Here is a 57,671-nt window from a genome sequence, read left to right on the forward strand (position 1 = left end):
GCAGAAAATCCTGGCTTTTTGATCAGCGTCGCCTCGTCGATATAGAGGCTGCGATTGATCTCGATCTGCAGCGCATGCAGGCCTCGCGTCGGGCGGCCATAATGCTCGGTGATGAAACCGCCGGCATAGGGCTTGTTGCGGGTCACCGCATAGCCAAGCTGTTCCAGGAGTTCCACCGCCATGCGCGACAATTCCGCCGCGGCGCTCGTTCCGTAACGGTCGCCGATGATGAAATCCGGGCGCTGACCGCTCGCTGAAAGATGCACATTGCCGGGCATCGAATGGCAATCGATGAGGATCGCCATCCCGAACTGCACATGCGTGCGGGCGATCAGCTTCCGGAGCGTCGCGTGGTAGGGCTTGTAAATCGACTCCACGCGCGTGAGCGCCTCCTCGACCGGAAAACGGCCACGATAGATCTCCATATTCTCGGCGACCACGCGTGGAATCGTGCCGAGCCCGCCGGCAACGCGCATCGAACTAATATTCGCATGCGGCGGCAGGGTGCCATCGAACATGCGGGGGTCGAGTTCGTAGGGCTCGCGATTGACGTCGAGGAAGGCCCGCGGGAAATGCGCCCTCAGGAGCGGCGCCCCCAGGAAGGTGGCGCTTTGGAAGAGTTCGTCGACGAAATGGTCTTCCGAACGGCGGATCGAATGGGCATCGAGGCGCGATTGATCGAGAAAGGACTGGGGATAGAGGCGGCCGCTATGGGGAGAGTTGAACACAAAGGGAATCCGCTGTGTCGCGGGTTCAAGGATTTCGAACATTTCCCACTCGCCCACTTCCCCCATCGGAACCCTTTTTACCATGTCGGGATCTTGCTTCTTCGACCATGTTGCCAGTTGGCCGCCTCTGTGTCCATATGGCCGCTTCCCGGATTCGGGGGGTTGACCCATCCCATTCACCGGATATTTACGCGGCTGCGGTTAGCTGGACTGCCGCCATTCACAAGCATTGAAAAGAAGTAGCCACGGCCGAAATCATGACTGCGAAAATCCTCCTTGCCGAAGACGACAACGACATGCGCCGCTTCCTCGTGAAGGCGCTGGAAAAGGCGGGCTACAAGGTCCAGTCCTACGACAATGGCGCCAGCGCCTACGACCGGCTTCGCGAAGAACCTTTTTCGCTGCTCCTGACCGACATCGTCATGCCCGAGATGGACGGCATCGAACTTGCCCGCCGCGCCACCGAGCTCGATCCGGACCTGAAGGTCATGTTCATCACCGGCTTTGCCGCTGTAGCGCTGAACCCCGATTCGAAGGCACCGAAGGACGCCAAGGTGCTTTCCAAGCCCTTCCACCTGCGCGATCTCGTCGACGAGGTCAACAAGATGCTGGCGGCATGATCTACAACGCTGCGCGTCTTATCGGACGCGCAAAGGCGCTGTAGCACTTTGAATTCCTGCATGTCTCCTTTAATCGAGGTCGATTAAAGGAGACATGCAGCAGTTGTAAAGGAGCGGCGGGCACCCGCCGCATGACCGCACGTTTGACGGAGCCGCCGCAGATTTTCCCACAGGAGCCGATCCAATTGGCTTCCGGGGCCGTGGCAGACGAGTGCGCGCGCAACGCTCTTTCCATTCAAGGGCTTAGCCTTACCGACGGCTGCGTTGATTCTTGAAGCGACGCGAGCAAAAGGCAATAATCGCTCCGGCATCGCCTGCAAAATCTCGGTCGGAATTTCTGTCAAAAAACCTTCGAAAAGCCTATTGACGCCGGTGCGGGTTTTGTGGTCTATGCGCCGCATCGGATGGGCGTGTAGCTCAGCGGGAGAGCACTACGTTGACATCGTAGGGGTCACAAGTTCGATCCTTGTCACGCCCACCATTCCGATCCCCTCATGTGATGCAGCAGTAAGACGACGCTTTTTTCGGCGGCGTCATGCCGTTGTCACGTTTGAGCGCTAAGAGATAATCACCTCGCCATTTGACCACGGATGTACTGGCACTGGCGAAGGTCACGAGGAAGGTCGGGTTTGCCCCGGCCTTTTTTGTTTGCGCTGTCGATGCAAGCCTTTGACCGGCCCTAAAAACCGACGATGTCGCCGACCCAATATTCAAGTTGATACCGAATGAAGTTGGTCTGCTCCCTCGCTTCGCGCCATACCGCGCGGCTATGCCGTCCCTCGGATACGATCCAATCGACCGTCATCAGGCTGCCCGACACAACAATGAAGAGTAGCAGACTGCGCATGACGACATCTTGCCGATGAATTCTTTAGAAACCACTAACATTGCACCTCCCGCGCATCGGCCCGAAAATCGGACCCGATTCTCGGAAACCGCGATGCGCGGAACAAGCGGTTACAGCGACCTCTGCGCTTCAGAAAGCTTCTGAAAAGACGCGCGGCGCTGTAGCGGCCCTCAATGCGCCACCTGCGCTGCCGCCGACATCACCTCCTCGGGCGACGGGGTTCGAAACATGTTCCTGCCCTCCGACGCCGCCTCGGTGAAACACCAGCGCACGACGCCATCGCGGTCGAGCAGGAACTCGCCGACGAGCTGCCCGGATGCGGCCGCGTCCATGCGGTTGTCGTCCTCCGTCATCTCGTAGCCATCCAATCGCTGGAGATAGCCGGAGGCTGCAGCAGGGTTCATCGGCTCCGGCAGTTCGCCGGGTATCTCCACCCGCATCGACATTACGGTCGGCATGCTGACCTTGTAGGGCCAGTCGTCCTCGTCTTCGGTGAACTCAGGATTGGCCAGGCCGAAGGCTCGGTGTGAAACACGTTCGGGATCCGCCGCGGCAAGCAGACCGGGCAAAGGATGGTAACGGAAGTAGAGGCGCGCCCGCTCGATCGGGGTGTTCACCACGGTCAGGCTCTCGACGCCCTTTTCGTTCAGGGCAGCCTTGAGCTGCGCCATTGTCGCGATCTGACGGCGGCAGAAGGGGCAGTGCAGGCCCCTGAACAGCCCCACCAGGACAGGCTTGCGCCCGCGAAAATCGTCGATGGCGATCTTGCCTTCATGGGTGATCGCGTCTAGCACGACGTTGGGTGCCCGATCGCCCGGCTGCAACGGTTCGAAACGGCGATATTCCTCCATGGCTTTCTCCTCCGGTAACGCTCACGCCGCTTCGGCCCGGAAGCCAAAAGCCCGCATGCGGGCGGCTGCGTCCCAAATCAGGCTGCTCAGTCGAGAAACGGCAACACCACCAAGGCTTCCGGGTCGAGATCATGTTGCTCGCAGACACCGCGAGCCAAAACGAAGTAGCGCTCCGCCTCGGCAAGCTGGCCCTCATTAAGGCAGAGCGTCGCCATGCCATCATAGCACGGAAACAGCAGCTGTGCCTCGCCCGTTTCGCCGGCAAGGTCGAGTGCCTCGCGGTACAAAGCGCGGGCGTCCTCCGGCCGCCCATGGCACTGGTAGATCTGGCCGAGCACGAGCAGGGACACCGGCAGATGCTCGCGCTGATCGAGTGCCCGGTCGATATCAATCGCCCTCTGCGCCGCCGGAACGCCTTCCCTCCCGCAGCGGTCGGTGAAGGTGCAACAGGCAACCGCGAGATTGGCAAGCAGGCGCGCCTGGAATCCGAGGTCGCCGGTGCGACGCGCTATGCCGAGGCCGCGCCGGCAGATATCCACGGCCAGCTTCGGATCGACGATCGTGTAGAGCACGGCGAGGTTCGTATAGCCGCGGCAGGCGGCATGCATCAATTCCGCCCGATCGGCTACCGCCACGCTCCTTTCCACCGCATCGATCGCCTCGCGCAGGCTGCCCCGCCGCGCCAGCGCAACACCCTTGGTGTTCAGCGCCTCGGCGGTAACCAGCGCAGCCTCGCGCCGCGCCTCCTCCGCGGCATCGGGCGAAAGCGCCGCGACTTTTTCCAAGGCCTCGTCTGCCCACCGGGCGGCTGCGGGATAGTCACCCATGCGGAAGGCGAGGTGACCACGTTCCTGCAGGAGCGATGCGCTCTCCAAAGGCGCGTCCGTGCTCTCCAGCAAAGCAGCGGCCCGGGCGAAACTCGCCTGCGCCCGGTCGCGCTTGCCCGCCTCCCAATGATGATGGCCGAGCTTGCGCAGAATTCGGGCGGAGGCAACCGTGTCCCCCGAGAGCTGATGGCTATCGAGCAGCGCATGATAGTGCTCCTCCGCCTCGGCTCGTCTGCCGGCAGGTCCGAGCAGATCGGCGAGGCGCTCGCGGGCGATGAACCATTCGGGCTCCTCCTGGCCGAGAGTGGCGAGTGCCGTCATCGCCTGTCTGTAGAAGCGGATGGCGTCCTCGTTGGCATAGAGCCGGCGTGCGCGGTCTCCCGCTGCCAAAAGATAACGGGAACCCTTCGCCCGCTCGGCCGATTGGCCGTAGTGATGCCCGAGAAACGCCAAATCCTCGAAACGCTCGGGATTTCCGCCAAAACGGCGTTCCAGGGCCGCCGCGACAGCCGCATGGATCTCCATCCGCCGCTTTACCAGGAGATTGTTGTAGACCACCTCGTGGAGCAGCGACTGCACGAAGCGATAGGCTTGCGCCCCTGCGCCGGCATCTTCCTCCACGATTTCCGCTTCGCAGAGTAATTCCAGGCCGGATTCGACTTCGCCGGGATTTGGCATGATCGCGGCGAGAAGAGCAGCGTCGAAACGCGGGCCGATGACGGCGGCGTAGTGGACGAGGCTGCGCATCTCCTTTGAAAGGCGATCGATACGTGCAAGCAGCATCGCCTCGATGCCGACAGGAATCTCTACGCTTGCATCCGCATCGACCGCGTGCCAGCGCGATCCGTCGCGCCGCAGCGTTTCGAGCTCGATCAGGCCGCGAACGATCTCCTCCACGAAGAGCGGATTGCCGCCGGCGCGCGCCAGGACCCGCGTGCGCAGGTCTAGCGGGAGCGCGCCTTCACCGAAGAGTGCGCGGAGGAGACCCTGACCGGCGGCCGCGGAGAGCGGAGCCAGGCGAAGCGTGGTAACGCTGGTGCGACCCGGCGCCAGTCGCTCCGCCCCGGCATCCGGCCGCTGCGTGGTGATCACCATCAGCGGGCGGCGATCCAATCGGTCGAGCACGAAGCGCAGCGCCTCCAGCGAGGCCTCGTCGGCCCAGTGCAAATCCTCTATGACGAGGAGAAGCGGCGCCCGATCGAGCCGACGCTCGAAGAGAGTACGGATGACCGAGAAGAGCTGGCGGCGAACCTGTTCGGGGGCGACGTGCTCCAATGCGCCCGTCCGATCCCCCATTCCGAGGATGTGGAAGAGGAGCGGCATCAATTCATCGGCCTCGGCGGCTGTAAAGCCGATCTCGGTCATGCCCGACGCCAGGCCCTCCCGAACTCTTTCCTCCGAGTCGACGCTCGACAGGCCGTAGGCGCTGCGAAGCACGCTGGCGATCGTGCCGTAGGACGGCTCTCCAAGCGGCGAGCAGGCGGCGCGCCGGATGGCGACATGGGCGAAGCGCCGATCGCGGCCGGTGTCTGCGAGGAATTCTCCGACGAGACGCGACTTGCCGATGCCGGCTTCGCCGGTCAGCCGCACCAATTGCGCCGCACCGGCGCAGGCCACGGCCAGGCAATCCCGCAGGCGACCGATTTCGGTGTCCCGGCCGATCAGCGGCGCATTTAGGCCGAGCGCTTCAAGGCCCCTTGCCGGACGGGGCACCTCCAGCGCGCCCAGCACGCGGTGAACCTGCAGGCTGCCGGTCTTGCCACGCAGGCCAACAGCCCCAAGCGTCTCGTACGCGAAAGCGTGCCTGGTGAGCTTGTGCGTCATCGGTCCTGCAAGAATTTCGTCGGGCCGGGCGGTCGCCTGCAGGCGCTGAGCAATGTTGACCGTATCGCCGGTGACGGAATAGGACTTGGAATCTCCCGCGCCGAACCCCCCCGCGACGACCGGTCCGGTATTCACACCGACATGAAGGCTCAAGGGCAGGCCGATCTCCTTGCGCCAGCGCTCGCTCACCCGTGCTGCCCGGCCCACCATCTCGAGTGCCGCGCGAAGCGCCCGTTCCGGATCGTCCTCATGCGCAACCGGTGCCCCGAAAAGGGCAAGCATTGCATCGCCGATAAACTTGTCGACAAAGCCGCCGAAGGCTTCGACGGCTTCCGTCATTTCCTCGAACAGCTCGTTTTGAAGGGTCTGCAGGATTTCGGGATCGATCCGTTCGCTGAGGCTCGTAAACCCGCAGAGATCGGCAAAGACGACCGTGATGGTGCGCCGGTCGGCACCCGCCTCCCGGCTTGACGATGATGATCGCGACGCAGGCGCCGCTGCGGCACCGGATGAGGAACGCCGCGGGGCTGGCGAGGTGCCGACCTTCGTGCCGCATCGGGGGCAGAAGGCGAAGTGCGGCGGACATGCATGGCCGCAATCGGGACACAGCGTCTGCTGCTTCGCCCCGCATCTCGGGCAGTAGGCGAAGCCGCTCTCGATCTCAGTGCCGCATTCGTGGCAGTTCATCTCGGACGAACCTCACAAGCCCGCTGCCGCCGGAAGGCTCCGGCGAGTACGCAAGAATGCCTGATGACAATGGACCTCTCACTCCGCCTTGACAAGCAAGACGGGCCGCAGCCACCGTATTGATCCCGGCGAGAGGCGGAAATATTCCGACGCAAAAGATGACGCGGGCGCAATTTTGCGCTAGTACGCCATGCATCGGCGCTCCAGCATCGCCATATTCCGCGTATCGCCATCCGACCGTGAAGGAAGACGTTCATGCCTGCCTATCGCTCTCGCACCACCACCCACGGCCGCAACATGGCCGGCGCCCGCGGCCTCTGGCGCGCGACGGGCATGAAGGACAGCGATTTCGGCAAGCCGATCATAGCGGTGGTCAACTCGTTCACACAGTTCGTTCCCGGCCACGTGCATCTGAAGGATCTCGGCCAGCTTGTCGCGCGCGAGATCGAAGCGGCGGGCGGCGTCGCCAAGGAATTCAACACGATCGCCGTCGATGACGGCATCGCCATGGGCCATGACGGCATGCTCTATTCGTTGCCCTCGCGCGAAATCATTGCGGACAGCGTCGAATATATGGTCAATGCCCATTGCGCCGACGCCATGGTCTGCATCTCCAATTGCGACAAGATCACCCCCGGCATGCTGATGGCCTCGCTCCGGCTCAACATCCCCTCCGTCTTCGTCTCCGGCGGACCCATGGAAGCGGGCAAGGTGGTGCTGCACGGCAAGAAACACGCCCTCGACCTCGTCGACGCGATGGTTGCTGCCGCCGACGACAAGGTCTCCGACGAGGACGTCAAGATCATTGAGCGCTCCGCCTGTCCGACCTGCGGCTCTTGCTCCGGCATGTTTACGGCCAATTCGATGAACTGTCTGACGGAGGCGCTCGGTCTGTCGCTGCCGGGCAACGGCTCGACGCTGGCCACCCATGCCGATCGCAAGCGCCTCTTCGTGGAAGCCGGTCATCTGATCGTCGATCTTGCACGCCGCTATTACGAGCAGGACGATGCACGCGTGCTGCCGCGTTCGGTCGCGTCCAAACAGGCGTTCGAGAACGCCATGGCGCTCGACATCGCTATGGGCGGTTCGACCAACACCGTGCTGCACATCCTTGCCGCGGCCTATGAAGGCGAGGTTGATTTCACCATGGACGACATCGACCGCCTGTCACGTAAGGTGCCGTGCCTGTCGAAGGTTGCGCCCGCAAAGGCGGACGTGCACATGGAAGACGTGCATCGCGCCGGTGGCATCATGTCAATCCTCGGTGAACTCGACAAGGGCGGCCTCATCAACCGCGACTGCACGACCGTGCACAGCGAGACGCTCGGCGATGCCATCGACCGTTGGGACATTACCCGCACCACGAGCGAGACGGTGCGCGACTTCTTCCGTGCCGCGCCCGGCGGCATCCCGACCCAGGTGGCCTTCAGCCAGGCTGCCCGTTGGGAGGAACTCGACACCGACCGCAAGAACGGCGTCATCCGCTCGGTGACGCATCCCTTCTCCAAGGATGGGGGCCTCGCGGTCCTTAAGGGGAACATCGCGCTCGACGGCTGCATCGTGAAGACCGCCGGCGTCGACGAAAGCATTTTGAAATTTTCCGGTCCGGCACGCGTTTTCGAAAGCCAGGACGCCGCGGTCAAGGCAATCCTCGGCAACGAGATCAAGGCCGGCGATGTCGTGGTCATCCGCTACGAGGGGCCGAAGGGTGGGCCGGGCATGCAGGAGATGTTGTATCCAACCAGCTACTTGAAGTCGAAGGGCCTCGGCAAGGCCTGCGCCTTGATCACCGACGGCCGCTTCTCCGGCGGCACGTCCGGCCTTTCAATCGGCCACGTGTCGCCCGAGGCGGCGAATGGCGGCACGATCGGGCTGGTGCGCGACGGCGACATGATCGACATCGATATCCCGAATCGCACGATCGGCCTCAGGGTCGACGAGACGGAACTCGCCTCCCGGCGGCAGGAGCAGGATGCCAAGGGCTGGAAGCCGGCCGAGCAGCGTAAGCGCCGGGTGACGACGGCGCTGAAGGCCTATGCCGCATTCGCCACTTCCGCCGACCGCGGCGCCGTGCGCGATCTCGGCGATCGCTGACCACCGCAATCGTCGACGCAAGGATAAGGCTCCCGACGGGGCCTTTTCATTGTTGGCATCGATCACATGTGCCGCGTCTGAGCTGGCGGGTTCCACCAATTGTTATGCAAGCCGTCCATATATTGCACCGGCAGTTCCGCAAGCACGGCGGGATCGACGTCGTCCAGGCAGGCGACGTTGATGGAGACGAAGGCGCCACCGATCGCCTCGACATAACCATGGCCGTAGGGCGCCATGCCGCAGGCGGTGCAGAAGCGGTGATGGCCGCTCGTCGTGCCGAACTGATAATCGCCGATCCCCGCCTCCTCGCACAGCAATCGGAAATCCTCCGGCTTAATGGTCGCGCCCCAGTAGCGCAGCTTTGAACAATAGGAGCAGTTGCAGCGGCTGGTTCCGGCCTGAAGGTCGACATCGGCCTCGTAACGGATGCGGCCGCAATGGCAGCTGCCCTTGTAGGTCTGCTTCATGATCGCTCCTCCCGAAGGGTTGCCACGCCTCACTCAATATGACAATATATTGTCATTATCCGTATACGCAGTACGACAGCATGTTGTCAATATGAATTCCAACCAGCGAACGCCCTCCGGCGATGCATTTGCCGAACTCGCAATCTCCGTGCTTCGTTTGGCGGGCCATTTGACCTCCGAAGGAGATAGGCTCGCCCGGCCGTCCGACCAGACCAGCGCCCGCTGGCAGGTACTGGCGGCGGCCAGCCATGCGCCCATGTCGGTCGCCGATGCGGCTCGCATGCTCGGGCTCGCCCGCCAGGGGGTACAGCGCATCGCTGACCTCCTCGAAGCGGAGGGGCTGCTCGCCTATCGGGACAATCCGGCTCACCGGCGGGCGAAGCTGATGATACCGACACAAAAGGGCGAGGCCGTCCTCGCCGATATCAGCAGCCGCCAGACCGCCTGGGCGAATGCACTCGGCGCCGAAATCGGCGAAGAGAGGCTGAGGCGGGCGACGGCACTGGTGAGCGACGTCATCACCCTCCTCAGTGACCGAAGGACACAACGTTGAATGGCCACATTCCTCTGCCTGCGTGCCGGCACGTGACCACATCCGCAGGAAGGAACCTCCTCACCTCCAATGCGTTTTCAGAAGCCGAGACGGAGGATGAACTTTGGAGCAGCCGCCGATCCGCCCCGACGGACTACAGATTGACGAGCATCGCCCATTTCAGGAGAAGTTCTGGAAAGCGGAGCGGATCGGCTGGGCCGGCTTTGGTCTCCTTCTCCTTTTCGCCCTGCTTGGCCTAACGGGATCCGGAGGCGTCTTCTCGCGAATAACCATCGACTTCGGCGACGGATATGTCGACGTGCCCCGTTTCAGTCGGTGGCAGGCGTCGGACAGCCTGACCGCATCCTTGCCGCCGGGAGACAGCGAGCGCCGCTTCACCGTTGCCCCCGCATTCTTCCGCACGTTCCAGATCGAAGACATTGTACCGCCGCCCTTCGCCACCGAGAACGGGAGCGACGGCACCGTTTACCGCTTCCGATCCGATCCGGAGGCGCCCTTGGCACTCACGGTGCACCTTCGCGCTCAAGAGCCCGGCATTGCGAGCTATCGCGTGGGCGTCAACGGCGAGGCGATGCAGACCACGCGGACGATCGTCTGGCCTTAATGGCATGTCACCCAAATTTGTGCAGCGGTTTTGGGGACAACGACAGCACCGGAACGAAAGAGCGCCGCACGCGACGCGCCGCGCTGCAAGCAGGCTCGCGTGGTTTCGCCCGTGGGACCGCTTTGGAAGCCTGGTTAGAGGGAGATTGCAATGGATTCTGTTGCTCGCGGCGTTGCCATCTACGTTATCATGCTGATCGTCATGCGGCTCTCGGGCAGGCGCACGGTTGCGCAGCTGACGCCTTTTGATTTCGTGCTGCTGCTCATCATCGCCGAGACAACGCAGCAAGCCCTGTTGGGCGACGATTTCTCGATCATGAACGCGACGATACTGATCCTCACCCTGTTCGGCGTCGATATCGCGCTGTCCTACATCAAGCAATGGTTCCCGAGGGCCGAATTGCTCATCGATGGCACACCGACGGTTCTCGTCTCGGACGGGGAAGTCGACACCCATGCGCTGAAGAGCGCAAGAATCGGCATTGAAGACATCTTGACTGCTGCCAGGCAACAGCAGGGCCTCTACCGCCTGGACCAGATCAAGTTCGCCGTTCTCGAGGCGGACGGTGCGATCAGCATCGTGCCGCAGAAAACGTGATTGTTCCGAGCCGCCGCGGCTAACCATCCGCATTGGACGCATGCGTCGCGGCAAGAAGGTCGGCGCGCAAGCGCTTCGAACCGCCTTCGCCAAGTTGCTCGTCGAGCGCCCGATGTGTTTCCTTCCAGACCGGCACGGCCTCTGCCAGCAGGCGTTCGCCATCCGCAGTCAGCCGAATGCGGCGCTGCCGCCGGTCGCCCGGATCGACGAAGATCTCGACGAGGTCGCGGCGATCCAGCGGCTTCAGGGCTGCAGTCAGTGTCGTGCGGTCCATAGCGAGCAACGCGGCTACCGCACCGACGGTCGGCGGGTCAGGTCGGTTGAGCGACATCATCAGCGAAAATTGTCCGTTCGTCATACCAAACGGCCGCAGTGCCTCGTCGAAGCGGCGGCCGAGCGCCCGCGCGGCGCGCTGGACGTGGAGGCAGAGGCAGGTATCCCTGACGTGCGAAGTGGTGGTAAAAGGAATGAGTGATGACTTTGACATAGAGCAGTAATGTTGATATCAACGTAATATGTCAAGCGCGTCTCCAGACGCCAAGAGCATGCGGTTGATCCCAGGACCTATGAAATTCACCAGTCGTCACACCGCCTGGTTGGCTGCATTATTCGCAATAATCGGATGGACCGGAGGAGGAACGGACATGAGACCGAACCACGCCGTCGTATCGCAGGAGGAATGGCTGAACGCCCGCAGGTCGCTTCTCGCGCTCGAAAAGGAGCACACCCATCTGCGCGACAAAGTGAATGCCGAACGTCAGGCCCTGCCCTGGGTGAAGCTGGACAAGACCTACAGTTTCGAAACCCGTGACGGCCTGAAGAGCCTCGCGGACCTCTTCGATGGACGCAGCCAGCTTCTTCTCTACCATTTCATGTTCGGCGAGAACTGGCAGGCCGGCTGCCCAAGCTGCTCCTTCCTCGCCGATCATTTCGATGCGACCCTGCCCCACCTCAACCATCATGACGTCACATTGGTGGTCGCCTCGAATGCTCCGGTCGAAAAGATCGAAGCATATCGCCAGCGGATGGACTGGCACTTTCCTTGGGTCTCGTCTCACGGCAGTGATTTCAACCGTGATTTCCACGTGTCCTTCACGCCAGCGGAAATGGCGCTCGGCAAGGTCAGCTACAATTTCACTGAGATCGACAGCAAGGATGCCCATGAAGAATTGCCGGGCCTGAGCGCCTTTTACAAGGACGAGGACGGAACCGTCTATCACACCTACTCCACCTATGCGCGCGGCCTCGAGGAACTGGTCAGCACCTTCATGCTGCTCGATCGCGCGCCGAAGGGCCGCAACGAAGGGACGACCATGGACTTCGTCCGCCGGCACGACGAATACGACGAGGAGCCGCGGCGGCGGGCCTGAAGAAGAACCATCCGGGACGGAACCCGTCGTCGCCTCCCGGCGTTTTCCGGCGGCGGCGACGGAGCGCCCATTTTTTCTCGGGAGAAAGAAATGCATGCAGAGCCTCAGGAGGAGCACCGCTGGCTTGAACAATTGCTCGGCGAGTGGACGGTGACGTCGCAGGATCCCGCCGGAACCGCACCATCGGCTGATGCATGGGTGGAGAATGTCCGCTCGCTCAATGGCCTCTGGATCGCTTGCGAAGGCAAGGGAACGATGCCGGACGGAAAGCCCGGCCAGACCTTGATGACACTCGGCTTCAATCCTTCGACGGGTCGCTATGTCGGCACCTGGGTCGGCTCGATGATAAACCACATGTGGATCTATGACGGCGAGATCGAAGACGACGGCCGGACCCTTGCCCTCAATTGCGAGGGACCGGACTTCGAAAATCCCGGCAGGACCGCCAGATATCAGGACAGGATCACGCTGATCGATTCCAACCGGCGCATCCTGACAGCCCGCGTTGAAACCGGCAGCGGCGACTGGAAGGACATCATGACGGCGGACTACCGCCGCCGTTAGACCGCCGGGACCGGCGCGGCGCAATCCGCCCCGGCCCAGACCATCACGGCGACGGTTCCGTCGCCGTCCAACAGCACATGTCCACGAAAAAACGGGAGGACCGACAATGCACGGCAAATTCGTCTGGTACGAATTGATGACGACGGATACGAAGGCGGCGGAGGCCTTTTACAAGAAGGTCATCGGCTGGAGCGCCCGCGATGCAGGAATGCCGGGAACCGAATACACGCTCTTCTCCATCGGCGATCACCAGGTGGCTGGCCTGATGACCATGCCAGAAGGTGCGCTCGACATGAACGTGCCGCCGGCCTGGCTCGGCTACGTGGCCGTGGACGACGTCGACGCTGCCGCCGCCAAACTCACCGGCGAGGGCGGCACCGTTCATCGCGAGCCGGACGATATTCCCGGCATCGGCCGTTTCGCCGTCGTTACCGACCCGCATGGCGCCGCCTTCGCTCTTTTCACGGGAACCGGCGAACCGCCGCCGTCGCTCGACCAGATGGCGCCCGGAAACATCGGCTGGCACGAACTGATGGCCGGCGATCTCGACAGCGCCTTTGCTTTCTATTCGGAGCTGTTCGGCTGGACGAAGGACCAGGCGATGGACGTGGGCGAGATGGGCGTTTACCAGCTGTTCGCCCACAATGGACAAGCCATTGGCGGCATGATGACAAAGCCGAGGGACGTTCCCGCGCCCTATTGGCTTTATTATTTCAACGTCGAAGCGCTCGACGCCGCGATCGATCGGGCGCGATCCGAGGGTGCCCAAGTCGTGGTTGAGCCGATGGAAGTCCCCGGTGGCGCCTGGATCGTCCAGTGCACCGATCCGCAGGGTGCGCTTTTCGCGCTGGTCGCGCCGAAACGCTGATCCGCTCCTGCTCCCCGGTCTCGAGGAACGATTTGTGACTGCCTGACTCTACATGGCCGTGTCCGGCATCACCCGGGCATGGCTGGCGAGGAAATCCAAAACGGCGCGCACCCGAGAGGGGAGCGCGCCGCCCTGGCCAAGAAAGACGGCATGAACCTCTTCCAGATCGCCCGGGTTCAATTCTTCGAGCACGGGAACGAGCCGGCCCATGCGCAGATCATCGCGCACCGTGAATTCGGCAAGCCGCGCCAGTCCTGCACCGGCGAGCGCCAGATGGCGCAGCCCCTCACCATCGCTTACCTGCACCGCCCCATTCGCCGGAATTATGATGGTTTCGCCATCCGCTTTGATGGGCCAGCCGTCGACGGCGCGGGCGTAACAGAAACCAAGCCGATCATGCATCTTCAGTTCGTCGAGATTCGAGGGCGTGCCGAAGCGTTCGGTATAGGACGGTGCCGCGACGATCATCATACGCGTCGCCCCGAGCTTGCGCGCAATCAGCGTCGAGCTCTTTAAGGGACCTGCCCGCACCGCCACGTCGGCGCGCGCCTCCATCAAGTCAACCACCGCATCGGTCTGTACGATATCGAGGGTGACGGCCGGAAAGCGTGCCCGGAATTCGGGTATTAGCGGCATCAGGATATGGGTGCCGAAGGAGGCGCTGACATTCAATCGGACCCTGCCCGCCGGGCTTTCGCCGGCCGACGCGCAGCGCTCCGCCTCGTCGATATCGGCGAGGATGCGGGTCGTCCGATCGTAGAATGCGTGCCCTTCCGGTGTAAGCTGAAGGCTACGCGTCGATCGATTCACCAGGCGCACGCCGAGCCGTTCCTCAAGGCGCAGCACGAGCTTGCTGACGGCCGAGGGCGTCATGCGAAAATAGCGGGCTGCCGCAGAGAAGCCGCCAAGCTCAACTGCCTTGGCGAAGACCTCCATTTCGCCCGAGCGATTGACCGACAGTCGAGACATGTGAATTCAACTCACAGATAATGTTCCTGCAAGCAGTCTATATCCAAAAAGTGACCGGCTCCATTGTCATGGAGAAATGATGATGAGCACAAAGGAGTTTCGGAATGGATTATCGACGGCTCGGTTCGTCAGGATTGAAGGTACCGGCGCTCAGTTTCGGCGCGGGCACTTTCGGCGGCAAGGGACCACTTTTCAGCGCCTGGGGCGCGACGGATGAAGTGGAGGCCCGCCGGCTCATCGACATCTGCCTCGAAGCCGGCGTCAATCTCTTCGACACGGCAGACGTCTACTCCGATGGCGCATCCGAGGAGATCCTGGGAGCGGCAGTCAAAGGACGGCGCGACAAGGCCATCCTGTCGACGAAGATATCGCTCCCGATCGGCGATGGTCCGAACGATGCCGGCTCGTCCCGCGCGCGCCTCGTCAACGGTGTGGAGGATGCCCTGAGGCGGCTCGGCACCGACTACGTCGACCTCATGCAACTGCACGCCTTCGACGCCGGAACGCCAATCGAGGAGGTGCTTTCGACGCTCGACATGCTCGTGCGCTCCGGCAAGCTGCGCTATGTCGGCGTATCCAATTTCGCCGGCTGGCAACTGATGAAATCGCTCGCGGCCGCCGACCGATATGGCTATCCTCGCTACGTTGCCAACCAGGTCTATTATTCGCTCGCCGGGCGTGACTACGAGTGGGAGCTGATGCCGCTTGGCCTCGACCAGGGCGTCGGCGCCCTCGTCTGGAGCCCGCTCGGCTGGGGGCGGCTGACGGGCAAAATTCGCCGCGGCCAACCGTGGCCGGAGGGCAGCCGCCTGCACGACACGGCCGACTTCGGGCCGCCGGTGGACGACAAAAAGCTCTACGACATCGTCGAGGTACTGGACGCACTCGCCGAGGAAACCGGCAAGACCGTGCCGCAAATCGCCATCAATTGGCTTCTCCGGCGCCCAACCGTCTCCAGCGTCATCATTGGTGCGCGCAACGAGGAGCAATTGCGGCAGAACCTCGGCGCGATCGGCTGGGCGCTCTCGACCGAACAAGTGTCGCGCCTCGATGCGGTGAGTGCAACGACGGCGCCCTACCCCTATTTCCCTTACTATCGCCAGACAGGCTTTGCGCACATCAACCCGCCGCCGGTCTGAGGGGGCAGGAAGCCGGCCGCCGTGCGAAAGCCAGCCGCAACCGCCCAATGGTTTCAGCTTGCTTTCCTATTCGCATTGCACAAAAGTCCTCTCGAATGGCAGGCAAAGGGATCTGCCATCGAGGGGAAAACGCTGCATGTCGATCAAGGCCAGTATCTATCATCTGACCCACTATAAATACGACCGGCCGGTCAATCTCTCACCGCAAATCATCAGGCTCAAGCCCGCCGCCCATTCGAAGACGAAGGTCATCAGCCATTCGCTGAAGGTTTCGCCGGCCAATCACTTCGTCAATCTGCAGCAGGACCCCTACGGCAACTATCTCGCCCGCTACGTCTTTCCCGATCCGGTGACGGAAATGAAGATCGAAGTGGATCTCGTCGCCGACATGACGGTCTACAATCCTTTCGACTTCTTCGTCGAAGAGGAGGCACAGCACTGGCCATTTCGCTATGCCGAAGACCTGAGCGACGACCTGAAGATCTACATGACGCCGGACCCAATCGGGCCGAAGCTCTCGGCTTTCATGGAAACGATCGACCGCTCGCGCCAGCGCACGGTCGACATGATCGTCGGTCTCAATATGCGGCTGCAAAAGGAGATCGGCTACGTCATCCGCATGGAGCCGGGCGTGCAGACGCCGGAGGGGACGTTGGGTCTCGCCACGGGCTCCTGCCGCGATTCGAGCTGGCTGCTCGTGCAGATCCTGCGCAATCTCGGCTTTGCCGCGCGCTTCGTGTCCGGCTACCTCATTCAGCTCACGCCGGATCTGAAAGCCCTCGACGGCCCCTCGGGAACGGATCACGACTTCACCGACCTCCATGCCTGGGCCGAGGCCTATATTCCAGGTGCCGGCTGGATCGGGCTCGACCCGACCTCCGGGCTCTTGACCGGCGAGAGCCACATCCCGCTCGCCGCGACGCCTCATTATCGCAATGCCGCGCCGATCTCCGGCGGCTTCTTCGGCGATCCGGAAACCAGATCCGATTTTGCCTTCGACATGAAGATTGCGCGCGTCGCCGAACATCCGCGTATCACCAGGCCCTTTTCCGACGAGAGCTGGCAGGCGTTGAATGCCCTTGGCGACGAGGTAGACCGCGTATTGGACGAGAACGACGTGCGCCTCACCATGGGTGGCGAGCCGACCTTCGTATCGATCGACGACTTCGAAGCCGACGAGTGGAACACCGCCGCGGTCGGCCCAACCAAGCGCGAGAAGGCGGACAGGCTCATTCGCCGTCTGCGCGAGCGCTTTGCACCGGGCGGATTCCTGCACTACGGCCAGGGCAAATGGTACCCCGGCGAGAGCCTGCCGCGATGGACCTTTTCGCTCTACTGGCGTCGCGACGGCCTGCCGATCTGGCAGCGGCCCGCCCTCATCGCCGAGGAAGTCAGCCAGACCGAGGTTACCGAACGGGATGCGGAGCGCCTGCTCGTTGCCATTGCCGGCGAACTCGATCTGAGCGCGGACATGGTCGTTCCGGCCTATGAGGATCCGGCCGAATGGATCGTCAAGGAAGCCAATCTGCCGGACAATGTCGATCCGTCCAACTCCAAGCTCGAGGACCCGGAGGCCCGCAGCCGCCTGGCGCGTGTGTTCGAACGGGGCCTGACGACCCCGACCGGCTACGTGCTGCCGGTGCAGGCCTGGAACGCGCGCGCCACAGGGGTGCAGTGGCTTAGCGAGAAATGGAAGACCCGTCGTGGGCGCCTTTTCCTTGTACCCGGCGACAGCCCCGTCGGCTATCGATTGCCGCTCGGCGCCTTGCCCCACATCCCTCCCTCTTCCTATCCCTATATCAATCCGGTAGATCCGACCGTTCCGCGCAGCGACCTGCCGGATTTCGCGGAAGAAAAAGGGCGGGCGCAGCAATCACGCTTCCAGCCGTCGGAGAGACCTCCGACGCCGCTTTCGCCTATGCCCGATGATATTGCGGGCGCCGTACGCACCGCAATGACCGTGGAACCGCGCGACGGCAGGCTCTGCGTTTTCATGCCGCCGACGACGAGTATCGAGGAATATCTGGACCTGGTCGCTTCGACCGAACGCGCCGCCGCGGAGGTCGGCCTGCCCGTTCACATCGAAGGTTATCCGCCGCCGCAGGACGAGCGCATCAACGTCATCCGCGTCGCACCCGATCCGGGCGTGATCGAGGTCAACATCCATCCGGCCGCGAACTGGCGGGAATGCGTCGACATCACCACGGCGGTCTATGAGGAAGCGCGCCAGAGCCGGCTCGGCGCCGACAAGTTCATGATCGACGGCCGTCATACAGGAACCGGCGGCGGCAACCATGTCGTGGTCGGCGGCCGCAGCCCCAACAACAGTCCCTTCCTGCGCCGGCCGGACCTGTTGAAGAGCATCGTGCTTCATTGGCAGCGGCACCCGTCGCTCTCCTATCTCTTTTCCGGCCTGTTCATCGGACCGACCAGCCAGGCTCCGCGCATCGACGAGGCGCGGCATGATTCACTTTACGAGTTGGAAATCGCGCTGGCCCAGGTGCCGTCACCCGATACCGGTCGACTGCCGCCGCTGCCCTGGCTGACCGATCGGCTCTTCCGCAACCTGCTCGTCGACGTCACAGGCAACACCCATCGCTCAGAGATCTGCATCGACAAGCTGTTCTCGCCCGACGGTCCGACCGGACGGCTCGGCCTCGTCGAATTCCGCGGCTTCGAAATGCCGCCGAACGCGCGCATGTCGCTCGCCCAGCAGTTGCTCGTGCGCGCTCTTATCGCCCGCTTCTGGAAAAGCCCGGTCGAAGGCCGCTTCGTGCGCTGGGGGACGGCGCTCCATGACCGCTTCATGCTGCCCCACTATGTCTGGCAGGATTTTCTCGAGGTCGTTGCGGACCTCGGCTCACACGGCTTCCATCTCCGCCCGGAGTGGTTCAAGGCACAACTCGAGTTCCGCTTCCCCTTCTGCGGCGAGGTCGAGTACGAACAGGCGAAGCTCGAAATCCGCCAGGCGCTCGAACCCTGGCATGTGATGGGCGAACAGGGCGCAATCGGCGGCACGGTGCGCTACGTCGATTCCTCGGTCGAGCGCCTGCAGGTGAAACTCGAAACCGCCATTCCCGATCGCTACACCGTCGCCTGCAACGGCCGCCCGGTGCCCCTCGCGAAGACGGGCCAAAACGGCGTCACCGTCGCAGGCGTGCGCTACAAGGCCTGGCAACCGGCCGCGGGCCTTCATCCGGTGTTGCCGGTGAACACTCCCCTTACATTCGACGTTTATGATACATGGTCGAATCGGGCGATCGGTGGCTGCGTCTATCACGTTGCGCATCCGGGCGGGCGCAATTACGAGACCTTCCCGGTCAACGGCAACGAGGCAGAGGCGCGCCGGCTGGCGCGCTTCGAACCCTGGGGCCACACCACGGGCATGTATCGGCTGCATCCCGAAAGCCCATCGGCGGAGTTTCCCCTGACGCTCGATTTGCGGTGTCCGGCAGGAGTGTAAATGGCGAAGAAGCAGGCGGCAGAGGCAAATGAAGCGATCCGTCCCGGGCATGATCCCTTCGGCGGCTACCGCGCGCTGGCGGGCGTCGCCGATGAGATGGTCGATCCGAACGGCAACGTCCGGCCCGTCTGGCAACGGCTGCTCTCGACGCTTGGCCGCATGGACGAGACGGAACTCGCCAACCGCTTTGCTCGCGCCGACCGCTACCTGCGCGACGCCGGCGTCTTCTACCGCGCCTATGGCAAGGAGAACACGGAGCGGAGCTGGCCGCTGTCGCATGTGCCGGTCCTGATCGACGAGGCCGAATGGACCGTTGTATCCGAGGGACTCGTGCAGCGCGCCGAGCTCCTGGAAAGGGTAGTCGCCGACATCTACGGCGAAAACCGGCTGGTGCGCGAAGGCCTGCTGCCGCCGGCGCTGATCGCCTCCAATCCGCAATTCCTGCGCCCGCTCGTCGGCGTCATGCCGGCCGACGGGCATTTCCTGCACTTCTGCTCCTTCGAGATCGGCCGCGGACCGGACGGCAACTGGTGGGTGCTTTCCGACCGGACAGAAGCGCCCTCCGGCGCCGGCTTCGCACTCGAGAACCGCGTGGCGACGGCACGCGCCTTTTCCGACCTCTATGCCGCAACCCATGTCCACCGGCTGGCGAGTTTCTTCGGCGCCTTCCGCGACACGCTCCAGTCGCGCAAGCAGCACCCCGACGACCGCATCGCCGTGCTCTCGCCGGGCATCGCCAACGAGACCTATTTCGAACATGCCTATATCGCCCGCTATCTCGGTTTCATGCTGCTCGAGGGCGAGGACCTGACGGTCGTCGGCGGCCGCGTGATGGTTCGCACCGTCGCCGGCCTCAAACCCGTCGGTGTGCTCTGGCGTCGCCTCGACGCCTCCTTCGCCGATCCGCTTGAGCTCAATCAGTCTTCGCATATCGGCACGCCCGGTATCGTCGAGGCGCTGAGGGAAGGCTCCGTTTCGATCGTCAATGCGCTTGGCTCCGGCATCCTGGAGACGCGTGCGCTTCTGGCCTTCATGCCGGCCATCTGTCGCCAATTGCTCGGCGAGGAACAGAAGCTGCCGTCGATCGCCACCTGGTGGTGCGGTCAGGAATCCGAGCGCGAACATGTCGCCGGCAACATCGAAGGCATGGTGATCGGCCCGGCCTATTCGACGCGGCCCTTCTTCGACGACGATGGCCAGTCTGTGCTCGGTGCCTCGCTCCGCGATACGGCCAGGACCTCGGTCGCCCAGTGGCTGGCGACGGACGGCGGCAAGCTCGTTGGGCAGGAGGTCGTCACGCTGTCGACGACGCCCGCCTGGGTGCGCGGCCGGCTGACGCCCCGGCCGATGAGTCTCCGGGTCTTTGCCGCGCGCACGCGCGACGGCTGGCAAATCATGCCGGGGGGCTTCGCCCGCATCGGCTCCGGCGACGACGTGGCGGCCATCGCAATGCAGTCCGGCGGCACCGCCGCCGATGTCTGGATCGTCAGCGACAGGCCGGTCGAGCGCATGTCGCTGCTTCCGGCAGAGGAGAGCTTCAGCCGCAACCTGCCGGGCAGCCTGCCGAGCCGCGCCGCCGACAACCTCTTCTGGCTCGGTCGTTACATCGAACGGGCGGAGGGCGCGCTGCGGATCCTGCGCGCCTGGCATAGTCGCTTCGCCGAGGCGGCCGACCCCGACATGCCGCTGCTCAAGGACGTGAGCGAGTATCTTGCCCTCCTCGATGTCAAGACGCGCCAGCCGGTGCCGGACAGCCTGGTTTCCGATATCGCCAGCGCGCTTTTCAGTGCCGGCAACATTCGCGACCGCTTCTCGCCCGACGGCTGGCTTGCGCTCAACGACCTCTTGAAAACGGCGCGCAAGTTCCACGCGACCGTGCAGGCCGGCGATGACGCCTCCCACGCGATGACCATTCTTCTGCGCAAGCTCGCGGGCTTTGCAGGCCTCGTGCACGAAAACATGTATCGCTTTACCGGCTGGCGCTTTCTTTCGATCGGCCGCTATCTCGAGCGCGGCATGCACATGACGCGGCTGCTCGGGCACATGTCCGGGCCCGATGCACCGGACGGCGCCTACGACATGTTGCTCGAGATCGGCGACAGCGTCATGACCCACCGACGCCGCTACAACGTCAACACGGCAGCCGTAACCGTTACCGACCTGCTGGCGCTCGACCCGCTCAACCCGCGCTCGATCCTCTACCAGTTGAACGAGATCAAGACGGAGGTCGAGCTGCTGCCGAATGCTTTCGTCAACGGCCAGATGTCGCCGTTCTATCGGGAAACCATGCGACTTCATTCCGGTCTTGCCGTGATGACACCGGAGGCAATGACGGCGACGGTCTACAAACGGCTGGAGCAGGACCTCGAAAGGCTTTCCGACCTGCTCGCGCAAACCTATCTCGGCTAACAAGAGCGGCGGTTCCGATGCTCTACGACATCAACCTGAAGATCACCTATCGCTACGAGGTTCCGGTCAGCGGCGGGCGCCACCTCGTCCGGGTCCTGCCCGCGTCGATCCCGGGGCGCCAGCGGCTCATCGCAGGTTCGGTAACGTGCCAGCCGGCACCGTTCGAGCGCTCGGAAAATGTCGATTTCTTCTCCAATCCGACCACCACCATCCTTTTCCGCTCTGCCCACGACCACCTGATCATCCGCATGCAGGCGCGCGTGCAGGCGGAGCCCGCCGCACTCTCAGCCGATCTTTCGCCGGCGCTTGCGGCTCTGCCGGCGGAGCTTGCCGACTGCTGGTCCGTCGACGCCAACTCCCCCCATCATTTCCTCGGGCCAAGCCCGCTACTGGAGCAGGTCCCGGAGATCGCCGCCTATGCTCGCGAGATCAAGCGCGACGGGATGACGGTGCAGCAGATCGGCCTTGCCATTTGCGAGTGCATCCATCGCGATTTCACCTACGACACGGACGCGACGACCGTCACAACCACGCCGGCCGAGGCCTTCAAGCTGAAGGGCGGCGTCTGCCAGGATTTCGCCCACGTGATGATCGTGGCGCTGCGCAGTCTCGGCATTCCGGCGGGCTATGTCAGCGGCTTCCTCAGAACACTTCCGCCGCCCGGCAAGGAGCGCCTGGAAGGCGCCGACGCCATGCATGCCTGGGTGCGCTTCTGGTGCGGCACGTCCGGCGGCTGGATGGAACTCGACCCCACGAACAATATGTCCGCCGGGACCGATCACATCATCGTCGGCCACGGTCGCGACTATGGCGACGTGGCGCCGGTGATCGGCGTCCTGAAAAGCTATGGCGGCCAGACGACCGAACAGGCCGTCGACGTCAATCCCGTCGAGTGACCAGGATTGGCACGAACGTGCCAATCCTGGTCAGGCCGATCCTGCTCAAATCCGTAAAAAATAATCGTCTTTGCGGCTAAACGATAAAAATGCAACGAACAGGTGAACCGAGCGGTAACGCATAACCGGTAGTGTCGCAGCACGAATTCATACAACGTGTGGGGCATGAAAATGGAAAGCGGATCCACAGCCGGCCGGACCTTCATCACGATGTGGCGGGACCGGGGCGGCAATTTCGGCATGATGACGGCGCTGCTTGCCCCGCTGCTCTTTGCGGTAGGCGGCGTTTCGATCGACATGGCCAATATGCTGATGTCCAAGAACCAGCTTCAGGACGCGACCGATGCTGCTGCGCTTGCGGCCGCTTCCGCGCTCGTTTCCAAGGAGCAGCCGAGCATCGAAGCGGCCCAGGAAATCGCCCGCAAGTTCCTTCGCACGCAAGTCGCTGGCGCCCCGTCGGTGGCCGAGACGGAGAGCGGCGCCGATAGCGAAGATGACGGCGTGGACGTCGGCATCTCCGAGACGCAGAACGGCGCAACGGGAAAAACCTTCAAGGTCACTGTCACCGCCAAACAAATCGTCAACTTCAATGCCATGACGCGACTGCTCGGCCAGGATCGGGTTACGCTTGAGACCAGTTCGACTGCGGAAAGCGCGACCGAGAGCAAGAACGCGCTTTCGATGTATCTTGTGCTCGACCGCTCCGGCTCGATGGCCTGGAAGACGGATACCATCAACACGGCAAAGAAGAGCTGTCCCAATTACACGGAATCGACCTGGAGCAAGTATCCCAACCTGAAGGCGACCAGCCCCTGCTACGTCGCGAAGATCGATGCGCTGAAGACCGCAGCGAGCGATCTGTTCGCGCAGTTGGAGGTAGCGGATCCGGATTCGACCTACGTGCGGACCGGCGCGGTTTCCTACAATGCCTCGCAGGATACCCCGGGCGACATCGCTTGGGGCGTGACGAACACGGCCCTCTATGTGAACGCACTGGAGGCAACCGGCGGCACGGCATCGGGCAACGCCTTCAAGTCCGCGTACCAGAAGGTGACGGCAAGCGCCGAAAATACTGCTCACGCCAGCAAGAACGGTCAGGTTCCCACCAAATACATCGTCTTCATGACCGACGGCGAGAACAATTACACTTCCGAGGACACGCTGACCAAGCAATGGTGCGACACGGCAAAGGCCAACAAGGTCGAGGTGTACAGCGTTGCCTTCATGGCGCCGAGCCGCGGCCAGGCACTCCTGAAATATTGCGCCTCATCGACATCGCACTATTTCGAAGCCGAGGAGGCCGCAGATCTCGTCGCCGCATTCAAGGCGATCGGCGAAAGGGCGTCGGCAATGGTCTCGCGCCTTACGAAGTAAGCCAGCTCAGATCGGTTTTCGCCATGCCGTCCGGTTCCCGGACGGCATTTTGCATAATGCATAGGAAACTGGATAGGCGCGACGCGCATGCCGCGACGGGTCTCCATGTCACCGCGCATTTCAGGCGAAAAGCATCGCGGACCCGTCAACATGTAAGTGGCGGCTGTTTTAATCCATTTAAAAACACCTGTTGCAAGCGCTTCGGATCGATGCATAAATTGCCCTGTCTACGGTCGGCTCCGGCCTTCGGTCTCCCAAATGCAACAAGGGTTTGACAGTTTTGATGATGAATCGGCTCTCCACCAACGAACTGCCGCAGCCCGCACTGAGGTCTTCCGAACCGGGTCAACTCGCGGTCGAAATTCTGGAGCGCCTGAAGTATCGCATCGGCAAGGATCCCAAGGTCGCCAAACCGCATGACTGGCTGACGGCTGCCATCTTGGTCGTGCGCGACCGCATCACGGATCGCTGGATGGACTCGACGCGCAAGACCTATTCGACGGGGGCCAAGCGGGTCTATTATCTTTCGCTCGAATTCCTCATCGGCCGGCTGATGCGCGATGCGATGACCAATATCGGCCTGATGGACGAGATGCGCGATGCGCTCGCTTCTCTCGGCGTCGATATCGACCTGGTCGCCGAGCTGGAGCCGGATGCCGCGCTGGGCAATGGTGGCCTCGGGCGGCTTGCTGCCTGTTTCATGGAATCCATGGCGACGGTCGACGTGCCCGCCTATGGCTATGGCATCCGCTACATGCATGGCCTGTTCCGGCAGCAGATGGCCGACGGCTGGCAGGTCGAACTGCCGGAAACCTGGCTCGCGCACGGCAACCCGTGGGAATTCGAACGACGCGAAAGCTCCTACGAAATCGGCTTCGGCGGCAGCGTCGAGACCGTCAATGTCGACGAGGAAGTCCAGCGCTATGTGTGGAAGCCGGCGGAGCGGGTGATCGCGACCGCCTTCGACACGCCGGCCGTCGGCTGGCGGGCGACGCGCGTCAATACGCTGAGGCTCTGGGCCGCGCAACCGATCGATCCGATCCTGCTCGACGCCTTCAATGCCGGAGACCACATCGGCGCGCTGCGCGACAGCAACAAGGCGGAGAGCCTGACACGCGTGCTCTATCCCGCCGACGCGACTCCGGCCGGACAGGAACTGCGCCTCCGGCAGGAATATTTCTTCTCCTCCGCTTCGCTGCAGGACATCCTGCGGCGGCACCTGCAGCAATATCCGGATTTCACCTCATTGCCGGATGCCGTCGCCATCCAGCTCAACGACACGCATCCGGCCGTATCGGTGGCCGAACTCGTCCGCCTGCTGACCGACGTCCACGGGCTCGGTTTCGACCAGGCCTGGGACATTGCCCGGCGTACCTTCGCCTACACCAACCACACGCTTCTGCCGGAAGCGCTGGAAAGCTGGCCGGTACCACTCTTCGAGCGGCTGCTGCCGCGCCACATGCAGATCGTCTACGCCGTCAACGCCAAGATCCTGATCGAGGCGCGCAAGCAGAAGCACGCAACCGACGAGGAAATCCGCAACATTTCGCTCATAGATGAAACCGGCGAGCGGCGTGTGCGAATGGGCAATCTCGCCTTCGTCGGCTCCCACTCCATCAACGGCGTGTCGGCGCTGCACACGGAGTTGATGAAGGAAACGGTCTTTGCCGACCTGCACCGGCTCTATCCCGACCGCATCAACAACAAGACCAACGGCATCACGCCGCGCCGTTGGCTGATGCAATGCAATCCCGGTCTCTTCGCCCTGATCCGCGACGCGATCGGCGACGACTTCATGGACGACACGGAGGCCCTGCAGGCGCTCGACGCCTTCGCGGACAAGGCCGATTTCCAGGAGCAGTTCGCCGCCGTCAAGCGCGCCAACAAGGTAAGGCTGGCAAAGCTCGTGCAGACGAGGCTCGGCATCCGTCTGGATCCCTCGGCGATGTTCGACATCCAGATCAAGCGCATCCACGAATATAAGCGGCAATTGCTGAACATCATCGAGGCCGTTGCGCTTTACGACCAGATTCGCTCGCATCCCGAGCTCGACTGGGTGCCGCGCGTCAAGCTCTTCGCCGGAAAGGCGGCGCCGAGCTATCACAACGCCAAACTCATTATCAAGCTAGCCAATGACGTCGCGCGGGTCATCAACAACGACCCGGCCGTCCGCGGGCTTCTCAAGGTCGTCTTCGTTCCCAATTACAATGTCTCGCTCGCGGAAGTGATGGTGCCCGCAGCCGATCTCTCGGAGCAGATTTCAACCGCGGGCATGGAAGCTTCTGGCACCGGCAACATGAAGTTCGCGCTCAACGGCGCGCTGACTATCGGCACGCTCGATGGTGCCAATGTCGAGATGCGCGACTGGGTCGGCGAGGAAAACATCAAGATCTTCGGCCTGACCGCCGAAGAAGTGGCGAAGGCTCGGGCGGAGGGGCACAATCCGCGTGCCATCATCGAGGGCTCACGCGAACTGTCGCAGGCCCTCTCGGCCATCGCCTCCGGCGTCTTCTCGCCAGACGACCCCCACCGCTTCTCGGGCCTTGTCGACGGGCTCTACAACCATGACTGGTTCATGGTCGCCGCAGATTTCGAGACCTATGCGAAGGCGCAGCGCGAGATAGACCAACTCTGGACGATGCCTTCCGACTGGTATTCGAAGGCGATCCGAAACACGGCACGTATGGGCTGGTTTTCGTCCGATCGGACGATCCGCCAATATGCCGGAGAAATCTGGAGAGCAGGATGAAGCTCTCGCCCGGCAAGGAGACAGCCACATCCACAGCGTCGGGCCCGCTGCCGGCGCCGGAGATTGCGGCGATACTTTCCGGCAACCACAGCAACCCCTTTGCCGTTCTGGGCGTGCACGCGACGGACAAGGCTTATATTGCCCGGTGCTTTATCCCAGGCGCCGAATCGGTCACTGCGGAAACACTTTCCGGGAACGAAATCGGCACGCTCGAGCGGCGCGACGATGCCGGCTTCTTCGAGGGCTCCATTTCGCTCCGCAAGGCACAGCCGATCCGCTACCGCGCCCGCAACGAGGGCGGCGACTGGATCGTGGTCGACCCCTATAGCTTCGGTCCGGTGCTGGGGCCGATGGATGACTATTACATCCGCGAAGGTTCGCATCTCAGGCTCTTCGAAAAGATGGGAGCCCATCAGATCACGCATGAGGGGGTCGAAGGCTTTCACTTTGCCGTCTGGGCGCCGAATGCGCGGCGCGTTTCGGTCGTCGGCAGCTTCAACGATTGGGACGGGCGCCGCCACGTCATGCGCCTTCGCGCGGACACCGGCATCTGGGAAATCTTCGTCCCCGGCGTGTCCGCGGGCGCTCCGTACAAATATGAGATCCTCGACCGCGATGGCCGGCTGCTGCCACTGAAGGCGGATCCATTCGCCCGGCGCTCGGAACTGCGTCCCGATACGGCCTCGGTGACGACGGGCGAGATCGAGCAGGTCTGGGAGGACGCGGCCCACCGCCGCCATTGGGAGGAGGTCGACCCGCGCCGCCAGCCGATTTCCATCTATGAGGTCCATGCCGGCTCCTGGCAGCGCCGCGACGATGGCGAGATGCTGACCTGGGACGAACTGGCGGAACGGTTGATCCCCTATTGTGCCGACATGGGCTTCACCCACATCGAGTTCCTGCCGATCTCCGAATTCCCCTATGACCCGTCATGGGGCTATCAGACGACAGGCCTCTACGCGCCGACCGCGCGCTTCGGCGAACCGGAGGGCTTTGCCCGTTTCGTCAACGGATGCCACAAGGTCGGCATCGGCGTCATTCTCGATTGGGTGCCGGCGCATTTTCCGACGGACGAGCACGGGCTGCGCTGGTTCGACGGCACCGCGCTCTACGAGCATGAAGACCCGCGCCAGGGTTTCCATCCGGACTGGAACACGGCGATCTACAATTTCGGCCGCGAGGAGGTCGCCGCCTATCTCATCAACAATGCGCTTTACTGGGCCGAAAAATTCCATGTCGACGGCCTGCGCGTCGATGCGGTCGCATCCATGCTCTACCTCGACTACTCGCGCCAGCCCGGCGAATGGGTGCCGAACGAATATGGCGGCAACGAAAATCTTGAGGCCGTACGCTTCCTGCAGACCATGAACACCCGCCTTTACGGCATCCACCAGGGCGTGCTGACGATCGCAGAAGAATCCACCTCCTGGCCGAAGGTCTCACACCCGGTCCATGCCGGCGGTCTCGGCTTCGGCTTCAAGTGGAACATGGGCTTCATGCACGACACGCTGCAATATCTCGCGCGTGAGCCGGTGCACCGCAAGTTCCACCACAACGACATGACCTTCGGGCTGCTCTACGCCTTCAGCGAGAATTTCGTGCTGCCGCTGTCCCACGACGAAGTGGTGCACGGCAAGGGATCGCTGGTCGCCAAAATGGCCGGCGACGATTGGCAGAAGTTCGCCAACCTCAGGGCCTATTACGCCTTCATGTGGGGCTATCCGGGCAAGAAACTGCTCTTCATGGGACAGGAATTCGCGCAATGGCGTGAATGGTCTGAGGAGCGTGCACTCGACTGGAACCTGCTCGAATACAACCTTCACGAGGGCATGCGCCGGCTCGTGCGAGACCTGAACGGCACCTACCGGTCAAAGCCGGCGCTGCATGCGCGCGACTGCGAGGGCGAAGGCTTCGAGTGGCTCATTGCGGACGATCGCAACAATTCCGTCTTTGCGTGGCTGAGAAAGGCGCCGGGCGAGAAGCTTGTCGCAGTGGTCACCAATTTCACGCCTGTCTACCGGGAGAGCTACGACGTGCCCCTTCCGGCGGCAGGCCGCTGGCGGGAAATCGTCAACACGGATGCGGAAATCTATGGGGGGAGCGGCAAGGGCAACGGCGGTGCCGTTTACGCGGAGAGGAAGCCGAGCGGAGGGACGGCTGCGACCATCACGCTGCCGCCTTTGGCGACGCTGATGCTGGAGCAGGAATAGCTGCCCGGCGGCCTGTTCCGCCGGCGGAAAGAGGACGGAGTGACGTGGACCGCGAGGCGTCGCATTTGGTCGCCGGGCAGTCCTCGACGACATGATCTAGGGGAGGACAAATGGTGGAAAAGCGTACACAACCTCTGGCTCGCGATGCCATGGCCTATGTGCTTGCCGGCGGCCGCGGCAGCCGGTTAAAGGAGCTCACCGACCGCCGCGCCAAACCGGCTGTCCATTTCGGCGGCAAGGCGCGCATCATCGATTTCGCGCTATCCAACGCGCTGAACTCCGGCATCCGACGGATCGGTGTCGCGACCCAGTACAAGGCCCATTCGCTAATCCGACACCTGCAGCGCGGCTGGAATTTCTTTCGACCCGAACGCAATGAGAGCTTCGACGTCCTGCCAGCCAGCCAGCGCGTCTCGGAAACGCAATGGTACGAAGGCACCGCCGACGCGGTCTACCAGAACATCGACATCATCGAGGATTACGGCGTCGAGTACATGGTAATTCTCGCCGGCGACCACATCTATAAAATGGACTACGAGCTGATGCTGCAGCAGCACGTCGATTCCGGCGCCGACGTCACCATCGGCTGCCTGGAAGTGCCGCGCATGGAAGCGACCGGTTTCGGCGTGATGCATGTCGATACCGAAGACCGGATCATCGCTTTCGTCGAAAAGCCGGCCGATCCGCCCGGCATTCCAGGCAATCCGGAGATGGCGCTGGCATCCATGGGCATCTACGTATTCCACACGAAGTTCCTGATGGACTTGCTTCGCCGCGACGCGGCAGATCCGAAGTCGAGCCGGGACTTCGGCAAGGACATCATCCCCTATATCGTCGAACACGGCAAAGCGGTGGCGCACCGTTTCACCCACTCCTGCGTGCGTTCGGATTTCGAACGGGAAGCCTATTGGCGGGACGTCGGTACAATTGATGCCTATTGGCAAGCCAATATCGACCTCACCCTTGTGACGCCGGAACTCGACATCTACGACAGCACATGGCCGATCTGGACCTTCGCCGAAATCAAACCGCCCGCGAAATTCGTCCACGACGACGAGGACCGCCGCGGCTCGGCTACCTCCTCCCTCGTCTCGGGCGATTGCATCATCTCGGGCGCCATGCTCAATAGCAGTCTCTTGTTCACCGGCGTGAGGGTCAATTCATATTCCAGACTCGAAAATGCCGTAGTTCTTCCCGACGTAACGGTCGGACGGCACTCCATCCTGCGCAACGTCGTCATCGACAGCCGGGTCACCATCCCCGAAGGGCTAGTTGTCGGCGATGATCCGGAGCTCGATGCCAAACGCTTCCGCCGCACTGAGAACGGCGTTTGCCTGATCACGCAACCGATGATCGACAAGCTGGGAATGTAGGTCTTAAGTCGCATGAATGTCCTGTCCGTTGCGTCCGAAGTCTATCCGCTGGTCAAGACCGGGGGACTCGCCGACGTCGTCGGTGCGCTGCCCTCAGCTCTTCTTCCACACGGCATCCGGGTACGCACGCTGGTGCCCGGCTATCCCGCCGTGCTGCACAAGCTGAAAAAGAAGAAGGCGGTCGGCGGCATCGACAACCTCTTCGGCCATCCGGCCCGGATGCTCGCGGCCGAGTATGACGGCCTGGATCTGCTCGTCCTCGATCAGCCGGAGCTTTATGCCCGCGATGGCGGTCCTTATCTCGACACGACGGGACGCGACTATCCGGACAATTTTCGCCGTTTCGCTGCCCTTTCGCTGGCGGCGGCGGAGATCGCCGGCGACAGCGTCGTCCCGGGCTGGAAGCCAGATCTCGTGCACGTGCATGATTGGCAGACGGCGCTGACGCCGGTTTACATGCGCTTCGGCTCCGCCGCCGACATGCCGACCGTCATGACAATTCACAACATCGCCTTCCAGGGCCAGTTCGGCGCGTCGGTCTTTCCGGAACTGTCGCTGCCGCCCGAAGCCTTCTCCATGCAGTTCGTCGAATATTATGGCGATGTCGGCTTTCTGAAGGGCGGCTTGCAGACTGCGACCGCCATCACGACCGTCAGCCCGTCCTATGCGCAGGAAATCCTGACCCCGGAATTCGGAATGGGGCTCGAGGGGCTCCTGGCAAGCCGTGTCGGCAGCCTGAGCGGGATCGTCAACGGCATCGACGCCGCAACGTGGAATCCCGAAACGGATCCGCTTATCCCCCAGAATTACGCTCACGGCACGCTCAAGCGGCGCGCGGCAAACCGCCGCGTGCTGGAGGAGCGCTTCGGGCTCGACAAGGGCCCGGGGCCGATCTTCTGCGTCATCAGCCGCCTCACCTGGCAAAAAGGCATCGACCTGCTGGCGCAGGTGACCGACGACATCGTCGCACTCGGCGGTAAGCTCATCGTGCTCGGTTCGGGCGACGCGGCGCTCGAAGGCGCTCTCATGGCCGCCGCCTCGCGCCATCGCGGCCATATCGGCATGGTGATCGGCTATGACGAACCGCTGTCGCACCTGATGCAGGCTGGTTCCGACGCGATACTCATTCCCTCGCGCTTCGAACCCTGCGGGCTGACGCAACTCTACGGTTTGCGTTATGGTTGCGTACCGATCGTCGCGCGCACCGGCGGCTTGACGGACACGGTCATCGACGCCAACGAGGCGGCGCTGGCGGCCAGGGTCGCGACCGGCTTTCAGTTTCAGCCGGTCACCGCGGACGGCCTGCGTCTTGCGATCCGGCGCGCAATGCATGCATACAAAGAGCCGAAGGTATGGGCGCGCTTGCAGAACCAGGGCATGAAGTCCGACGTTTCGTGGGCGAAGAGTGCGGAACGCTACGCCTCGCTCTATTCCGGTCTTCTCGCGAAAGGCTAAGACAGATGATGATAACCGTCTCCACAAACCCCTATGGCGACCAGAAACCCGGGACTTCGGGCCTGCGCAAGAAGGTTCCGGTTTTCCAGCAGAAGAACTACGCCGAGAACTTCATCCAGTCCATTTTCGATTCGCTCGAGGGCTATGAGGGCGAGACGCTGGTGATCGGCGGCGACGGCCGCTACTACAACCGCGAGGTGATCCAGAAGGCGATCAAGATGGCCGCCGCAAACGGCTTCGGCCGCGTGCTCGTCGGCCGCGGCGGTATCCTGTCGACGCCGGCAGCCTCGAATGTCATCCGCAAGAACAAGGCTTTCGGCGGCATCGTGCTGTCGGCGAGCCACAACCCAGGCGGCCCGACCGAGGATTTCGGCATCAAGTACAATGTCGGCAACGGAGGTCCCGCGCCGGAAAGGGTGACGGATGCAATCTTCGCCCGTACGCAGGCGATAGACAGCTACAGGATCGCCGACGTTCCCGACATCAACCTCGATGTCGAAGGCACGCAGCATGTAGAAGAAATGGCAGTGACGGTGATCGATCCCGTCGCCGACTATGCGGAACTGATGGAGAGCCTGTTCGATTTCGCAGCAATCCGGGCCCTGATCGCCGGCGGCTTCCGCGTCGCCTTCGATGCAATGAGCGCCGTCACCGGCCCCTACGCCAAGGAGATCCTCGAGAAGCGGCTTGGCGCGCCAAAGGGCTCGGTGATGAACTTCATCCCGCTGCCCGACTTCGGCGGTCATCATCCGGATCCGAACCTCGTGCATGCGCGCGCGCTTTACGAGACCATGATGGCGCCCGATGCGCCGGACTTCGGCGCCGCTTCCGACGGCGACGGCGACCGCAATCTCATCATCGGCAGAGGAATTTTCGTCACGCCCTCGGACAGCCTCGCCATCCTTGCCGCCAATGCGCACCTGGCACCCGGCTACGCTCAGGGCCTTGCCGGCATCGCCCGCTCCATGCCGACAAGCGGTGCGGCCGACCGCGTCGCGGAAAAACTCGGCATCAGCCTTTATGAAACCCCGACCGGATGGAAATTCTTCGGCAACCTGCTCGACGAGGGGCTGGCGACGATCTGCGGTGAGGAAAGCGCCGGCACCGGCTCCAATCACGTGCGGGAGAAGGACGGGCTCTGGGCGGTGCTGCTCTGGCTCAACATTCTGGCGGCGCGGAAGGAAAGCGCGCTCGATATCGTGCAGAAGCACTGGGCGGCCTATGGCCGCAACTATTATTCGCGCCACGACTACGAAGCCGTCGATACGGAGGCGGCGAACGGACTGATGGCGGCGCTGAGAGAGAAGCTCGCCGGCCTTGCGGGCAAGAGCTACGGCGCACTCAAGGTCGAGACCGCCGACGATTTCTCCTACCACGATCCGGTCGACAAGTCGGTGAGCATGAACCAGGGTATCCGGATCCTTTTCGAGGGCGGCTCACGCGTCGTCTTCCGCCTTTCGGGCACCGGAACTTCCGGCGCGACGCTGCGCGTCTATATCGAGCGTTACGAGCCCGACCCGGCACGCCACGACCTCGATACGCAGGCCGCTCTCGCCGACCTGATCGCCGTAGCCGACGAGATCGCGGAGATCAAGGCGCGCACCGGCCGCGAAGAGCCGAGCGTGATCACCTGAGGATTGTGTAGGGACGCGCTTCATGCCGATGACCGGACTTCCGCCTCTCGGCGTGGCGCACACACCCGATGGGGCGCGCTTCGCCGTCTGGTCGCGCAACGCCGCCCTTATCGAGCTCTGCCTGTTCGACAATGCCGGCGACAGGGAACTCCGCCGCCTGCCGATGCTGCGCGACGGCGACGTGCACAGCCTCACCCTCGCGGGTCTGCCCCTCGGCACTCGCTACGGCCTTCGCGCCGACGGCATCTACTCGCCGGAGCATGGACTTTGGTTCGACCCATCGAAGCTGCTGGTCGATCCCTATGCGGTGGAACTCGACCGTCCCTTTCGCCACGATCCGCGGCTGACGGTCTACGGCGAGGAGACGGCCGATCTTGTGCCCAAGGCGATCGTCACCGACTACAGGCCGGCGAGGCAGAAGCCGCCGCTTTTCGAGCCAGGCGGGTTGATCTATGAGGTCGCGGTCAAGCCCTTCACGATCCTCCATCCCGATGTTCCGGAAAAGAAGCGTGGCACATTGGCCGCGCTCACCGAACCGGCCGTGATCGAGCACCTCACCCGCCTCGGCGTCTGCGCGGTTGAGCTGATGCCGATCGTCGCCTGGATCGACGAGCGGCATCTGCCGCCGCTCCGGCTCCACAACGGCTGGGGCTACAACCCGATCGCCCCCATGGCGCTCGATCCGCGCCTCGTGCCCGGCGGCATCGAGGAATTGCGCCGGACTGTGGAGCGCCTGCACAGGGCCGGCATCGGCGTCATCCTCGACCTCGTCTTCAACCATTCCGGCGAGAGCGATCGCTACGGCACCACCCTTTCGATGCGCGGCCTCGACAATCTCGCCTATTACCGGCATGCGACCGACCAGCCGGGCGAACTCATCAACGACACCGGCTGTGGCAACACGATCGCGTGCGACCACCCGGTGGTGCAGGCGCTCGTCCTCGACAGCCTGCGCCATTTCGTACGTGCCGCCGGCGTCGACGGGTTCCGCTTCGATCTCGCCTCCGTTCTTGGCCGCGACATGAGCGGGTTCCACCGCGATGCCGCTCTCTTCCAGGCGGTCGCCGCCGATCCGGTGCTCAGCGACCGCATTCTCATTGCCGAGCCCTGGGACACCGGCCCCGGTGGTTACCAGCTCGGCAATTTTCCGGAATCATTCCTCGAATGGAACGATCGTGCGCGGGACGATATCCGGCGCTACTGGCGCGGCGACCGGCACGCGATCGGCGCATTTGCAACGGCACTGGCGGGCTCCTCCGACGCGTTTTCGCGCTGGGGCGAAACAAGCACCCGCAGCCTCAACTTCATCGCCGCCCATGACGGCTTCACACTGATGGACCTCGTCTCCTATGAACGTAAGCACAACGAGGCCAACGGCGAAGACAACCGCGACGGCCACGACGAGAACCACTCATGGAACAACGGCGTCGAAGGCCCTACCGAGGATCCGGAGATCCTTGACGCACGCCGACGTGACGTCATGGCTCTGATCGCCAGCCTGTTCGCCTCCCGCGGCACGATCATGCTGACCGCCGGCGACGAAGGCGGGCACAGCCAGCGAGGCAACAACAACGCCTATGCGCAGGACAACAGGATCACGTGGCTCGACTGGAGCAAGGTCGACCAGCAAATGGTCGGCCACACCGCTGCACTTTCCGCCATGCGCCGCCGCTTCCGCGTCTTCGCCGAAACGGCTTTCTTCACCGGCGTGGATGACGTCGCCTGGCTCCGCCTTGATGGCCGCCCCATGACGGTCGAGGATTGGGAGCACCCGGCGACCGAAAATCTGGTCATGATGCTTGCGACCGAGGACGAGGTGCAGAAGCGGTTCACGCGACTTGCCGTCGTGATCAATCGCAGCCATGCACCGCACCCCGTCCTTTTGCCTGCAAGCCTCGATGGCGAATGGTACGATGCGCTCACGGGCGCCGCCCTCGGGACCCTCGCCCCTGCCCGCTCGGTCACCTTTTTCGTCGAAGTTTTCCAAAGTTTTACGACCACTTGCTAGGATCGGGGCGAGCGGCCTATAGATCGGCTGCACGGATTCCTCAGGAACAATACATGCCGCGAGAAATTTCACTTTCCGATGTCAAGGACCTGGTCGGCAAGGAGATCGGCGTCTCCGACTGGATCCTCGTAACGCAGAAGACCATCGACAACTTCGCCGAGGCGACGGGTGACTTCCAGTTCATCCACACCGACCCGGTGCGCGCGGCGGCGGAGACGCCCTTCGGCGGCACCATTGCGCACGGTTTCCTGTCGCTCTCTCTGCTTTCGGCGATGAACTACAATTGCCTGCCGAAGATCCGCGAGCAGACGATGGGCATCAATTACGGCTTCGACAAGGTGCGCTTCATGGCGCCGGTCAAGAGCGGCGCACGCGTACGCGGCCGCTTCACCATGGCCGACGCCCGCTTCCGCGGGGCGGGTATGCTGATGATCACCTATGACGCCACCGTGGAGATCGAAGGCGAGAGGAAGCCGGCGCTGACCGCGATCTGGCAGACCATCATACAGTTCGACCCGAAGGACCGGCCCGCGGATGTCTGAGGAGCGACGGGCGAGAACGGTGTTCGACCGGGCCGAACCGCAGATCATACTTTGTCCGTAGCCTTTCGGCGCCGCCCTGACGCAACCCGTCCGCGCGAGGCCGCCTTGACCAGCTTGCGAAAGCTCGGGCATTCGAGGTGACTCGCCGCTGGACAGTCGGCGACATGGCGAAGTGCGTCCCGCAATATCCGGAGATCCACCATCTGCCTCTGCAGGGCGTCCGCCTTGGCGTGCAGGTCGGCACGGGGAATCGCGAGTTCGCCGTCCCGGCCGAACATTCCCGCAATGGCTGTAAGGCTGAAGCCCGCTGACTTCCCAAGATCGATGAGCGACAGCTTGAGCAGGACGTCGACGTCGAACTGCCGCCGCAGACCGCGCCTGCCATAGGAACTGATCAGCCCGATTTCCTCGTAATAGCGCAGCGTTGAAGGCGGGACGCCTGAACGCCGGGCGACCTCGCCGATGTCGAGCGGATTCATCCTTGACCTCAAGTTGGCTTGAAGTGGCAGTCTCTTCCGGATCGGTAATTTCAGCAAGAGGAAAATCGATGGACAGCCTTGGAACTGCGGCGAAAAAGACAATCTGGCGGGATGCGCGGGCCATCACGCTCCTGACGGCAGCAATGCTCACGACGATGGCGAATGCGACCATCAGTCCCGCCCTGCCGGGGCTCCAGCGCCTCTTTGCGGAGGATCCGCATGCGGAGATATTGACACGCCTGCTCGTGCCGGCGCCTTCGTTGAGCGTCGCGCTTTCAGCCCCGATTGCAGGGTTGGCAGCGGATCGCTTCGGACGGCGAGGGCTGCTGCTCCTGGGCGTGATCCTGTTCGTTGTTGCGGGAAGTGCTGGTCTCTTCCTCCCGGACCTGCCGACGATTTTCGCCAGCCGCCTCGTTCTCGGGCTAGGCGTCGGCCTGATCATGACGGCACAAACGGCGCTCATCGGAGACTACTTCTCGGGCGCCGAGCGAAGCGCATTGACGGGTTTGCAGATCTCGGCGCGAAATTTCGGCGGACTGGTCTTCATCACCCTGGCGGGATGCGCTGCACTCCTTTCTCCCCGCATGCCTTTTTCGATCTATGCCCTGGCGATCGTCTTGCTGCCGCTGATGTGGAGGGTCATCGTCGATGTCTCGGCGCCCTCCCCAGGGCAGAGCGGCGGCGCGGCGGCGGGAACAGAGCGGACGTCGTGGCGACTGTTCTTCTCCGGGCTCGTCTTGCTCCAGGCACTGACGAATTTGCTCTTCTTCATCGTCCCGACGCAATTGCCGTTCTTCTTCGATGCGCATGGCCATGGCGGCGGCGTTACCGGGGCGGCGCTCGGCACGCTCATGCTCGCGGGCGGCCTCTTCGCGCTGCTCTATCCGCAGGTCCACCGGACAGTCGGCCATGCCGGTGTGTTCGTTCTCGGCTATGCGGCGATGGCGCTCGGCTTTGCCCTTTTATGCGTCGGGACGGATGCGCTTTCCTTTGCCGGCGCCGCTTCCATTGGCGCCGGATATGCGCTCGTCTCGCCCGCCTTCCTGGCCCTCGTCCTCAATGTCGCGCCGGCACGGCGGCGCGGACTGGCGGGCGGGATCCTGACGAGCTCGGTATTCATCGGGCAGTTCTGCTCGCCGCTGCTCAGCACACCGGCGATCTCGGCCTTCCGCTACGAAGGCCTGTTTGGCGGAACCGCTTTGCTCCTGGCGACGATGGCTCTCGCGTCAGCGGCTTTTGCAGTGGTAACGCGCCTGCGCTCGGGAACGAGCCCCATCGCGTTGTCATGAAGCACTACAGCTCCGCGCGTCTTATCGGACGCGCGGAGCTGTAGGTCCGGTATTCGGGCCGCGTCCGGCTCAGTGCCCCGCGTCTTCGGCGCCCTCTGAAAGCAGACCGAAGACGAATGGCGCGAACGACCTCCAGCATTCGACTCGGAACGTGTCCTCGGCCGTGCGCAAGAGGACGATTTCGGCCTTGCCGAAAATCGTACGCGAGCAGGCGCCGACCGGGAAGAGCCGGAGCGACAGGTCCTGCGGGCAGCCGCTGTTGACCGCAATCTCGGCATCCGGACCGCTGACGATCACGGCGGTGTTGCGATGGGAGACATCGGCCGCCGAATGCAGCGTGCCGCTCGAAGCCGCCGCCGCCATCAGGTCGGCACCGTCCTCGTCGATCAGCAACCATTCGTCGGGTCCGAGCCAGAGCGCGTGACGTCGACCGGTCGAGGCGGACGTCTTCGCGCGCACGGGCAGCGTGACGCCGAGCGCAGCGGAGAGACCCGCAACCGATTCAGCCGGGGCGCGTAGCGACAGCCGCGAGGCGGGGGCGGCCGGAGTAATCATCGCCGCCGGTGAGCCGCCGCGGAGCCCCTCGAGCGGGGTCTTGCGAGTTGCCATTGCCTGGTCAGCCATGGAGGCGACCTCCTTCCTTGTCAAAGAACACCATGTCGCTCACTTCGACGGCGATGGTCCGATCCGCCATCGGTATGTAGAGCGTCTGCCCAAGGCGCGCGCGGCCGCCCGCGACGAGCGCCATTGCGATCGAACGGCCGCAATTCGGCGACCAATAGGACGACGTTACATGACCGAGCATGGTCATCGGCTTCGGCTCGTTCGGATCGGCGACGATCTGCGCACCTTCCTCCAGCACCACCTTCGGATCCTTGGTGAGCAATCCGACGAGCTGCTTGCGGCCGTCCTTGACGAGGTCGGGCCGCTTCAGGCCGCGAATGCCGACAAAGTCCTGCTTCTTCTTCGAGACCGCCCAGGAGAGTCCTGCATCGTGCGGCGTGACGGTGCCGTCCGTGTCCTGGCCGACGATAATATAGCCCTTCTCGGCACGCAGGACGTGCATAGTCTCGGTACCGTAGGCGCAGGCCCCCATGGGTTCGGCCTGGGCCCAGATTGCTTCCCACACCGCCTGGCCGTAATCGGCCGGGACATTGACTTCGAAACCGAGCTCGCCTGTGAACGACATACGGAACAGCCGCGTCGGCACGCCGCAGATGCGGCCTTCCACAACGCTCATATGCGGAAAGGCTTCGTTCGAGAGATCGATGCCTTCGACCAGCGGCGCGATGATCTCGCGCGCCTTCGGGCCTTGCACCGCGATGACCGCCCATTGCTCGGTCGTCGAAGTGAGCCACACCTTGAGATGCGGGAATTCCGTCTGCAGGTAGTCTTCCATGTGGTGGAGGACGCGCGGCGCACCGCCGGTCGTCGTCGTCACGTGGAATCGGTCATCGGCCAGCCGGCCGACAACGCCGTCGTCATAGATGAAGCCGTCGTCGCGCAGCATGATGCCGTAGCGGCAGCGGCCGGGCTTCAGATTGTCCCAGGCATTCGTATACATGAGATTGAGGAACTTGGCCGCGTCGGGGCCGACCACCTCGATCTTACCGAGCGTCGAGGCATCGAAAATGCCGGCGACGTCGCGAACGGTCTTGCATTCGCGGGCGACCGCCTCATGCATGCTTTCGCCGGCCCTCGGATAGTACCAGGCGCGTTTCCAGTTGCCGACATCCTCGAATTCTGCGCCACGCGCCTCCTCCCAGGCATGCATCGGTGTCTTGCGGGCCGGGTCGAAGAGGCTGCCGCGCGAGTGGTTGACGATCGTGCCGAAGGTCACCGGCGTATAGGGCTGGCGGAAGGTCGTCAGTCCCACCGCCGGGATTTCCCTGCCGAGCGCTTCCGCCGCGATCGCAAGTCCATGCATGTTGGAGAGCTTGCCCTGGTCGGAAGCCATGCCATTCGTCGTGAAGCGCTTGATGTGCTCGATCGAGTGCATGCCCTCGCGCACGGCGAGGCGGATGTCCTTGGCGCAGACATCGTGCTGGAAGTCAATGAAGGCCTTGACCGTCGTATCGGCCCCCGCCCCTTCGGCCGCGCCGATCATGCCGCCCGTCCACTCGAAGGCATTCTTGCCGGTCAGCGATACCTGCGCGCCGCCTTCGGCGCCGGCAGCGCGTGCAGTCAGTTCACCTGCGGCAAGCGCTTCGTCAATCGTCGCCTGCAGATCGTCGGTGCCGTTACAGGCGCCGATCGAAAGGCAGTCCTGCGCGTAAATGCCCGGCAGGAACCGCTCCGTCGGCGCGTCGAACTTCACCTTGCCGCGCGACTGCGAGAAGAGGTGTACCGACGGCGTCCAGCCGGCCGAGACCAGAAGCGCATCCACGCCGATCTTGCGCCGGCCGCCGCCACCACCGTTGCGGGCGACACTGATGGAGGCGACGCGAAGCTTGCCAGCGGTGTCCACGACGGAGTGGCCGGTCAGCACCTCGATGCCGAGGCTGCGGGCCTGCTGAAGCACCGCCTCGCTCGGTTTTTCACGGCAATCGACGATCACGGGAACCGCAACCCCTGCCCTTTTGAGATCAAAGGCTGCCTCATAGGCGGAATCATGCGCGGTATAGACGCCGACCTTCTTGCCTACGGCGACGCCGAAATGGTTGAGATAGGTGCGGCCGGCCGATGCCAGCATGATGCCCGGGCGGTCGTTATTGGCGAAGACCATGTGGCGCTCGATCGCGCCATTGGCGAGGATCACTTTTTTCGCACGCACCTGCCAGAGCCGCTCGCGCGGCAGCGCCTTTTCCGGCGCAGCGAGATGATCGGTGACGCGCTCGACGAGAGCGACGTAATTGTGGTTGTAGTAGCCGAAAGCGGTCGTGCGCGTCAGCAGCTTGACATTGTCCGAGTCCGCGAGCGCCTTGCCGGTTGCCTGCGCCCACTCGTAACCCGGCTGGCCGTCTATGAGGGTGCCGGTGTCGTAGTGAAGCGCACCGCCGACTTCAGCCTGCTCGTCGCACAGGATGACCTTGGCCCCGGCCTTGGCTGCGGCGAGTGCGGCCGAAAGACCGGCTACGCCGGCGCCGACCACCAGCACGTCGCAATGGACGTAACGGCTGGCGTAGTGATCCGGATCGGCCTCCGTCGGGGTGACGCCGAGGCCGGCTGCGCGGCGAATGAAGGGTTCGTAGAGAGCGTGCCACGCCGCCTTCGGCCACATGAAGGTCTTGTAGTAGAAGCCCGCGGCGAAGAAGGGCGACAGAAAATTGTTGAATCCGCCGACGTCGAACGAGAGGGAAGGCCAGCGGTTCTGCGACGACACCTTCATGCCGTCGAAAACCTCCTGAACGGTCGCCCGCACGTTGGGCTGCCGGCGCGCGGCGTCGCGCGAGACGTCGAGCAGCGCGTTCGGCTCCTCGGCGCCCGCCGAAAGGATACCGCGCGGACGGTGGTATTTGAACGAGCGGCCGACGAGATGGATATCATTGGCAAGCAGCGCCGAGGCGACCGTATCGCCTTCGAGTGCCGTCAGCGAGCGGCCGTCGAAGGTGAAGCGGGCCGTGCGCGCCGGCGTCAGGCGCCCAGCACCCGAAATGCGATTGACCCCGGTCATTGTGCTGCTCCTTCGAGGGCTTCATAGGTTTCGACCATTGCCGGCGTCTTCGGCTTCGCATCGATATCCGGTTTCGGCTCGCCCGCCTTGTAGGTGGTGATGAAGCGATCGCTCACCGTGTCGCGGGCGGCATTGAAGAAGCGGCCGCAGCCATGCATGTGCCGCCATCTCTCGAAAATTACGCCCTTCGGGTTTTCTCGAAGAAAGAAATAGGCCTCGAACTCTTCGTCGCTGATCTCGGCCATGTTGGTCGGTCGGACGATATGGGCATCGCCGGCATTGCGGAATTCGAGCTCGGAGCGCTCTTCCTCGCAGTAGGGGCAATAGATCAAAAGCATCTGGAATGTCCTCGCGTTAGAGCGCCGCGCGTTCCCTCGAACGCGCGAAGATCGCTCTATCTTCCTAACTAGTGCGCAACAGCGGCGGCAGCCGCCTCGTCGATGAGCCGACCGGTGCGGAAGCGATCGAGCGTTAGCCCCGCAGCGAGCCGGTGCGGCTCGCCCCGCGCGATAAGATAGGCAAAGAGATTGGCCGAACCCGGCGTCGCCTTGAAGCCGCCCGTTCCCCAGCCGGCGTTGAGATAGAGACCCGGCACCGGCGTCACGCCCTGGATCGGTGAGCGGTCCTGGGTGACGTCGACGATGCCACCCCATTGCCGCATCATCTTGACGCGACGGAACATCGGGAAGAGCTCGCAGATCGCATCCAGCGTATGGGTGATGATCTGCAGGCCACCGGTCTGCGAATAGGAGTTGTACTGGTCGGTGCCGGCACCGATGACGAACTCGCCCTTGTCGGACTGCGAGATATAGGCATGCACCGAGTTGGACATGACCACACAGGGAAAGATCGGCTTCAGCGGCTCGGAAACGAGCGCCTGCAGCGGCTGGCTCTGCAGCGGCATACGCACGTCCACCATCCGCATCAAGGTCGACGTATGACCGGCAGCGGAGATGCCGATCTTCTTCGCACCGATGAAGCCGCGACTGGTGTCGACACCGGTGACGCGTCCGGTTTCATCACGACGAATACCGGTCACCTCGCAGTTCTGGATGATGTGGACGCCGCGGTCGGAAGCCGCGCGCGCATAGCCCCAGGCGACCGCATCGTGGCGCGCCGTGCCGCCGCGCCGCTGCAATGCCGCGCCGTTGATCGGATAGCGGGCGGTCTTGGCGATGTCGAGCGGCGGACAATAGGCCCTTGCCTGCTCCGGCGTCAGCCACTCATTGTCGATGCCGTAGAGCCGGTTGGCGTTGATGTGGCGCTTGAAGGACTGCTGGTCGTGAATGTTGTGCGACAGCATCATCACGCCGCGCGGCGAGTACATGACGTTATAATTGAGGTCCTGCGACAGGTTTTCCCAGAGCTTCAGCGAATGCTCATAAATGTCCATGCTCTCTTCATAGAGATAATTGGACCGGATGATCGTCGTATTGCGGCCGGTATTGCCGCCGCCGATCCAACCCTTTTCGAGCACGGCGACATTGGTGATGCCGTGCTCTTTCGCCAGGTAGTAGGCGGCGCCGAGACCATGGCCGCCGCCACCGATGATGATCACATCATATTGCTTGCGCGGCTCAGGCGAGGCCCAATGCGGTCCCCAGCCCTTGTGGCCGCGCATCGCTTCGCGCGCCACGGCAAAAACAGAATATTTGCGCATCCGCCTGCTACTCCATGAACCCCGGTGAACCTTCCTGTTGCCGTTAGAAATCGCAAATCCAAAGCCTGCGCAACGTTTCTTTTGCGACGCGATCCGACGGACTTGGACGGAACTGCGACATGAAGGTGCGCCATGGGTCGACGCGGCGAACAGCGCTGACGACCAGCCGGCTTGCGCTCCCGACCGATTATTTGCCCGTCGAAACGATCTCGCGCTGGACTTTCCGTCCCCGATCTGGTATCCGCTCCATTAATCGCAAGGCTCCGGCTCAGCGAACGCAGAATTATTGCCTCCCAGATGGTGAGGCTCTAACGCCAACAAAGGAACGGGATTCACGTGCAGGTACTTGTCCGCGATAACAACGTCGACCAGGCGCTCCGCGCTCTCAAGAAGAAGATGCAGCGCGAAGGCATTTTCCGCGAAATGAAGATGCGTGACTTCTACGAAAAGCCGTCCCAGAAGCGTGCACGCGAGAAGGCCGAAGCTGTTCGGCGCGTGCGCAAGCTGGCTCGCAAGCGCGCACAGCGTGAAGGCCTTCTGGCCCGCTGATCGTCGTTTTTTCGACGCTTTCCGATGTAAATCGTGGCGGGGGCGAATTATCGCCGCCGCCTTTTTTATATGGACACCTGGTCCGTCGGCAGTCTAGCCTGCCTGCATGAACGGTCGACGGCCAACCCCCGGGAAGAACAGGCCGGTTCGCCACGGGCATTGACGGGACCGGCGCCTTCGCCGCTCTCCGCCTACGGAAAGCCACTCGGACCTTGAGGAATCGACTTTGAAATTTGCTGCCATGACTGCGGACGTCTCCGGTTTCGCCATCCACGAGGCTCGCCGCCGCCACCAGCGCAAGCCGATGCTTACAGCCATGCTGATCATCAGCTCCGCGCTCGTTGCCGGATGCCAGACGGCAAACAACACCGAATCGATGATTCGCGTCGAACGGGCACAAGGCTCGGAAGAGAATATCGCCTCGCTATCGAGCGTGATTGCTTCCAACCCCAGCGACCCGGAAGCGTACAATGTGCGCGGCTCCGCCTATGGCCGCGCCGGCGAATTCCGCCGTGCGGTCGCCGACTTCGACCAGGCGATTCAGCTCAATCCCCGCTTTTACCAGGCCTATGCCAACCGTGCGCTCGTCCAGCGCAACCTCGGCAATCAGGAAGCGGCACTCGCCGACTATAACGCGTCGCTGCAGATCAACCCGAGCTATGACGTCGCCTATATCGGACGCGGCAATCTCTACCGCCAGGCCGGCCAGCTCGATGCGGCCTTCAACGATTTCAACAAGGCCGTCCAACTCGACACGACGGATCCCCGCGCCTATCATAATCGCGGCCTGATCTATCAGGCGCGCAAGGAGCATGCCCAGGCGATCGAGGATTTCTCGACTGCGATCTCGCTGTCGCCCAGCTCTCCGGAGCCTTATAATGGTCGCGGCATCTCCTATGCCGCCCAGGGCGACGACGAGAATGCCTTCTCGGATTTCAACACCGCCATCAACCTCAACGGCAAGCTGGCCGAGTCCTGGGCCAACCAGGCGCTGATCTACGAGCGCCGCGGCGACAAGGCCAAGGCGCAAAAGTCCTACTCGCATGCACTACAGCTCGATCCCAAATACGAGCCCGCCCGCGCCGGTCTTGCCCGGGTCAAGGCAATGTCCTGAGGTCTCCGGCATGGCTCTCACAGCGCCGCGCGTCTACTGCATGTCTCCTTTAATCGACCTCGATTAATGGAGGGCAGGCAGGTACCAGTTGATCTTGCGCGCCGCAGCACGGCACGGCACTGTGCGTGCGCATCGGCGACACCGGTGTCCGCAAAGCCGCGACGGGATACGGTATGAAAGAGCAGCAGATCCGCGACATCCTTCGGTGGGTTTCGGAACAGGGGCTCCAAGGCCTCAAGGAACAGGATCTGCTTGCCGGTTTCTGCGAGCAATGCCTTGCTGCCGGCCTTCCTGTCGATCGGGCGCTCGGCATCATCGATACGCTTCATCCAGAATTCGAGGGGCGCGCCTACCAGTGGCTCAGCGATAGCGACGAAATCCCCGAGGTCCTGCATTACGGCTCGACCACCAGCGGAGAGGCCCTGGCGAACTGGCAGCGTTCGGTCTTCTTCCAGATGCTCCAGCAGCAGCAAGGCGAGCGCCGTATCCGCTTGGCACTCGAACAGCACGTCCCCTTCGCACCCCTCGAACGGCTGAGAGCCGAGGGACACGCCGATTGTCTTTGCTTCGTTCACCATTTCACCGACCGCGGTCGCGTCGGAGCGATGGACTGCTTTTACTCCAACTGGACGACGAAGGACGATCGGGGCTTTAGCGACGAAGATATGGAGGCGCTGAGGGTACTGGTGCCGACGCTCGCCCTCGCCGTCAAGGCGGCCTCCTGTATGCGCATCATCGGCACCCTTGCGGATGTCTATCTGGGCGAGGATGCGGGCCGGCGCGTCGTCGAAGGCAGAATCGAGCGGGGCGCGGTCGAACGCATCGAAGCCGTCATGTGGTTCTCCGATCTGCGGAATTTCACGCGGATATCCGATAGCATTGCGCCGGAGGAGATCATTCCCTTTCTGAATGATTACTCCGGCACCGTCATCGGCGCGATCCATGACCACGGCGGCAGCGTGCTGAAGCTGATCGGCGACGGAGTTCTGGCGATATTCAACGACGGTAAACCCGCCGATGCCTGCAGCGCCGCAATCGCTGCCGAGCAACAGTTGCGGCTCATGCTGATGGAACTCAATACGCGTCGGCTTGAAGAGGGAAAGCCCGTTACCGACGTCTCGCTCGGCCTGCATATCGGAGAGGTCTTCTATGGCAATATCGGCAGCCAGGACCGACTGGATTTCACGGTTGTTGGACCGGCCGTCAATGAAGTGAGCCGCATCGTCGCCATGTGCCGTTCGGTCGAGCGGCAGGTGATCATGTCGTCCGAGTTCATAGCGGCGTGCCCGCCGCTTCACCGCGCCAATACCGTCTCGCTTGGCCGCTTCGCACTGCGCGGCATTGCCCGGGCGAAGGAGCTCTTCACCTGGGACCCGGAGATCGCGGCCGGCTAATTCGAATTGCTCATGTCGGCGCAGGACGCGGAGGAACGCTCTCACCCCCCTCCACTCACAGTGAGACAACTCTCCTTCTCCCCGTCAGGATAGAGAAGGTACCGTTAGGCGGATGAGCGGCGGATGCGCTCAATCCTGCGTGATCCGCTCCGCAGCGCCACGCTCTTCTCAGACGCGCAAAGGCCGTGCAACGCTTAGAATCTGCGCATCGAGATTTCCAAAAATCGGGCACGATTTTCGGGCGATACGCTAATGATTGATCGCCTTGACGATCTCCTCGGTGACCTTCTTGGCGTCGCCGAGCAGCATCATCGTGCCATTCTTGTAGAACAGCGTGTTGTCGATGCCGGCATAGCCGGAACCGAGCGAGCGCTTGACGAACAGGCAGGTTTTGGCCTTGTCGACATCGAGGATCGGCATGCCGTAGATCGGCGAGGTCTTGTCGTCGCGCGCCGCCGGATTGGTGACGTCGTTGGCGCCGATGACATAGGCGACGTCGGCCTGCGCGAACTCGGAATTGATGTCCTCGAGCTCGAACACCTCGTCATAGGGCACGTTCGCCTCGGCCAAGAGCACGTTCATGTGCCCCGGCATGCGGCCGGCGACCGGGTGGATGGCGTATTTGACCTCGACGCCCGCCTCCTTGAGCTTGTCGGCAAGCTCGCGTAGCGCATGCTGCGCCTGCGCGACCGCCATGCCGTAACCCGGCACGATGATCACCTTCGAGGCGTTCTGCATCAGGAATGCGGCATCGTCGGCCGAGCCCTGCTTGACCGTCTTCTGCACGCCGTCGTCGCCTGCGGCAGCCGCCGTCTCACCGCCGAAGCCGCCGAGAATCACCGAGACGAAGGAGCGGTTCATGCCCTTGCACATGATGTAGGAGAGGATCGCACCGGAAGAGCCGACCAGCGCGCCGGTGATGATGAGCGCCAGGTTGCCGAGGGTAAAGCCGATGCCAGCCGCCGCCCAGCCGGAATAGGAGTTCAGCATCGACACCACCACCGGCATGTCGGCGCCGCCGATGGGGACGATGATCAACACGCCGAGCGCCAGCGACAGGAGGACGATCGCCCAGAAATTGAAGTGGCTCTCGGTCAGCGCCAGGCCGACGATGAAGAAGATGACGAGCGCGCCAAGCGCCAGGTTGATCAGATGGCGGTAGGGCAAAAGGATCGGCTTGCCGGACATGCGGCCGTCCAATTTCAGGAAAGCGATCACCGAGCCGGTGAAGGTGATCGCGCCGATGGCGACGCCAAGCGCCATCTCGACCAGCGCCTGCGCGTGGATCGACCCGACCTCGCCGATGCCGAAGGAGGACGGCGTATAGAGCGCGGCGGCGGCGACCAGCACCGCCGCGAGACCGACCAGCGAATGGAAGCCGGCGACGAGCTGCGGCATCGCCGTCATCGGGATGCGCCTGGCGATATAGGCGCCGACCCCGCCGCCGGCGGCGAGACCGAGCACGATCAGCAGGAAGCCGCCCATCGAGGGCTGCGCCAGGAAGAGCGTCGTGACGATGGCGATCGCCATGCCGACCATGCCGTAGGTATTGCCCTTGCGGCTGGTGGTCGGGTGCGACAGCCCCCGCAGCGCCATGATGAACAGCACGCCGGAGACGAGATAGAGGAAGGCTGCAAAATTCGCGTTCATCGGTCCCGCCTCACTTTTCTTTCTTCTTGTACATGGCGAGCATGCGCTGGGTGACGAGGAAGCCGCCGAAGATGTTGACCGAGGCAAGCACCAGCGCGACGAAGCCGAAGCCGGTGGCAAGCCCGGAAGCGGAGATACCGACGGCAAGCAGCGCGCCGACGACGATCACCGAGGAGATCGCGTTTGTCACCGCCATCAGCGGCGTGTGCAGCGCCGGCGTCACCGACCAGACGACGTAATAGCCGACGAAGATCGCCAGGACGAAGATCGCCAGGCGGAAGACGAAGGGATCGATTGCGCCGCCGGTCGCACCATGAGCAACGGCCCCGGCCGCGTCCGGCACGTATTCGGCGGCGGTCCTGACCGCCTCAACCGCCCGTTCGAGGTCTGTCAGTGCCTTGTCCAACAGTTCATTCGCCATCACTTGTCCCCCTCTTTCGCGCCGCCGAAGGCCGGGTGCACGATCGTGCCGCCGTGGGTCAGCGCCGTCGCCTTGACGAGTTCGTCGTCCATGTTGACCGCCAGTCGTTTTTCCTCCTTGGAGACCAGCGTCTCCATGAAGGTGACGAGGTTCTTGGCATAGAGCAGCGAGGCGGAGGCGGCGATGCGGCCGGGCACGTTGAGGTGGCCGATGACCTTGACGCCGCCGATCTCGACGACCCTGCCGGCTTCCGCCCCCTCGACATTGCCGCCGCGCTCCACGGCAAGATCGACGACGACGGAGCCGGGCTTCATCGCATCGAGCATCGCGCGGGTCACCAGCCGCGGCGCCGGCCGGCCCGGGATCAGCGCCGTGGTGATGACGATGTCCTGCTTGGCGATGTGCTCGGCGACGAGCGCCGCCTGCTTCACCTGGTAGTCCTTCGACATTTCCTTGGCGTAGCCGCCGGCGGTCTCGGCCGCCTTGAACTCCTCGTCCTCGACGGCGATGAACTTGGCGCCGAGCGAGGCGACCTGTTCCTTGGCGGCAGGTCGGACGTCGGTCGCCGACACCATGGCACCGAGGCGCCGCGCCGTGGCGATCGCCTGCAGGCCGGCGACGCCGGCGCCCATGACGAAGACCTTGGCCGCCGGCACGGTGCCGGCCGCCGTCATCATCATCGGCAGCGCCCGGTCGTATTCATGAGCCGCGTCGATCACCGCCTGGTAGCCGGCGAGGTTCGCCTGCGAGGACAAAACGTCCATCGACTGGGCGCGGGTGATGCGCGGCATCAGTTCCATCGCGAAAGCCGTGAGCCCGGCCTTCGCCATCGCGGCGATGGCCTCCTCGTTGCCATAGGGATCCATGATGGCAATCACCAGCGCGCCCGGCTTGTAGCTCTTGATCTCGTCCACCGTCGGACGGCGCACCTTCAAAACGACGTCGGCGCTCTTGGCGTCCTTCGTCGTGCCGATCCGCGCACCGGCCTTTTCGTACTCCGTATCGAGAATGCGCGACGTCAGCCCCGCACCGGCCTCGACCACCACCTCGAAACCGAGTGACGCCAACTTTCTGACGCTCTCGACCGATCCGGCGACACGCGGCTCATTCGGGTCGGATTCCTTGGCTATAAAGACGATCTCGCTCAATAGTCCCCCTCCACCGGCCCGCACTAGGTCTGGATGGCGGGCATCTAGTTCGATTTGCCGAATGGGCCGCTCGCGTAGCAAGCCAGATCGCCCCCGATCCAAGCAAAGCCATGCGGCACTATTCAAAAGTATTGCAGCGATGGAATCGCTGTAGCGCGGGCACTCTTCGCTCGAAGGCGGTTTTCACCGCCGCCGAAACCAATGCTCCTCACAGGGTGAGGGAAAACCGGATAGCCCTCCGGCAGGGAAGACGGGGCATCCTCGCCCCCGCCTTCGGCAAGGCAGGTGTTAGCGCAGGAAGAAATAACCCGCGACATTGAGGAGGATGAAAAGGATCAGCGAGCTGAAGAAACCCATGGTCGTGAAGAAGCCGGCGGCCATGGCGATCAGCAATGCGACGCAAAACAGCGTGCCGTACTTGGTTGCGTTAAGGAAGAAGTTGTAGGTCTTCTCGTGCTCGGAATAGTCCATCGGAGCGCCCGTCTCGACCGGTCCCGAATGTTGCTCTGCCATCGTCAAATACTCCAGAATGCTGCGGCACCGCCAATGGGCGGGCACATGATCCACGAATGGAGCGCCTGCGCGGAACGCACAGGATACCCCCGTGGTTTCCGCATACACAATGCGCGGGACGTTCGCAATGAAAACCCGCCTGCTTGCGCCGCGGCATGGTCAGTGAAGCAGCAGAAACGACGCCGAAAAGCGCCGCATCCTTATGTCCCGCGCGAGAAAATCTTGCCGTATCCGCCCTGCGCGATGCGCGCCGTCGGCAGGATGGTTAGCGGCGCGAACGGCACCTCCTCGCGATCGGCAAACATCAGCCGCCGTTCGAAGGGCTCGGAATCGAAAATCGGATAGCGGTCGAGAATCGAGGGGCGCTGGCCGCGCACCTGCGCCACCAGAAGTGCCCCGTCGGCATTGTAGACGCCGAGATTTTCGCGCAGCGCCACAACGGTCTCCGATTGGAAGATGCGCTTGTAGAAGCCCGCGTGACGCGGACGGCACGCAGTCAGGCAACGGTCGGCGGAGAAATATTCGCAAGCCATGGCGACCGGACGCAGCGTTAGGTAGGGCAGCGCCCTGAGGTCGTCTCCGAGTAGATCCGGATCAACCGCCAGCCTTCCGGGGTCGATGAGCACCATGCCGGCATCCAGGAAAGCATCGATTTCCGCGCCGAAGATGATGCCGGACGTGCTGGCGCGATGGTCGGGCGTCACATGGTGCACGCGCACGGTGCTCGCCAGTCGCTCGTCGAGATAGATGCCGAAGACATAGGCCTGACTGTCGAAATCAAGCTCGTCGAGGAGCCTGGCGTCGGTCAGTTCCATCAGGTTCACGGCCTTGTAGGCCTTGTATCTCAGCCGCGCAATGTCCTCCATGTCCTCGCTGCTCTCTACGCGCCGGTATTCCACCCGGTCGAGCAGCAGCATAAGCCTTTCCGAAAAACTGCCTGATTTCGCCTGGTGTCCACTGTCGCCCATCGCCGCCCCCCCCAAGGTTAACAAAACGTCAACCTATTGAGTGGCGAAGGACCGACAACACCAAATTGGCACAGTTGACGGTTAACCTATTGTTAACCTTAACAAAGGGTTAACAACCATGGTTAAGATAAGGTATAGAAAGCCCCGGCACCACTTGTGTCTATGGTGTTGCGGTCCAACGGAGGCCAGGCTGGGCGGAGTGCTTTGAAGCCCTTCAGGTCGGTTGCGCATTTCGGAAATATTCAGGGGCTTCAGGCAATGAGAGTACGCGAGGTTTGTGCGCTTCGCTTGCGCGCTCTCTTCTGGCAGAGAGCGGCGACCGCGGATCCCGGCATCGGCGCCGAGAAGACGAAGCCCTGGATCAGATCGGCACAGCCATGCTCGCTCAGGAGCTGCAACTGGTCGACCGTTTCCACGCCCTCGATGACGACCTTCAAGCCAAGCGATCGAGCAAGGGCGACCGCGCCGAGCAGGACCTTGAAGCGCCGCGAGTCCTTGCGAATGTTGCGAACGAAGGACCGGTCGATCTTGATGACGTCGACCGGGAGTACGTCGAGATAACTGAGGCTCGAATAGCCGGTGCCGAAGTCGTCGATCGCGATCGTGATGCCGCGCTCGCGCAGTTCCTGAAGAACGGCCTGGACCTTGACCGGCTCATCCATTAGGCAGCTCTCCGTCACCTCCAGATGCAGCCGGGCCGGGTTCAGCCCCGTCTGTTCCAGGATCTCGGCGACGACGTCGACGATCTCGGTTCGAAGGTCGAGGACGGAAAGGTTGACCGAAACGGATACTTCCGCTGGCCAGGTGAGACAGTCGCTGCAGGCCTGCCGCAGGACAAAGCGCGTGACGTCGGTCACGAGCCCCATCTCCTCCGCCAGTTGAATGAAGACACTCGGCGGGACCGGTCCACGCTCCGGATGGGTCCAGCGCGCCAAAGCCTCGCAACAGGCGACCCGCGACCCATCGGGCAGGAACATCGGTTGATAGGCGACCTGAAGTGCTCCGGCGCCGAGCGCTTCGCGCAGGTCGCTCTTGAGCTTCTGCCGTTCGCGGTAGCGCGCATCCATCTCGCTCTCGAACGCCGTACAGCCTCCCTTGCCGCGGGCCTTTGTCTCCGATAGCGCCAGATCGGCTTTGATCTGCAGGTCTTCCAACCGGAAGTCGCCGCCCTTTGCAATGACGAAACCGGCATTCATCGTCACATCGAAGGGAAAGCCCCCGGCCGCATAGTTGCCGCACATGCAGACGTGAACGGCGCGAATCCGCTCTTCCAGATCGGCGCCATTGGTCCCGTTCGGAAAGAAGACGACGAACTCATCGCCCATCAATCGCGCCGCGATCGCATCGGTCCCTTTCACCAACCCCTCGAGCCGTTCGCCAATAGCCTGGAGCAATTTATCGCCGATCACATGGCCCCGCGTGTCGTTGACGTGCTTGAACTCCGCGACATCGATGAGCAGAAGCCCGACGTGGCGGTCCGGCGCGCCATCGGCGACAGCGTTCCGGGCCAGTTCGGCAAAATAGGCGCGGCTCGGCAGCCCGGTCAGCGCGTCGAAACGCGCCATCTGTAGGATCTGGTGTTCCGCTTCGACCCGCGCCGTCACGTCCTCGAAGATCAGCACTATCTCGCCGTCCTCACGCCGGTTCGCCGAGAACTCGAGAAAGACATCGTCCGAAATCGAGATGAGCGCTCGGGAGCGCTTTCCCTCGATCAAAAAGTCGATCTGGCGAACGATCGTGTCGCTCTTCTTCGGGTCGAGCGCCATTCGTCGGGCGCCGCCCGCGAGCACCTCGCCGATGGGCCGTCCCTTCAGTTCCGCCCGGTCGCCGAGCTCCAGAAGCACGCAGGCGCGTTCGTTCGAGACCACGATACGACCGTCGCCGTCCAGCATGAACAGGCCGTGCGTCATGTGGTTGAGCGCCGCGTCGAACTGCCCGGCAATGGTCCTGATTTCGCGTGCGGCAAGGGCGTTCTCGTAAAGAACGCCGCGCAGATTGCTCGCCATCATCCAGGTTGCGAGTATGAACGGCAGGATAAGCACCGCGAGCACCAGCATGAACGGGTCCCGGAGAGTGAGGAGACCGATCATGATCGGCACGCAGGCCGACGATGAAAGCAGGAGCACCACCCGTTCGGACCCATAGTTCCTGCCGACCAGCGCGATCATCGACGCGAGCGTCACGGATACGCAAGCGAGTTCCGAAAATGGCTCCCGGGTAACGGCAACGGCATAGCCGCAGGCGACTCCCAGGGTCAGCGTGACACCCATGCCGCCGACGATATACCGGTTCTCCCAGCTTCTGATCATTGCCCGATTGGCGCCGGAGAAATCCTGGTGATCGAAGCGGTTCATGTCGAGGTTGCGCAGGCACCAGGCAATGGCAATTGCTGCGGCGCATGCCAGATAGAAGGAATCCGAGCTCTTGAGGAAGACAATCAGAAACGCCACGACATGCGACAGCATGCCGATCACCAATGTCCGGCGATGTTGATAGAGCGAACTCACATACGACAGGTAGATATCCGTCGGAAGAGCGCCCTGTTCATTGCGCGTCATGCAACAAAGCTCCGGTTTACCGGATTGTTAAGATCGAGATTTTAACGAAAGATTTCTCCCTACCCTCGCATGAGAGATGGTCAGCTGCAGAAAAACCCCGAGCCTCCGATGGAAGTTCAGCCCAATTTCAACCCTGTCTTGCGCTTGGCGCCTAATAAGGTCAGGTTTTCGCAACCAGGCATTGGTATCGCAATAGAGACGGATTGGGAACGCGACTTGAACAATTCTGAAAAGCATAATCCGAAGCGTCACACTTACCGCGCGAAATGGTTACCTGATCTTGAAAGACTGCTTCCGAATTCCTGGCTAGTCCGAGAACGGGGCAGGAGTCGGCTGGCGCTCGCCTCGATGGAGTTGACTTTCAGCCGTATATGGCGCCAAGGCTTTTGCACGAGCCGAAGCGGATGCGGGCGGAAGGTCACAGTTCCTTACCCGCTCTTGGTCCGTGTCTGCCAAGACCACAAGAGGTCCCCAGCACTTTGAATTGCCTGCATGACTTTGTCCCCGAAAACATGCAGCTAACGCCCGACGGAGCCTGATGATGTCGAAACCTGTCGTTGCCATCCCCTCTGATTTCCGCGAATTTGACGGCAATGTTTGGCATGTGGTTGCGCATCAATATGTGCGTGCGGCCGTCGAGGGAGCCGGCGTCATGCCTTTCCTCGTGCCGGCGCTTGAATCCGGCAACGACGTCGACGAGATCCTCGACCGCGTTGACGGCGTGCTTGCGAGCGGCGCCCGTTCCAATGTCCACCCGTCGCTCTACGGCAGGGAGGCAACAGAGGAGGACGGCCCCTTCGATCGGGGCCGCGACGCGACCAGCCTGCCGCTCATCCGCCGCGCGCTCGAACGCGGCGTTCCGCTTTTTGCCATCTGCCGCGGTCTCCAGGAACTCAATGTCGCCCTCGGCGGAACGCTCGCGACCGAAATCCAGGAGCTGCCAGGTATCTGGGATCACCGCAAGCCGGACGTGCCGGATCTCGACGTCGCCTATGGGATCCGCCAGGACGTCATCGTCAAGCAGGGAAGCTGCCTCGCACCCGTCCTCGGCGTCGGCCGGGTTCGCGTCAATTCGCTGCATCGCCAGGCAATTGCCTCCGCGGCGCCGCGTCTGGCGGTGGAGGCCGTGGCCGACGACGGCACGATCGAGGCCGTTTCGGTGATCGGCGCCAAAGCCTTCGCCGTCGGCGTTCAATGGCACCCGGAATATTGGGTCAGGACCGACGCCGCCTCGGCTTCCCTCTTCAGGGCCTTCGGCGAAGCCGTTCGCACTTACAGGGAAAGCAAGCTCAAGTAGGGTCTATTGTACCTTGCGCTCGAACGGCGTCTCGGCGACCGGCGTCAAGGCCCTTCCATTGGAGAACCAAGCCTTGAGATTGTCGACCACCAGGTCGGCCATGGCGCCGCGGGTGACGACCGAAGCGGATGCCACATGCGGCAGCAGCGAAACGTTCGGGAGCGCAAGGAGCGCCTCCGGGACATGCGGCTCGTTCTCGAAAACGTCGAGACCGGCGCCGGCGATCGTACCGGTCTGGAGCGCCGCGACGAGCGCGGCCTCGTCGATCGTCGATCCACGCCCGACATTGATCAAAACGCCATTCGGGCCAAGCGCCGAGAGAACCTCCGCATTGACGGCCTTTGCCGTGCTCGGCGTCGCCGGTACGATCACGATCAGAGTATCGACCGCTCCGGCAAGGCTCACCAGACTTGGATAATAGGGGAAGGCGATATCTTCGCGTCGAGTGCGCGTGTGATAGGCGATCGACAGTCCAAAGGCCTCCAGCCTGCGGGCAATCGCGAGGCCGATCCGGCCAAGACCGTAGAGACCGATCTTTCGCCCCCGCAGCGACAAGGGCGAGAGCGGAAAGTTGCCGTCGCGCGCCCAGCGCCCCTGTCGCAGCCATTCCTCCGCCTGCGGCAGCTGGCGCACCGTGTTGATCAGCAGGCCGATCGCCGTATCGGCGACCTCCTCGTTGAGCACTTCCGGCGTGTTGGTGACGACGATGCCCCGCGCGGCGGCACGACCGACATCGACACCGTCATAGCCGACGCCGAAATTGGCGACGATCTCGAGCTTCGGGAATGCCTCCATCAAAGCGATCGGCAGCCGCCCGGAAACCGCAATGCCGGCTATGTCCGCCATATCCGCCGTCACTAGAGCCGCGTCGGCGCGCTCGATGCGCGCTGTTTCGAACATCTCCGGCAGCCGTTCGAGGACGCGCGGGTTTATCTTGCCGGGCACGAGAATTCTGGGGCGGCTCATCGCGGTTTTTCTCCGGTGGACTGGATCCGTTCTCCGCCTTCATCCTGCTCCGAATTCGGGGGACGGATCAAGCGATGACGCGGAGGGGCCCGGTGGACTGGCGGATGCGCATTTCCGGCTTGATCAGGTGGATGCCGTCCGGCTCGTGGCTGCCGGAAAGCTTGTCGAGAAGCGCCCGCGCGGCGCTGCGGCCCACCTCCGTCTGTCCGTTCCAGACCGTCGTCAGCGCCGGCGTCGCGATCGACGCCTCCTCGAGGTCGTCGTAGCCGGTGACCGAAATATCGACGCCGGGAACGAGACCGGCACGGGCAATGCCGTTCATCATGCCGATGGCCACGAGATCGTTCCAGCAGACGACGGCAGTCGGCTTTTGCGGCAGCGACAGAAGATGCACGGCCGCCTCGAATCCGCCCTGCTTGGAACGGGGGCCGGGTATACGCAGGTCCGGATCGACGTCGATATTGGCCTTGCGCAACGCATTGACATAGCCCTGGTAGCGGTCCCGCCCGGTGGAGGTCTGGTCGGTGCCGCCGACCATCGCGATGCAGCGGTGGCCGAGGCCGATCAGGTGGTTGGTCGCAAGTGCGATGCCGTAGGCGTCGTCCCCGCGAAAAATCGGCACGTCCAAGCCCTCGATCGAGCGCGCGATGAGGATCGCCGGCATGCCGTTGTCCTCGGCGAGTTGGATGTCCTCCGGCGGCGTGCCGATCGCCGGCGACATGATCACGCCGTCACCGCCGAGTTGCAGCAGGGTCTCGATGAAATCGCGCTGTTTCTCGACGGAATCGTAGTGATTGGAAAGAATGAAGGTCTGCTTGTCGCGATCGAGCTCCGCCTCGATCGCCTTCAGGATTTCGCCGTAGAAGGGATTCATGATGTCGTGCACGACGACGCCGATGATGCCGGAGCGTGACGTCCTGAGGCTGGCGGCGCGGCGATTGTAGATATAACCGAGTGCCCGCGCCTGCTCCTTGATCTTGTCGCGCGTTGCAGACGCCACTAGCGGGCTGTCTCGCAATGCCAGGGATACCGTCGCCGTCGAAAGGCCGAGTGTTTCCGCGATTGTCGAAAGCTTGACCTTTTGCGCCACCATGCCCCCCGTGCCTCGATGTATTCCAGCCCGATTTAAACCCTCTTTAAACTGTTTAAATCGTCGCTGCAATCGGGAAGTCGGTTGATGGGTCACTCGCCCGCTCTCGCCGCCTGCAGGTTGCTGTCGACGATTCGCAGCAGTTTCAGAAGTGTGCGCACCTGTTTGTCGGTGAGCCCTCGCGTAGCGAGTCTCTCAGAGTGCTGACCGGCCTCGGCAATCCTTTGCAGCCGGTCCCGGCCCTGAGCCGTGAGATAGACCTTGGTCAGCCGGGCATCATCCTCGTCCGGCCGACGCTCGAGGAAGCCCTGCGCTTCCATGCGACCGATCGTTCGCGTCATGGTCGGAGCTTTGACCCCAAGCTTGGCGGCGAGTGCCCCGGCGGTCAGCCCGTCACTTTCGCCAAGGGCCAGCATGACACCGTCCTGCCCCGCGTAAAGACCACTCTCGACGAGGTTTCGGGAAAGCACGGTGCGCATCGAGCGCGCAGCCTGGACGAGTACTGAAGCGAGCTCTTGGTCATGCACTTCGGCGTCGAGCTCCTCCTTCCTCTTACCGTCCTTGCCCTTCTTTTCGGCTTTGCTCTTCTTACCCATTGAACCTCCGCCGAATCCCTTGCTCCACCTTTATAACAATAGTGCTTGTGATTACGAACTGTATGACTCAAATAACAATTTTACGACATTCGCTGACGAGGGCCGAAGAGATATGTCGATGCCAAAGTCCCGCTGGGAGGACAATGCCGCCGAACTTTTGCCCATTGAGCGGCGCGACTGGATTGCCGTGGTACCGCTCGGCGCCGAGGAGCAGCACGGGCCCCACCTCCCCTTCGAAACCGACCGGCTGATCGCCGAAGGCATCGTCGAGCGCGTCATTGCGGCATTGCCCGCGGATTTGCCTGTGACATTCCTGCCGGTCGAGCCGGTCGGCTATTCAGTCGAGCACATGGACGTGGCGGGGACCCGGACGCTTGCTTATGACGAAGCGATCGCGCGCTGGCTCGGCATCGCCGGACGCCTTGCCGCGCTGGGCATCCGCAAGCTGGTGATGCTGAATGCCCATGGCGGCAATTCTCCCCTGGTGACGATCGTCGCGACCGAGGCGCGGATACGCTTCGACATGCTCGCCGTCGCGACGAGTTGGACCCGCTTCGGCCAACCGGAAGGCTGGATCGAGCCCGAGGACAAGGCGGTCGACATTCACGGCGGCGACATCGAGACCTCGGCGATGCTGGCCCTTT

The 57,671-nt window shown here is 62.9% G+C and carries 47 protein-coding genes and 1 tRNA gene (2 of these 48 running past the window's edge); 27 read left to right on the forward strand and 21 right to left on the reverse strand.

Annotation, left to right across the window (positions count from 1 at the left end; all coding sequences use genetic code 11):
• Positions 1–794 carry the 5' portion of an N-formylglutamate amidohydrolase gene (locus AC4P1R_RS13100; protein ID WP_069459123.1) on the reverse strand. Its footprint begins 88 nt before the window's first position, so the window shows 794 of its 882 coding nt (coding positions 1–794); it begins with the start codon at positions 792–794; the stop codon falls past the left edge of the window.
• Between the two features lie 191 nt (positions 795–985).
• On the opposite strand from AC4P1R_RS13100, the gene cpdR1 reads away from it, so the two are divergent.
• Together cpdR1 and AC4P1R_RS13110 are read left to right on the forward strand one after the other, a co-directional pair.
• Entirely contained in the window at positions 986–1,348 is a 363-nt protein-coding gene (gene cpdR1 / locus AC4P1R_RS13105; protein WP_069459122.1) for a response regulator CpdR1, read from the forward strand.
• Positions 1,349–1,754: 406 nt separating this feature from the next.
• Positions 1,755–1,829 (forward strand) — tRNA-Val (locus AC4P1R_RS13110).
• Between the two features lie 198 nt (positions 1,830–2,027).
• Here AC4P1R_RS13110 and AC4P1R_RS13115 read toward each other — a convergent pair.
• The 3 genes from AC4P1R_RS13115 to AC4P1R_RS13125 form a co-directional block, all read right to left on the reverse strand.
• A complete protein-coding gene (locus AC4P1R_RS13115) occupies positions 2,028–2,195 on the reverse strand; it encodes a hypothetical protein (RefSeq protein ID WP_165614720.1) in 168 nt (55 codons plus the stop codon).
• A gap of 170 nt (positions 2,196–2,365) precedes the next feature.
• Positions 2,366–3,046 carry a peroxiredoxin-like family protein gene (locus AC4P1R_RS13120; RefSeq protein ID WP_069459121.1) on the reverse strand — a complete coding sequence of 227 codons (681 nt, stop codon included), beginning with the start codon at positions 3,044–3,046 and terminating at the stop codon, positions 2,366–2,368.
• An 86-nt stretch (positions 3,047–3,132) separates the two neighbouring features.
• A complete protein-coding gene (locus AC4P1R_RS13125) occupies positions 3,133–6,384 on the reverse strand; it encodes an AAA family ATPase (protein ID WP_492177069.1) in 3,252 nt (1,083 codons plus the stop codon).
• Between the two features lie 255 nt (positions 6,385–6,639).
• Here AC4P1R_RS13125 and ilvD point away from each other — a divergent pair, with 255 nt between their 5' ends.
• On the forward strand, positions 6,640–8,478 hold the full coding sequence (gene ilvD, locus AC4P1R_RS13130; protein ID WP_069459119.1) for a dihydroxy-acid dehydratase: 1,839 nt from the start codon (positions 6,640–6,642) through the stop codon (positions 8,476–8,478).
• 62 nt (positions 8,479–8,540) lie between these two features.
• On the opposite strand, the gene AC4P1R_RS13135 is transcribed toward ilvD, so the two are convergent.
• Positions 8,541–8,945, reverse strand: coding sequence for a GFA family protein (locus tag AC4P1R_RS13135; RefSeq protein ID WP_492177070.1), 405 nt, complete (start codon positions 8,943–8,945; stop codon positions 8,541–8,543).
• A gap of 91 nt (positions 8,946–9,036) precedes the next feature.
• Between AC4P1R_RS13135 and AC4P1R_RS13140 the strand changes: the two genes are divergently transcribed.
• From AC4P1R_RS13140 to AC4P1R_RS13150, 3 genes are all read left to right on the forward strand, one after another.
• On the forward strand, positions 9,037–9,498 hold the full coding sequence (locus AC4P1R_RS13140; protein WP_069459117.1) for a MarR family winged helix-turn-helix transcriptional regulator: 462 nt from the start codon (positions 9,037–9,039) through the stop codon (positions 9,496–9,498).
• Positions 9,499–9,601: 103 nt separating this feature from the next.
• Complete coding sequence (locus AC4P1R_RS13145) at positions 9,602–10,102, forward strand: hypothetical protein (RefSeq protein WP_069459116.1); 501 nt, start codon at positions 9,602–9,604, stop codon at positions 10,100–10,102.
• Positions 10,103–10,252: 150 nt separating this feature from the next.
• Positions 10,253–10,699 carry a DUF421 domain-containing protein gene (locus AC4P1R_RS13150; protein ID WP_069459115.1) on the forward strand — a complete coding sequence of 149 codons (447 nt, stop codon included), beginning with the start codon at positions 10,253–10,255 and terminating at the stop codon, positions 10,697–10,699.
• Between the two features lie 19 nt (positions 10,700–10,718).
• Here AC4P1R_RS13150 and AC4P1R_RS13155 read toward each other — a convergent pair whose 3' ends face one another.
• Entirely contained in the window at positions 10,719–11,186 is a 468-nt protein-coding gene (locus AC4P1R_RS13155; protein WP_069459114.1) for a MarR family winged helix-turn-helix transcriptional regulator, read from the reverse strand.
• A 157-nt stretch (positions 11,187–11,343) separates the two neighbouring features.
• Here AC4P1R_RS13155 and AC4P1R_RS13160 point away from each other — a divergent pair, with 157 nt between their 5' ends.
• The 3 genes from AC4P1R_RS13160 (at position 11,344) to AC4P1R_RS13170 (ending at position 13,501) form a co-directional block, all read left to right on the forward strand.
• A complete protein-coding gene (locus AC4P1R_RS13160; protein ID WP_069459113.1) occupies positions 11,344–12,069 on the forward strand; it encodes a DUF899 domain-containing protein in 726 nt (241 codons plus the stop codon).
• 90 nt (positions 12,070–12,159) lie between these two features.
• Entirely contained in the window at positions 12,160–12,633 is a 474-nt protein-coding gene (locus AC4P1R_RS13165; protein WP_069459112.1) for a DUF1579 domain-containing protein, read from the forward strand.
• A gap of 106 nt (positions 12,634–12,739) precedes the next feature.
• Positions 12,740–13,501, forward strand: a complete 762-nt coding sequence (locus AC4P1R_RS13170; protein ID WP_492177071.1) for a VOC family protein — start codon at positions 12,740–12,742, stop codon at positions 13,499–13,501.
• Between the two features lie 48 nt (positions 13,502–13,549).
• On the opposite strand, the gene AC4P1R_RS13175 is transcribed toward AC4P1R_RS13170, so the two are convergent.
• Positions 13,550–14,470, reverse strand: a complete 921-nt coding sequence (locus AC4P1R_RS13175; protein WP_069459110.1) for a LysR family transcriptional regulator — start codon at positions 14,468–14,470, stop codon at positions 13,550–13,552.
• Between the two features lie 104 nt (positions 14,471–14,574).
• On the opposite strand from AC4P1R_RS13175, the gene AC4P1R_RS13180 reads away from it, so the two are divergent.
• The 12 genes from AC4P1R_RS13180 (at position 14,575) to AC4P1R_RS13235 (ending at position 35,722) form a co-directional block, all read left to right on the forward strand.
• Positions 14,575–15,609: an aldo/keto reductase gene (locus AC4P1R_RS13180; protein WP_069459109.1), complete on the forward strand. Its 1,035-nt coding sequence runs from the start codon at positions 14,575–14,577 to the stop codon at positions 15,607–15,609.
• Positions 15,610–15,745: 136 nt separating this feature from the next.
• Positions 15,746–19,072 (forward strand): transglutaminase family protein, encoded by a 3,327-nt coding sequence (locus tag AC4P1R_RS13185; RefSeq protein ID WP_492177072.1) that lies wholly within the window; start codon positions 15,746–15,748, stop codon positions 19,070–19,072.
• Entirely contained in the window at positions 19,073–21,481 is a 2,409-nt protein-coding gene (locus AC4P1R_RS13190) for a circularly permuted type 2 ATP-grasp protein (protein WP_069459107.1), read from the forward strand.
• A 17-nt stretch (positions 21,482–21,498) separates the two neighbouring features.
• Positions 21,499–22,377 carry a transglutaminase family protein gene (locus AC4P1R_RS13195; protein WP_069459106.1) on the forward strand — a complete coding sequence of 293 codons (879 nt, stop codon included), beginning with the start codon at positions 21,499–21,501 and terminating at the stop codon, positions 22,375–22,377.
• 171 nt (positions 22,378–22,548) lie between these two features.
• Positions 22,549–23,751 (forward strand): TadE/TadG family type IV pilus assembly protein, encoded by a 1,203-nt coding sequence (locus tag AC4P1R_RS13200; protein ID WP_069459105.1) that lies wholly within the window; start codon positions 22,549–22,551, stop codon positions 23,749–23,751.
• Between the two features lie 283 nt (positions 23,752–24,034).
• A complete protein-coding gene (locus AC4P1R_RS13205; protein ID WP_106407860.1) occupies positions 24,035–26,500 on the forward strand; it encodes a glycogen/starch/alpha-glucan phosphorylase in 2,466 nt (821 codons plus the stop codon).
• Positions 26,497–28,710 (forward strand): 1,4-alpha-glucan branching protein GlgB, encoded by a 2,214-nt coding sequence (gene glgB / locus AC4P1R_RS13210; protein WP_069459104.1) that lies wholly within the window; start codon positions 26,497–26,499, stop codon positions 28,708–28,710. The genes AC4P1R_RS13205 and glgB overlap by 4 nt, the downstream gene beginning before the upstream one ends.
• Positions 28,711–28,820: 110 nt before the next feature.
• The gene (gene glgC, locus AC4P1R_RS13215; protein WP_069459103.1) at positions 28,821–30,083 is read left to right on the forward strand and encodes a glucose-1-phosphate adenylyltransferase; all 1,263 of its coding nucleotides are present in this window, start codon (positions 28,821–28,823) and stop codon (positions 30,081–30,083) included.
• Between the two features lie 12 nt (positions 30,084–30,095).
• Positions 30,096–31,538, forward strand: coding sequence for a glycogen synthase GlgA (gene glgA, locus AC4P1R_RS13220; RefSeq protein ID WP_069459102.1), 1,443 nt, complete (start codon positions 30,096–30,098; stop codon positions 31,536–31,538).
• A 5-nt stretch (positions 31,539–31,543) separates the two neighbouring features.
• Complete coding sequence (locus AC4P1R_RS13225) at positions 31,544–33,172, forward strand: alpha-D-glucose phosphate-specific phosphoglucomutase (RefSeq protein WP_069459101.1); 1,629 nt, start codon at positions 31,544–31,546, stop codon at positions 33,170–33,172.
• Positions 33,173–33,194: 22 nt separating this feature from the next.
• Complete coding sequence (gene glgX / locus AC4P1R_RS13230) at positions 33,195–35,180, forward strand: glycogen debranching protein GlgX (protein ID WP_069459100.1); 1,986 nt, start codon at positions 33,195–33,197, stop codon at positions 35,178–35,180.
• Positions 35,181–35,233: 53 nt separating this feature from the next.
• Positions 35,234–35,722 (forward strand): MaoC family dehydratase, encoded by a 489-nt coding sequence (locus AC4P1R_RS13235; RefSeq protein ID WP_069459099.1) that lies wholly within the window; start codon positions 35,234–35,236, stop codon positions 35,720–35,722.
• Between the two features lie 44 nt (positions 35,723–35,766).
• Here AC4P1R_RS13235 and AC4P1R_RS13240 read toward each other — a convergent pair whose 3' ends face one another.
• A complete protein-coding gene (locus tag AC4P1R_RS13240; RefSeq protein ID WP_069459098.1) occupies positions 35,767–36,201 on the reverse strand; it encodes a helix-turn-helix domain-containing protein in 435 nt (144 codons plus the stop codon).
• 68 nt (positions 36,202–36,269) lie between these two features.
• On the opposite strand from AC4P1R_RS13240, the gene AC4P1R_RS13245 reads away from it, so the two are divergent.
• Entirely contained in the window at positions 36,270–37,490 is a 1,221-nt protein-coding gene (locus AC4P1R_RS13245; RefSeq protein ID WP_492177073.1) for an MFS transporter, read from the forward strand.
• A gap of 69 nt (positions 37,491–37,559) precedes the next feature.
• Here AC4P1R_RS13245 and soxG read toward each other — a convergent pair whose 3' ends face one another.
• The 4 genes from soxG to AC4P1R_RS13265 form a co-directional block, all read right to left on the reverse strand.
• Positions 37,560–38,114, reverse strand: a complete 555-nt coding sequence (soxG, locus tag AC4P1R_RS13250) for a sarcosine oxidase subunit gamma family protein (RefSeq protein ID WP_069459096.1) — start codon at positions 38,112–38,114, stop codon at positions 37,560–37,562.
• Entirely contained in the window at positions 38,107–41,103 is a 2,997-nt protein-coding gene (locus tag AC4P1R_RS13255; protein WP_069459095.1) for a sarcosine oxidase subunit alpha, read from the reverse strand. Before AC4P1R_RS13255 ends, soxG begins: the two co-directional genes overlap by 8 nt.
• Positions 41,100–41,441: a sarcosine oxidase subunit delta gene (locus AC4P1R_RS13260; RefSeq protein ID WP_069459094.1), complete on the reverse strand. Its 342-nt coding sequence runs from the start codon at positions 41,439–41,441 to the stop codon at positions 41,100–41,102. The genes AC4P1R_RS13255 and AC4P1R_RS13260 overlap by 4 nt, the downstream gene beginning before the upstream one ends.
• A gap of 68 nt (positions 41,442–41,509) precedes the next feature.
• A complete protein-coding gene (locus tag AC4P1R_RS13265; protein WP_069459093.1) occupies positions 41,510–42,763 on the reverse strand; it encodes a sarcosine oxidase subunit beta family protein in 1,254 nt (417 codons plus the stop codon).
• Between the two features lie 336 nt (positions 42,764–43,099).
• Here AC4P1R_RS13265 and rpsU point away from each other — a divergent pair, with 336 nt between their 5' ends.
• From rpsU to AC4P1R_RS13280, 3 genes are all read left to right on the forward strand, one after another.
• Positions 43,100–43,312 (forward strand): 30S ribosomal protein S21, encoded by a 213-nt coding sequence (rpsU, locus tag AC4P1R_RS13270; RefSeq protein ID WP_012709405.1) that lies wholly within the window; start codon positions 43,100–43,102, stop codon positions 43,310–43,312.
• A 226-nt stretch (positions 43,313–43,538) separates the two neighbouring features.
• On the forward strand, positions 43,539–44,426 hold the full coding sequence (locus AC4P1R_RS13275) for a tetratricopeptide repeat protein (protein WP_106407859.1): 888 nt from the start codon (positions 43,539–43,541) through the stop codon (positions 44,424–44,426).
• Between the two features lie 173 nt (positions 44,427–44,599).
• A complete protein-coding gene (locus tag AC4P1R_RS13280; RefSeq protein ID WP_069459091.1) occupies positions 44,600–45,820 on the forward strand; it encodes an adenylate/guanylate cyclase domain-containing protein in 1,221 nt (406 codons plus the stop codon).
• 249 nt (positions 45,821–46,069) lie between these two features.
• Here the strand turns inward: AC4P1R_RS13280 and AC4P1R_RS13285 are convergent, their stop codons facing one another.
• From AC4P1R_RS13285 to AC4P1R_RS13310, 6 genes are all read right to left on the reverse strand, one after another.
• Positions 46,070–47,470: an NAD(P)(+) transhydrogenase (Re/Si-specific) subunit beta gene (locus tag AC4P1R_RS13285; RefSeq protein ID WP_492177074.1), complete on the reverse strand. Its 1,401-nt coding sequence runs from the start codon at positions 47,468–47,470 to the stop codon at positions 46,070–46,072.
• 10 nt (positions 47,471–47,480) lie between these two features.
• Positions 47,481–47,891, reverse strand: coding sequence for an NAD(P) transhydrogenase subunit alpha part 2 (locus AC4P1R_RS13290; RefSeq protein ID WP_015887714.1), 411 nt, complete (start codon positions 47,889–47,891; stop codon positions 47,481–47,483).
• Positions 47,891–49,039, reverse strand: a complete 1,149-nt coding sequence (locus AC4P1R_RS13295) for a Re/Si-specific NAD(P)(+) transhydrogenase subunit alpha (RefSeq protein WP_151611600.1) — start codon at positions 49,037–49,039, stop codon at positions 47,891–47,893. The genes AC4P1R_RS13290 and AC4P1R_RS13295 overlap by 1 nt, the downstream gene beginning before the upstream one ends.
• 288 nt (positions 49,040–49,327) lie before the next feature.
• Positions 49,328–49,552 carry an aa3-type cytochrome c oxidase subunit IV gene (locus tag AC4P1R_RS13300; RefSeq protein WP_492177075.1) on the reverse strand — a complete coding sequence of 75 codons (225 nt, stop codon included), beginning with the start codon at positions 49,550–49,552 and terminating at the stop codon, positions 49,328–49,330.
• 200 nt (positions 49,553–49,752) lie between these two features.
• The gene (locus AC4P1R_RS13305; protein WP_069459087.1) at positions 49,753–50,520 is read right to left on the reverse strand and encodes an N-acyl amino acid synthase FeeM domain-containing protein; all 768 of its coding nucleotides are present in this window, start codon (positions 50,518–50,520) and stop codon (positions 49,753–49,755) included.
• 251 nt (positions 50,521–50,771) lie between these two features.
• A complete protein-coding gene (locus AC4P1R_RS13310; protein WP_225191743.1) occupies positions 50,772–53,078 on the reverse strand; it encodes an EAL domain-containing protein in 2,307 nt (768 codons plus the stop codon).
• 541 nt (positions 53,079–53,619) lie between these two features.
• Here AC4P1R_RS13310 and AC4P1R_RS13315 point away from each other — a divergent pair.
• Entirely contained in the window at positions 53,620–54,375 is a 756-nt protein-coding gene (locus AC4P1R_RS13315) for a gamma-glutamyl-gamma-aminobutyrate hydrolase family protein (protein WP_492177076.1), read from the forward strand.
• A gap of 3 nt (positions 54,376–54,378) precedes the next feature.
• Here the strand turns inward: AC4P1R_RS13315 and AC4P1R_RS13320 are convergent, their stop codons facing one another.
• From AC4P1R_RS13320 to AC4P1R_RS13330, 3 genes are all read right to left on the reverse strand, one after another.
• The gene (locus tag AC4P1R_RS13320; protein WP_492177077.1) at positions 54,379–55,341 is read right to left on the reverse strand and encodes a 2-hydroxyacid dehydrogenase; all 963 of its coding nucleotides are present in this window, start codon (positions 55,339–55,341) and stop codon (positions 54,379–54,381) included.
• 67 nt (positions 55,342–55,408) lie between these two features.
• A complete protein-coding gene (locus AC4P1R_RS13325) occupies positions 55,409–56,431 on the reverse strand; it encodes a LacI family DNA-binding transcriptional regulator (protein WP_069459302.1) in 1,023 nt (340 codons plus the stop codon).
• Between the two features lie 92 nt (positions 56,432–56,523).
• Positions 56,524–57,027, reverse strand: coding sequence for a MarR family winged helix-turn-helix transcriptional regulator (locus AC4P1R_RS13330; protein WP_069459083.1), 504 nt, complete (start codon positions 57,025–57,027; stop codon positions 56,524–56,526).
• A 112-nt stretch (positions 57,028–57,139) separates the two neighbouring features.
• On the opposite strand from AC4P1R_RS13330, the gene AC4P1R_RS13335 reads away from it, so the two are divergent.
• Positions 57,140–57,671, forward strand: partial view of a creatininase family protein gene (locus AC4P1R_RS13335; RefSeq protein ID WP_273361772.1) — the 5' portion only. The gene runs 260 nt beyond the window's last position; only the first 532 of its 792 coding nucleotides appear in the window; the start codon lies at positions 57,140–57,142; its stop codon lies off the right edge, out of view.

The sequence above is a fragment of the Sinorhizobium sp. Y406 genome (genome assembly GCF_058732025.1).

Coding starts and splice junctions, on each gene's coding strand:
- cpdR1 (WP_069459122.1), top strand. CDS start 986: ATGACTGCGAAAATCCTCCTTGCCGAAGACGACAACGACATGCGCCGC.
- AC4P1R_RS13115 (WP_165614720.1), bottom strand. CDS start 2,195: ATGCGCAGTCTGCTACTCTTCATTGTTGTGTCGGGCAGCCTGATGACG.
- AC4P1R_RS13120 (WP_069459121.1), bottom strand. CDS start 3,046: ATGGAGGAATATCGCCGTTTCGAACCGTTGCAGCCGGGCGATCGGGCA.
- AC4P1R_RS13125 (WP_492177069.1), bottom strand. CDS start 6,384: ATGAACTGCCACGAATGCGGCACTGAGATCGAGAGCGGCTTCGCCTAC.
- ilvD (WP_069459119.1), top strand. CDS start 6,640: ATGCCTGCCTATCGCTCTCGCACCACCACCCACGGCCGCAACATGGCC.
- AC4P1R_RS13135 (WP_492177070.1), bottom strand. CDS start 8,945: ATGAAGCAGACCTACAAGGGCAGCTGCCATTGCGGCCGCATCCGTTAC.
- AC4P1R_RS13140 (WP_069459117.1), top strand. CDS start 9,037: ATGAATTCCAACCAGCGAACGCCCTCCGGCGATGCATTTGCCGAACTC.
- AC4P1R_RS13150 (WP_069459115.1), top strand. CDS start 10,253: ATGGATTCTGTTGCTCGCGGCGTTGCCATCTACGTTATCATGCTGATC.
- AC4P1R_RS13155 (WP_069459114.1), bottom strand. CDS start 11,186: ATGTCAAAGTCATCACTCATTCCTTTTACCACCACTTCGCACGTCAGG.
- AC4P1R_RS13160 (WP_069459113.1), top strand. CDS start 11,344: ATGAGACCGAACCACGCCGTCGTATCGCAGGAGGAATGGCTGAACGCC.
- AC4P1R_RS13165 (WP_069459112.1), top strand. CDS start 12,160: ATGCATGCAGAGCCTCAGGAGGAGCACCGCTGGCTTGAACAATTGCTC.
- AC4P1R_RS13170 (WP_492177071.1), top strand. CDS start 12,740: ATGCACGGCAAATTCGTCTGGTACGAATTGATGACGACGGATACGAAG.
- AC4P1R_RS13175 (WP_069459110.1), bottom strand. CDS start 14,470: ATGTCTCGACTGTCGGTCAATCGCTCGGGCGAAATGGAGGTCTTCGCC.
- AC4P1R_RS13180 (WP_069459109.1), top strand. CDS start 14,575: ATGGATTATCGACGGCTCGGTTCGTCAGGATTGAAGGTACCGGCGCTC.
- AC4P1R_RS13185 (WP_492177072.1), top strand. CDS start 15,746: ATGTCGATCAAGGCCAGTATCTATCATCTGACCCACTATAAATACGAC.
- AC4P1R_RS13190 (WP_069459107.1), top strand. CDS start 19,073: ATGGCGAAGAAGCAGGCGGCAGAGGCAAATGAAGCGATCCGTCCCGGG.
- AC4P1R_RS13195 (WP_069459106.1), top strand. CDS start 21,499: ATGCTCTACGACATCAACCTGAAGATCACCTATCGCTACGAGGTTCCG.
- AC4P1R_RS13200 (WP_069459105.1), top strand. CDS start 22,549: ATGGAAAGCGGATCCACAGCCGGCCGGACCTTCATCACGATGTGGCGG.
- AC4P1R_RS13205 (WP_106407860.1), top strand. CDS start 24,035: ATGATGAATCGGCTCTCCACCAACGAACTGCCGCAGCCCGCACTGAGG.
- glgB (WP_069459104.1), top strand. CDS start 26,497: ATGAAGCTCTCGCCCGGCAAGGAGACAGCCACATCCACAGCGTCGGGC.
- glgC (WP_069459103.1), top strand. CDS start 28,821: ATGGTGGAAAAGCGTACACAACCTCTGGCTCGCGATGCCATGGCCTAT.
- glgA (WP_069459102.1), top strand. CDS start 30,096: ATGAATGTCCTGTCCGTTGCGTCCGAAGTCTATCCGCTGGTCAAGACC.
- AC4P1R_RS13225 (WP_069459101.1), top strand. CDS start 31,544: ATGATGATAACCGTCTCCACAAACCCCTATGGCGACCAGAAACCCGGG.
- glgX (WP_069459100.1), top strand. CDS start 33,195: ATGCCGATGACCGGACTTCCGCCTCTCGGCGTGGCGCACACACCCGAT.
- AC4P1R_RS13235 (WP_069459099.1), top strand. CDS start 35,234: ATGCCGCGAGAAATTTCACTTTCCGATGTCAAGGACCTGGTCGGCAAG.
- AC4P1R_RS13240 (WP_069459098.1), bottom strand. CDS start 36,201: ATGAATCCGCTCGACATCGGCGAGGTCGCCCGGCGTTCAGGCGTCCCG.
- AC4P1R_RS13245 (WP_492177073.1), top strand. CDS start 36,270: ATGGACAGCCTTGGAACTGCGGCGAAAAAGACAATCTGGCGGGATGCG.
- soxG (WP_069459096.1), bottom strand. CDS start 38,114: ATGGCTGACCAGGCAATGGCAACTCGCAAGACCCCGCTCGAGGGGCTC.
- AC4P1R_RS13255 (WP_069459095.1), bottom strand. CDS start 41,103: ATGACCGGGGTCAATCGCATTTCGGGTGCTGGGCGCCTGACGCCGGCG.
- AC4P1R_RS13260 (WP_069459094.1), bottom strand. CDS start 41,441: ATGCTTTTGATCTATTGCCCCTACTGCGAGGAAGAGCGCTCCGAGCTC.
- AC4P1R_RS13265 (WP_069459093.1), bottom strand. CDS start 42,763: ATGCGCAAATATTCTGTTTTTGCCGTGGCGCGCGAAGCGATGCGCGGC.
- AC4P1R_RS13280 (WP_069459091.1), top strand. CDS start 44,600: ATGAAAGAGCAGCAGATCCGCGACATCCTTCGGTGGGTTTCGGAACAG.
- AC4P1R_RS13285 (WP_492177074.1), bottom strand. CDS start 47,470: ATGAACGCGAATTTTGCAGCCTTCCTCTATCTCGTCTCCGGCGTGCTG.
- AC4P1R_RS13290 (WP_015887714.1), bottom strand. CDS start 47,891: ATGGCGAATGAACTGTTGGACAAGGCACTGACAGACCTCGAACGGGCG.
- AC4P1R_RS13300 (WP_492177075.1), bottom strand. CDS start 49,552: ATGGCAGAGCAACATTCGGGACCGGTCGAGACGGGCGCTCCGATGGAC.
- AC4P1R_RS13305 (WP_069459087.1), bottom strand. CDS start 50,520: ATGGGCGACAGTGGACACCAGGCGAAATCAGGCAGTTTTTCGGAAAGG.
- AC4P1R_RS13310 (WP_225191743.1), bottom strand. CDS start 53,078: ATGACGCGCAATGAACAGGGCGCTCTTCCGACGGATATCTACCTGTCG.
- AC4P1R_RS13315 (WP_492177076.1), top strand. CDS start 53,620: ATGTCGAAACCTGTCGTTGCCATCCCCTCTGATTTCCGCGAATTTGAC.
- AC4P1R_RS13320 (WP_492177077.1), bottom strand. CDS start 55,341: ATGAGCCGCCCCAGAATTCTCGTGCCCGGCAAGATAAACCCGCGCGTC.
- AC4P1R_RS13330 (WP_069459083.1), bottom strand. CDS start 57,027: ATGGGTAAGAAGAGCAAAGCCGAAAAGAAGGGCAAGGACGGTAAGAGG.